This window comes from Nocardioides insulae DSM 17944 (assembly GCF_000422825.1).
Lineage (GTDB): Bacteria > Actinomycetota > Actinomycetes > Propionibacteriales > Nocardioidaceae > Nocardioides > Nocardioides insulae.
In genome coordinates, this window is the sequence record NZ_KE383929.1 from 400,688 (window position 1) to 457,400 (window position 56,713).

The window sequence follows — 56,713 nt, forward strand, 5'->3', positions numbered from 1 at the left end:
ACCCCGTCCGCAGCCGGCAGGTCACGGTGGGCCGCGATCACGCGGACCCCGGTGGCCGCCAGATCGGCGGCCAGCGCCGCGCGGCGGTCGTGGGAGAGGTCCAGCTCGCGCAGGACGACATGGGTCAGGCCGGCCTGCCTGCACTCGGCGATGGTCCGGACCAGGCCCCGACCGAGCCGGAGCTGGGAACGGTCGGTGAGCAACAGGACGCGGGGCAGTCTCATGCCGGGACCCCCGCGATCCGCCCCGCCATCGGCGAGGATGCCCGGGCGGCGGTACGCCGAGGGATCCGGCCGGCCGCGCGGGCGGCGGCACCGGCCAGGACGGCGTACCTCATGGCCGCGGCCATCCCTACCGGGTCCTCCGCCCGGGTGATCGCCGTCGCCGCCAGCACGGCAGCACAGCCCAACTCCATCGCCAGCGCGGCGTCCGAGGCCGTGCCGACCCCGGCGTCCAGCACCACCGGCACCGAGACGGCGGCGACCACCGCCTCGATCGCGTGCGGGTTGAGCACCCCCAGGCCCGAGCCGATCGGCGAGCCCAACGGCATCACCGCGGCGCACCCCGCGTCCTCCAGGCGGCGGGCCAGCACCGGGTCGTCGGTGGAGTAGGGCAGCACGGTGAAGCCGCGGCGGACCAGTTCCTCGGCGGCCTCCGCCAGCGCGATCGCGTCGGGCCGCAGGGAGGTCTCGTCGCCGATCACCTCCAGCTTCACCCAATCGGTCCCGAGCGCCTCCCGGGCGAGTTCGGCGGTCAGGATCGCCTCGCGGGCGGACAGGCAACCGGCGGTGTTCGGCAGCACCGGTACGCCGGCGGTGGCCAGCCGGCCGAGCAGGCCTCCCTCCCCCTGACCGGAGGTCCGCCGGATCGACACGGTGACCAGGCCGGGGCGGGCGGCATCGAGCACCGGCTCCAGCAGGGAGAGCCGCGGGAGTCCGCCGGTGCCCAGCCAGAGCGCGTCCAACTCTCGTCCGGCGATGGTGAGGGTGCTCATCCGCCCTGCACCGCCGTCACGATCTCGACCGCCTCGCCCGGGCGCAGGACCCTGCGTTCCCACTCCCCCCGAGGCACGACGCTGCTGGCCACCGCCACCGCGACCCCCGCAGGGTGGCGGGTGCCGCGTGCCCGGTCCACCAGGTCCGCCACGGTCGCACCGTCGGGCAACTCCAGGGGGTCGCCGTTCACGGTCACCCGGAGCGGGAGGGTTCTGCTGGTTCGGCTCATGGTGTGTCTCCTTCGCTGATGCGTACTGAGAAGCGGCGTGGATCCAAGGCCGCCTCCACGTGGTCGTGGTCGAGGTGGTCGGCGACGAGCACGGCGGTGAGCGGCGCCAGCAGCACGCCGTGCCGGAAGTGCCCGGCCGCGAGCACGACACCGGGGGTGCCGGCCGGGCCCACCAGCGGCAGGTTGTCCGGCGTACCCGGCCGGTCGCGGGCGGTCGCCTCGACGAACTCGGCCCGTTCCAGCGCCGGCCACAGTTCCCGAGCGGCCGCCAGGAGCCGGAGCACGCCACCGGCGGTGACCGCCGCCGGCGCCTCGTGCTCCTCGGTGGTGGCGCCGACGACCACCTCGCCGTCCGCGCGCGGCACCAGGTAGACCTGCTCGCCCCGCACCCAGCCCCGCACCGTGTGGAGCGGCGGGTCCGTGCTCCGCACCCGGAGGATCTCGCCACGCACCCCGCGCACGCTCTCGACCAGCCCACCGGCCTCGGCCGGGAGCCTGGCCCCGGTGGCCAGCACGGTGGTCGCGGCCGCTCGCCCGGACGGCCTCGCCCGCACCGTCGTCCGGGCGAGTAGGGCGCGGAGAAGCGCGCGGGGGTCCACCGACCAGTCCTCGGGGAGCAGGACTCCCCCGGCCAAGCGCTCGCCGAGGCCGGGTTCGAGGTCGCGAAGCTCCCTCCGGTCCAGCGGCCGGGCCCGCCCGCTCCCATCGGCGAGGGCGAACTGCCGCTCGATCTCCTGGAGGTCACCGGAGTCCAGCCCGGCGAGCACCGTCCCGGCGGTGTGCAGCGACACCCCCAGCCGTCCGGCGTACGCCGGCCACAGGGCGAGGCTGCGTCGCCCGAGTCCGAGGATCTCGGGCTCTCCGTGCCAGACCTCCGCGTGCGGGCTCAGCATCCCCGCGGCGGCGTACGACGCGCCCGACCCGGGCGCCGGGTCGACCACCTCGACGTCGTACCCGCGCCGGGAGAGTTCCTCCGCGCAGGAGAGCCCGATGATGCCGGCCCCGAGGATCCGCACCAGGGGCGTCGTGGTCCGCACGCTGCTCACGCGACCGCGGCGACCAGCTCCTTCGCGGCGGCGACCGGATCCGGCGCCCGCCACAACGCCCCGAGAACGGCGACGCCGTGCGCGCCGGCGGCTCGGGCCTGACGCGCTCGGGGAGCGTCGACGCCGCCGATGGCCAGGAGCGGCAGTGGCCCGGTGGCGCTGCCGACCGCCGCGGTGCCCAGCGGGTCGGGCAGCCCCTGCTTGGACGCGGTCGCCCAGACCGGCCCGAAGCCGGCGTAGTCGGCGCCGTCCCGAGCCGCCTGCTCGACCTGGCGGCGATCCCGGCAGGTCGCTCCGATCAGCAGGTCGGGGGCGATCTGCCGGGCGAGAGGCACGGGCAGGTCGTCGATCCCCAGGTGCACGCCGTCCGCGCCGGCGGCCAGGGCGAGGTCGACCCGGTCGTTGACCAGCACGAGGGTTCGTGTGCCGGCGAGCGCCCGCCGTACCCGGGCGACCAGTTCGAGCACCTCCCGGTCGGGCAGCGCCTTCGCCCGGACCTGGACCATCCCCACGCCCGCCCGGGCGAACGCCGGCAGCAGGGCGATCTCGTCGGCGGCGGAGACCAGGGCGCACACCCTGGGCAACGGCGGTGGGGGCGCAGCACTCTCAGGACGCATCTCTTCCTCGCTTCCTTCGCCGGAATGACCCGGTGCAGGTTCGACGGTCGGGACGGCGTCAGCCCCATCTCAGCCCGCTGCCGCGGACTCCCGTGCTGGATTGCGGTCGACCGTAGCGGGAGGGCGAGGCCCTCGCAAGGCCGGTGCGTTCCGGCAGCGAGGTCCCGCCGCGTACCGTGTCCCTGCCGATCCGCTCGGCCCCACCCGCCTCGCCGACAGCCAGGAGCCTCGCCGCATGACCTCCGTGAAGCCGCCCTCCGCCGAGACCGCCTCCGCAGCCGCCGAGCGACTCGCCGCCCTGGCGACGCCGCCGGGTGCGCTGGGCCGGCTGGGCGAGGCGGCGGTCTGGCTCGCCGCGGCGCAGGGGACCGTGCCGCCGGCACCGCCGTCCCGGGTGCGGCTGGTCATCTTCGCCGGCGACCACGGCGTCGCCCAGCACGGCGTCTCGGCCTTCCCGGCCAGCATCACCGGGGCGATGGTGCGCAGCTTCCTCGCCGGCGGGGCCGGCGTGTCGGCCCTGGCCCGCGCCCACGACGTCAGCGTCCGGGTGCTCGACCTCGGCGTCGACGACGACTTCGCCGACCTCCCGGACGACGTACGTCGTCCGCTCCAGGCGCACAAGGTCCGCCGCGGCAGCGGCGCGATCCACCTCGAGGACGCCCTCACCGACGCCGAGGTGCGCGCCGCCCTGGCCGCCGGCGAACAGGTCGCCGCCGAGGAGATCGCTGCCGGTGCCGATCTGCTGATCAGCGGCGACATGGGCATCGGCAACACCACTCCGGCCGCGGCCCTGGTGGCGGCCGGTCTCGGCCTGGACGCCGACGCGGTGACCGGGCGCGGTACCGGGCTCGACGATGCCGCGATGGAGCACAAACGGGCAGTGATCGAGGCCGCCTGCGACCGCACCCGGACCCGCCATGACGACCCCGTCGCCACCCTCACCGCGCTCGGCAGCGCCGACCTCGCGGCCACGACCGGCTACCTCGCCGCGGCCGCCCGGGCCGGCGTACCGGTGTTGCTGGACGGCCTGATGTCGGTCGCCTGCGCGCTCACCGCCGACCGGCTCGCGCCCGGTGCGGCCGCCTGGTTCCTGGCCGGCCACCGCTCCCCCGAGCCGGCGCAGAGCCTGGTCCTCGACAAGCTGGGGCTCACCCCGCTGCTCGACCTCGGGATGCGGCTCGGCGAAGGGTCCGGCGCCGTCGCAGCGGTGCCGGTGCTCCGCAGCGCCGCCGTCCTGCTCCGCGACGTCGGGCTGCTCAGCGACCTCGGCCCGGCGTGATGCGTGACGGGGTCCTGCTCGCCGCCGGCACCCTGACGGCGGTGCCCGTCCCCGCACCGCGCACCGTCGACCGTGCCGCCGCCCGGGTCGCCATGCTGATCGCGCCGCTCGCCGTGCTGCCGCTCGGTGTGGCGGTCGCCGCGGTGCTCGCTGCGGGCGGCCTGCTCGGCCTGCCCGCGCCGGTGATCGGACTGCTCGCCGTCGGCGCCCTCGCGCTGGGCAGTCGGGCCTTCCACCTCGACGGCCTCTCCGACACCGTGGACGGGCTCACCGCCTCCTACGACCGGGAACGCTCCCTCGCCGTGATGAAGACCGGCACCGCCGGCCCTGCCGGAGTGGTCGCACTCGTGGTGGTGCTCGGACTCCAGGCCGCCGCCCTCGGATCGCTCTCCACCGCAGGGAGTACGCCGCTCGCGGGGGCGCTCCTCGCCGGCGTGGCCGTGCTCGTCTCGCGGTGCTCCCTCGCGCTGTGCTGCGCCCGCGGGATCCCGTCGGCCCGTCCGGGCGGACTGGGCGACCTCTACTCCGGCTCGGTCCCGCGCACCGGGGTGCTGGTCAGTTGGGCGGTGGCCGCCGCCGTACTCGCCGCGCTGGCCCCGGTCGCCGGACTGCCCTGGTGGCGAGGACTCCTAGCGATGCTCCTCGCCGCGGCCGTGGTCGGCCTGCTGATCCGCCACACCACGCGTCGCCTGGGCGGGGTGACCGGCGACGTCTTCGGCGCCTCGGTCGAACTCTCCCTCGCCACCATCCTGCTCGCCCTCACCTGACCCCCACCGGTCGAGATGGGCCTCCCGGACCGTTGAGTCGGTCGTGGTGGGCGGTTGAGTCGCGCCTCCCGGACCGTCGAGTCGGTGCTCCCGGACCGTCGAGTCGGTGCTCCCGGACCGTCGAGTCGTGCCTCCCGGGGACATGCCGTACGGGACGACGGACTCAACCGTCCATCACGACCAACTCAACCGCCCACCACGACCAACTCAACGGTCCACCACGACCGACTCAACGGTCCACCACGACCGACTCAACGGTCCACCACGGCCAACTCGACCGCCCACCACGACCGACTCAACGGCAGCAACACGCCCGGGGGCGGGCGGTCGCACAGGTACGTCGCAGAGGTGGGTTCAGAGCCGGAGGACCCGGCCGGCGACGACCAGGTGGACCTCGTCGCACACCTCGGCGACCCGCTGGTTGACGGTGCCGAGCAGGTCGCGGAAGAGCATCCCCGAGCGATGCGCGGGTACGACGCCGAGGCCGACCTCGTTGGTCACCACCACCGCCACCGGCACGGTGGCCAGCACCCCGCAGAGCTCGTCGAGTTCGGCCGAGACCGCCTGGAAGGCCTCCGCCGAGGGACGTTCCCACAGCCAGCCGGCGTCGAGTCGGGCGGTCAGCCAAGTGCCCAGGCAGTCGATGAGGACCGGACCGGGCGATCCGGTCAGGGCTGTCGGGAGTTCGGCGGTCTCGACGGTCCGCCACCCCTCCGGGCGACGCTCGCGATGCGCGGCGACACGCGCGTCCCAGTCGGGATCGGTCCCGTCGGCCGGTCGCCCGGGTGCCACATAGGTGACCGCCGCGTCGGCCGGGAGCAACGCCTCGGCGTGCCGGGACTTGCCGGAGCGCACGCCGCCGGTCACCAGGATCCGCATGCCCGCACCCTAGACGGACGGGTGGTCCCGGCTGCGCCCGGTCAGGACCCAGCTGTGGAGCACGCGACAGGCATGGTTGGCCCACCACTGCAGGTCGACCCGGTCGACGGTGAGGGTGACGGGAAGCAGGTCGGCCAGGTCGGCACGCACCGAGGACAGGCTGACCGCTCCGCCGACCTGGTCGAGGGTCAGGTGCGGGACCGGATCCGGGAACCGCCCGGCGTACGGCGCGTAGCCGGGGAAGGCGGCCGCCAGCGCGCGAGTGAGCGCGGTGAACGGCTCGTCGGGCGAGGGACGGAGGTGGATCAGGCCGTCGGGGAACACGGAGACCTCGCCGAGCTTGACCTCGAACGGCGACACCCCGGACAGCACCTCACCGACCCGCGCCAGATCGGCTGGGGCCGGGTCGGGCAGCCAGGGACCGAGCAGGGTGATGTGGGCGTGCACCCAGGCGGGGTCGGCGGAGAGGCAGGAGTCGTCGTAGTGCGCGGTGCGCGCAGCGACGTACTCCTCCAGGGCGGGCACCGGGACGACCAGCACGCTGTGTCCCCCGGCGCCCGGCGCCCGACTCACCGCCCGACTCACCGCTCGGGTCACGCCACGACTCACCGCAGGACTCACCGCAGGGAGCCCAGGAACTCCAGGAGCAGGTCGTTGACCTCCTTGGCGCGCTCCTGCTGGACCCAGTGTCCGCAGCCCGGCAGGATGTGGCTGCCACGCAGGTGCGGCAGGGTCTTCTCGAAGCGGTCGATGTTGCGCTTACCCCACACGGTCGGCCCGTCGAACTGGCCGCCCACGAACAGCGCCGGCACCTCGATCGGCCGGTCGCCGAAGGCGGCGAGGTCCTCCCAGTCGCGGTCGACGTTGCGGTAGCGGTTGAGCGGGCCGGAGAAGCCGCCGCATTCGAACTCGGCGGCGTAGAAGTCCAGATCCTCCTCGTCCATCCACTCCGGCATCTGGTCGGGGTAGACGAACCGGTCGCTCATCAGTCCGCCCGGAGCGATGGCGGCGAGCCCGGTGAACCCCGCGTTCCGGGCGATCAGGCCGCCCTCGCCCGAACTGGTGAAGTACATCCCCAACAGCCACCGGCGTACGTCGGCCTCGATCTCGGCCTCGGCACGACCCGGTCGCTGGAAGTAGTTGATGTAGAACTCGTCCTCGCCGCCCATGGCCCGGAACCCGTCGGTCGGGCGGGTCGGCCCGGAGGGCGCGAACGGCACCGAGAGCCCCGCGACGGCGGTGAACACGTCCGGCCGGAGCTGGGCGGTGGTCCAGGCGATCGGTGCCCCCCAGTCGTGCCCGACGATCACGGCGGTCTCGGCGCCGAGCGCCCGCACCAGGGCGAGGTTGTCGGCGACGTGCCGCACCATCCGGTAGTCCTCGATCGCGGCGGGCTTGGAGCTGCGTCCGTAGCCGCGGACGTCGAGGGCCACCGCCCGGTAGCCGGCGTCGGCGAGGGCGGGGAGCTGGTGACGCCAGGAGTACCACGACTCCGGGAAGCCGTGCACGAACAGCACCATCGGCCCCTCCTCGGGGCCGAGTTCCACACTGTGGATCCGGATGCCGTTGACGTCGGAGAGCTGATGGCGGGCGGCTGAGATATCGGTCACGGCGCTCAGTGTGGCATCGCCGGCCCACCGTGTCGCCCGATCGACGCCGGCAACCGGCCATGACGCCCGGTCAGCGACCACCGAAGGGGCGCTGCCGGGCTCGGGAGGTATCGTGGCGCCGCCAGTCACGGGAACCCGGTGAGAATCCGGGGCTGACGCGCAGCGGTGTGGGTGACGGGCAGGACATGCCTCCGGGAGACCGGCGGCAGCCACTGGGCAGCTGCCCGGGAAGGCGTCCTGGCCGGATGAACCCGAGTCCGAAGACCTGCTGGCCCTTGCGGCGACCGCCGCGAGGTCGACCACGGACCCCGCGCACGGGTCCTGACCTCGAAGGGCTCCGATGGCTTCACCCCCCACGCCTGGTGACGCTCCGACCCCAACTGGGTCCGACATCGGGTCCGACATCGGGTCCGACATCGGGTCCGACATCGGGTCCACCGGCGGCCGCACCCGGCGGGATCTCTGCCCTGGTGTCCTGCGCCCCTGGCCGGCGCAGGATGGCCTGCTGGTGCGCCTGCGGGTACCGGGCGGGCGCATCACCGCAGCCCAGTTGGACAGGCTGCTCGCGCTCAGTGAGGAGTACGGCGACGGGGCGGTCCAGCTGACCAGCCGGGCCAATCTGCAGGTGCGGGGCCTGCCCGGCGTCCAGGGCAGGCTGCTTCCCGAGGTCGTGGCCGGGCTGCGGGCGACCGGGCTGGTCCCCTCGCTCCGGCATGACCTGGTGCGCAACATCGTGATGTCGCCCCAGAGCGGGCTGGTCGGCGGGCGCACCGACCTGCGCCCGGTCGTCGCCGCGCTCGACGCGCGGCTCCAGCAGGACCCTGCTCTGGCCGAGCTGCCCGGTCGTTTCCTGTTCGTGCTCGACGACGGCCGTGGCGACCTGCGGGACCTTCTCGAGCGGACCTGCGACCTCGGTCTGGCCGCCCTGGACCGCGACACCGCGCAGCTCCGGGTGGGCGGCGGGTGGACCGGGGCCATCCCTGTCTCCCGGGCCGCCGACACCCTGATCCAACTGGCCGGACGGTTCCTCCAGACCCGTGGTGGGGGCCCGGCCGCACCCTGGCACGTCCGGGAGTTGGCCGTCCCCCTGGTCATCCCCAGCGCCCCCGACCCGAGGTTGCCGGCCCCCTGCGAGGCACTGCCGGCGGGTCCGGTGCCGGGCGGCACCCACCTGACCTTCCCCGGCGGCATCCTGACCCGCGCCGACGCGGCCGCCCTGCTGGACGGGCACACCGATCTGGTGATCACCCCGTGGCGCGGCGTACTGATCCCCACCACCAACGAACCCCATACCCCGGAGGCCCGATGAAGCGCCCGCCCAGGATCTACGAGTACGTCGACGACGGGCCGGCGATCTACACCGACTCCTTCGCCACCATCCGGCGCGAGGCCGACCTGAGCCGGATCCCGGCGGAGGCCGAGCGGGTCGCCGTACGGATGATCCACGGCACCGGGCAGACCGACCTCGCCGCCGATCTGGTCCTGCACCCGAACGTCGTCGAGGCGGCCCGCACCGCGCTCGACGCCGGCGCGCCGATCCTCTGCGACGCCTGGATGGTCGCCACCGGGATCACCGCCTCGCGGCTGCCGGCCGAGAACCCGGTGCACTGCCTGCTCCGCGACGAGCGGGTCCCCGCTCTGGCGAAGGAGTTCGGCACCACCCGCACCGCGGCCGCCGTCTCCCTGTGGGAACCGCTGCTGGCCGGCAGCGTGGTCGCGATCGGCAACGCGCCGACGGCGCTGTTCCATCTGCTCGAGATGATCCTGGACGGCGCACCGCGGCCCGCGGCGATCGTCGGCTGCCCGGTCGGCTTCATCGGCGCCGCCGAGTCCAAGGAGGCACTCGCCGGGTTCGCGGCCGACCACGGCATCGACATCCCCTTCGTCACCGTCCGGGGTCGGCGCGGAGGGTCCGCGATGACGTCCTCGGCCATCAACGCGCTCGCCTCGGAGGCGGAATGACCACCCCTGACAACCCGGTCACCGGGCACTTCCACGGGGTCGGTCTGGGCCCCGGCGACCCCGAACTGATCACCCTCAAGGCCGCTCGCCTGATCAGCTCGGCCGACGTGATCGCCTACCACGCCGGGGTCGGCAAGAGCTCCAACGCGCGACGGATCGCGGCCGGGCTCTTCCCCGACGGAGTCATCGAGGAGCAGCTCACCTACCCGGTCACGACCGGGACGACCGACCATCCCGGCGGGTACGTCGGCGCGCTGGCCGACTTCTACGAGTCCTCCGCGGCTCGGCTCGCCGCCCATCTGGACGCCGGGCGCGACGTGGTGCTCCTGGCCGAGGGCGACCCGCTGTTCTACGGCTCCTACATGTACTTGCACGACCGGTTGGGTGAGCGGTATCCGACCGAGATCGTGCCCGGCGTCCCGGCCTTCGCCGCTGCGGCGGCCATCACCGCCTCGCCGCTGGTGCGGCAGACCGACGTCCTCACCGTCCTGCCCGGCACACTGCCCGAGGCCGAACTGGCCCGGCGCCTGGCCGACACCGACGGGGCCGTCATCATGAAGCTCGGCCGCACCTTCCCCGCCGTACGCCGGGCGCTCGCCGCCGCGGGCCGGCTTGAGCATGCCCTCTACGTGGAGCGGGCCTCGATGCCGGAGGAGCGTTGGCTCCCGGTGGCGGACGTCGACCCGGACTCGGTCCCCTACTTCTCCATCATCGTGGTCAACGGCGACTCCCTCCACGGCCCCCGCTCCCGCGACACCGCTGGTGCGGCCTCCCCCGCCCCTGCTCGTCGGACCTCGGCCGAGCCTGTCGGGCGCCCGGGCTCGGATCCTGCCACGCCGAGCGAGCCCGCCGAACTGCTCGTCGTGGGCCTCGGTCCCGGCCCGGCGCACTGGCTGACCCCGGAGGCCGAGGCCGTGCTGGGAGAGGTCGACCACCTGGTCGGCTACGCCCCCTATGTGGCCCGGGTGCCCCAACGCGAGGGGCTCACCAGGCACGCGTCGGGTAACACCGTGGAACTGGACCGGGCCCGGCTCGCCCTGGACCTCGCGCGGAGCGGCGAGCGGGTGGCCGTGGTCTCCGGCGGTGACGCGGGCGTGTTCGGGATGGCCACCGCCGTGCTCGAGGCGGCCGAGGATCCGGCGTACGCCGGTGTCCCCGTCCGTGTCGTGCCCGGGATCTCGGCCCTCCAGGCGGTCGCCGCCCGGGCGGGTGCGCCGGTGGGCGGCGACTTCGCGGTGATGAGTCTCTCCGACCGGCTCAAGCCGTGGGAGGTGATCGAACAACGGCTGCGCGCGGTCTCCGAGGCCGACCTGGCGCTGGCCGTCTACAACCCCGCCTCCCGGGCCAGGCCCGACCAGATCGGCCTGGCCCAGAAGGTCCTCCTGGAGCACCGGTCCGCCGAGACCGTGGTGGTGGTCGGCCGCGACGTCGGTCGGGCGGAGGAATCCCTGACGGTGACGACCCTCGGCGCCCTCGATCCCGCCTCGATCGACATGAAGTGCCTGCTCCTCGTGGGTGCCTCGGGCACCCGCGTCGACGCCCGGGGCCGCGTCTGGACCCCCAGGTGGGTGCGATGAGCCCGGTGACGTTCGTCGGAGCCGGTCCCGGAGCGGCCGATCTCCTCACCGTGCGGGCGACCCGCCTGCTCGCCGAGGCGGACCTGGTCCTCTACCCCGGCACCTACCTCGATCCCGACGTGCTCGGGCACTGCTCCCCTGCCGCGGACCTGGTCGACACCCAGGGACTGGACCTGGACCAGATCCTGGCTCACCTGGTCGACGGTCAGCGGGCGGGACGCCGGGTGCTGCGGCTGGTCTCCGGGGATCCCTCGCTCTACTCGGCACTCACCGAGCAGACCCGCCGGCTGGATGCGGCGTCGGTGCCGTGGACCGTCGTCCCCGGGGTCCCGGCGTACGCCGCCGCGGCGGCCCGGATCGGGCGCGAGCTCACCGTGCCGCTCATCGCCCAGTCGGTCGTGCTGACGCGGACCCAGGCGCGGTCGACGGCGATGCCGTCGGCTGAGTCGCTCACCGCCTTCGCCGCCACCGGCGCCACCCTGGTCCTGCACCTGGCGATCACGCGGGTCCGGGAACTCCTCGCCGAGGTGGAGCCGTCCTACGGCCCGGATTGCCCCGCCGCCGTGGTCCACCGTGCCAGCCAGCCCGAGGAACTCGTCCTGATCGGCACCGTCGCCGACCTGGCCGACAAGGTTGAGGAGGCGGGGCTGCGGCAGGCCGCGGTGATCCTGGTGGGACGCGCGCTCGCCCGCGAGGGTGGGGACTCCTTCCTCTACGATCCCGCCCGCGATCGGAGCCTCCGAGCGTGAACCTGTACGAGACCATCGGGGCACGCCGCGACACCCGCCGCGAGTTCACCGGCGAACCGCTGCCCGACGACGTCCTCACCCGGGTCCTCGAGGCCGCCCACGCCGCCCCCAGCGTCGGGCTGTCCCAGCCGTGGGACTTCGTGCTGGTCCGCTCCCCCGGCACCCTCGCCGCCTTCCGCGAGCACGTGGTCCTCGAGCGCGACACCTTCGCGGCCTCGCTGTCCGGTGAGCGGGCCCGGACGTTCGACCGGATCAAGGTCGAGGGGATCCGCGAGTCCGGGCTCGGAGTGGTGGTCGGGTACGACCCCAGCCGGGGCGGGCCGGCGGTGCTCGGCCGGCACGCCATCGCCGACGCCGGGCTCTACAGCGTCTGCCTGGCCATCCAGAACCTCTGGCTCGCCGCCACCGCCGAAGGTCTCGGGGTGGGCTGGGTGAGCTTCTACCGGGAGGAGTTCCTCCGCGACCTGGTCGGGTTCCCTGCGCACGTCCGCCCGGTCGCCTGGCTCTGCCTGGGCGCCATCGCCGAGCGCCCCGAGGTCCCCGACCTGGAACGGGCCGGCTGGCGCCGACGTACTCCCCTCTCGACGGCCCTCCACGCCGAGCGCTACTCGCCCCGCTGACCGGTACCTCCGGCTGCGCCGGTCCGGGTCAGCGGGTCAGCGGACGAGGGACCACTGCGTGACGGTGCGGGCCGGCGTCCAGCCGGTGAAGGTGCCGACCGGGGCGGTCTGCTCGACCGCCAGTCGGGTGAGCTCTCCACCGTGCGCGGCATGGGCCGCGGCCAGCATCGCCTCGGTCTCGAGGGTGACGCCGTGGACCACGAGCCGGCCTCCGGGGCGGAGGGCGTCCAGGCAGGCGTCCAGGACGCCGGTCCTGGTGGCACCGCCGCCGATGAAGACTGCATCCGGGGACGCGAGCCCGGTCAGGGCCTGGGGAGCGCGACCTTCGACGACCTCCAGGGCAGGTACGCCGAGGGCCCGCGCGTTACGGAGGACCCGAGCCGCCCGGTCGGGTCGGCTCTCCACGGCCACGGCGCGACAGGTGGGATGGGCACGCATCCACTCGATGCCGACCGAGCCGGCACCCGCCCCCACATCCCAGAGCCGCTCACCGGGCACCGGGGCGAGCCTGGCCAACGCGCTGGCGCGCACGTCGCGCTTGGTGAGCTGGCCGTCGTGCTCGAAGGCGTCGTCCGGCAGGCCGGCCACCCAGCCGCCGACCGGCGGTCCGGCCAGTTCCAGGGCCAGCACGTTGAGCCGTGGTGCCGGACCGGCGTACGCCGACGCGGTCGTCTCCATCACCGACTCGTCGGCAGCGCCGAGGTCACCGAGCACGACCAGCCGGCTGGCGGCGTACCCCCGGTCGACGAGCAGGGCGGCGACCTGCCCGGGGGTGTGCTCGTCGCTGGCGAGCACGATCACCCGCCGTCCCGGTGCCAACTCCCGCAGGACGCCATGGACGTCGCGGCCCACCAGCGTCACCACCGCACACGACTCGGCCGACCAGCCGAGCCTGGCTCGGGCCAGCGCGACAGAGGAGACGGCCGGGAGCACCCGCACCCGGTCCTCGCCGAGCAGCCCGACCAGGGTGGTCCCGATCCCCGACCTCATCGGGTCCCCCGAGGCCAGCGCGACGACCCGGCGGCCGGCGTGCTCCTCGAGCAGGGCGGGCAGGCCGGCGCGCAGCGGCGAGGGCCACGGCACCCGCACCTGGCCGGGCACGGCGGGCGTGAGGGCCAGGTGCCGCCGGCCGCCGAGCAGCACCTCCGCCGCTGCGACCTCGGCCTCCGCCTGCTCGCTGCCGCAGCGTCCGGCGGCGTCGAGGCCGATCACGGTGAGGAACGCGGCGGAGCTGGTCACGAGCCGCGATGCTAGCGTGACCGCGCACGTCACCGACCCTCCGGGCGGCGGCGCGCGGAGACAAGTCCATCCAGGCACGAGGTGCCTCGTGGGTCGGCACCGTCGGAAACGGCGAGGTCGGCGAGCGAGGAGAATCTGGGAAGCCGGTGAGATTCCGGCACAGGCCCGCTGCGGTGAACCGAGCCTGCTCGACGAGCAGGACCCGGTCAGTCCGAAGACCGGCCTCGCGCCCGCCCGACCACGGTCGGCGAACCCGAGCGGAGCCTCAGTCTTGGCACATCTGTATCCCTTCCCCGCCGTTCTCGGCGCGGACCCCGACGCCCCCCAGGGCCTCGACGACCTGGCGCTGGCCCTGGTGCTGACCACCGTCTCACCGGGGATCGGTGGGGTGCTCGCCCGCGGCGAGAAGGGCACCGCCAAGACGACCCTGGTGCGCGCGCTGGCCCGGGTCCTGCCGCCGATCGACGTGTACGCCGGCGACCGTTTCTCGGTCGACCCGGCGCTGCCGACCTCGCCGGAGGGCCACTCCCCCGACGGCCCCTTCGATGATTCCGCCGAAGTGATGACCCGCGCCGTTCGGCTCGTCGAACTCCCGGTGGGGGCCTCGGAGGACCGACTGCTCGGCTCCATCCACCTGGAGCGGGCACTGAGCCAGGGCGCGGTCGAGTTCGACCCCGGGCTGCTGGCCCGGGCACATCGCGGCGTGCTGTACGTCGACGAGGTCAACCTGTTGCACGACCACCTGGTCGACCAGCTCCTGGACGCGGCGGCCACCGGCCGGGTCACGGTCGAGCGCGACAACGTCTCGGTGAGCCACCCCGCCCGGTTCGTGCTGGTCGGGACGATGAACCCCGAGGAGGGCGAACTGCGTCCGCAGCTGCTGGACCGCTTCGGCCTCTCCGTCGAGGTGGCCGCGCCGCGCGACCCCGCCGAGCGGGCCGAGGTCGTCCGCCGGCGACTCGCCTTCGACCGCGATCCCGAAGGATTCGCCTCCTCCTACGCCGAGGCCGAGCACCGCCTGCGCGCGCGGATCTCCACCGCACGCGTCCTGGTGGACCGGGTGCGGCTCGAGGACGCCACCCTGCTCGCGATCGCCGAACTGTGTGCCGCCTTCGAGGTGGACGGGCTGCGTGCCGACATCGTCACCGCCCGCACCGCCGTCGCGCACGCCGCCTGGCAGGGCCGCGACCACGTCACCACCGCGGACCTTCGGGTCGCGGCCCGGCTGGCGCTGCCGCACCGCCGCCGGCGCAACCCGTTCGACGCCCCCGGCATGGATCAGGACCGTCTCGACGACCTGCTGCCCCCCGACGAGGATCCGGAGCCTGATCCCGATCACGATCCGGACCCCGACGGCGGGCCCGGGGCACGGTCCGACTCGACCGGTGCGGACCAGGCACCCGAGCCGACCGGCCCCACCGGACCCGCCGGCGAGAACGCTGCCGATAACGCTGCCGACCCTGAGCCGGCCGGGGTCCAGAACCAGCACCCCGAGTCCCAACAGCCGACGCCGGATCATGTCCCCGCTCCCGAACCCGGCAGGAGCGACCCGGCCCCCGTGCAGCTCTTCTCGGTCGCCGGGGTGGGGGAGGGCCAGGCCGGACGCCGCAGCCGGGCTCGGTCGACGTCCGGGCGTCGGGTCGGGTCCGCGTCCGCCTCCCACCCCTCCGCCGGACCGGCAGGCGGCATCCACCTGGTCGAGACCGTTCGGGCGGCGATCCCCCACCAACGCGCCCGCGGCCGTCTCTCCGGTGCGCTCCGCCTCCGGTCGGACGACCTGCGCCGACCGATCCGGGAGGGCCGCGAGGCCAACCTGGTGCTGTTCTGCGTGGACGCCTCCGGCTCGATGGCGGCCCGCGACCGGGTGGAGCAGGTACGACGTACCGTCCTGTCCCTGTTGATGGACGCCTACCGCCGCCGCGACCGGGTCGGTCTGGTCACCTTCCGCGGCCAACAGGGAGAGGTGGCCCTGGCCCCGACCGGATCCGTCGACGTGGCCGCCGCCTGCCTGGACGCACTGCCGCACGGCGGCCGCACCCCCCTCGCCGAGGGGCTGCTCACCAGCGCCGAGGTGATCCGCCGGGAGCGGCTGCGCGATCCCTCCCGACGTCCGTTGTTGATCGTGGTCACCGACGGCCGCGCCACCGCGGGGCGGGACGCGGTCACTCGGGCCGGACAGGTGGCGGCGCACCTTCGCGGTGATTCGCAGCTGACGGCGGTGGTCGTCGACTGCGAGTCCGGCCGGATGCGGCTGGGGCTCGCCCGCGAACTCGCCGTCCAGCTGGGGGCCGAGCACGTGCCTCTCGCCCGGGTGACCGCCGAGGCACTGACCGAGCTCGTGGCGGGAGCGGCCTGATGCCGCAGGGACAGCCGCTGACCGTGCCCGAGGACGGGCTCAGCACCCGGCAGCGACGCAACCGTCCGCTGGTGATGGTCCACACCGGCGATGGGAAGGGGAAGTCCACCGCGGCCTTCGGCGTGGCCCTGCGGGGTTGGAACCAGGGCTGGCGGATCGGGGTCTTCCAGTTCGTGAAGTCGGCCAAGTGGCGGATCGGGGAGCAGACCGTCCTCGAGCGGCTCGGCGAGCTGCACCGGGAGACCGGCGAGGGCGGCCCGGTGGAGTGGCACAAGATGGGGTCGGGCTGGTCGTGGCGCCGCAAACAGGGCGAGGAGTCCGACCACGCGGAGGCGGCCCGGGAAGGCTGGGAGGAGATCCGACGCCGCCTGGCCGCGGAGACCCACGACCTGTACGTGCTCGACGAGTTCACCTATCCGCTGGCGTGGGGCTGGGTGGACGTCGACGAGGTGGTCTCGACCCTGCGCGACCGCCCCGGACGCCAGCACGTCGTGATCACCGGACGCCGCGCCGACCCGCGCCTGCTCGAGGCCGCTGATCTGGTCACCGAGATGTCCAAGGTCAAGCACCCGATGGACGCCGGGCAGAAGGGACAGCGGGGCATCGAGTGGTGACCGTCCTCCCCAGACTGGTCGTGGCGGCCCCCGCCTCCGGCCACGGCAAGACCACCGTCGCCACCGGCCTGATGGCCGCGCTCGCCGCCCGGGGGCTCCGGGTGAGCCCACACAAGGTCGGCCCCGACTACATCGACCCGGGCTACCACGCGCTCGCGACCGGGCGGCCCGGGCGCAACCTGGACCCGTTCCTGGTCGGTGAGCACCGGGTGACCCCCCTGCTCCTCCACGGTGCGCGTACGGCGGACCTCGCCGTGATCGAGGGCGTGATGGGCCTCTACGACGGCCGCCTCGGCACCGGCGGAGAGGCCTCGACCGCCCACGTCGCGGCGCTCACGGACTCTCCGGTGATCCTGGTCGTCGACGTCTCCCACGCCGCACGCACCCACGCGGCCGCGGTGGCCGGGCTGGCCTCGTTCGACCGCCGCATCCGGATCGGCGGCGTCGTCCTGAACCGGGCCGGCTCCGCCCGGCACGCCGACGAGGTCGGCAGCGCCATCCGCGACCTCGGCATCCCGGTGCTGGGTTCGGTCCCCCGCGACGCGGACCTGCACACACCCTCCCGGCATCTCGGTCTGATCCCCGCCGCCGAACGCGCTTCCTCCACCGACCTGGTGACCCGCCTGGCCGAGGTGGTCACCCGGCACGTCGACCTGGACGCCGTCCTCGACCTGGGGCGTAGCGCCCCGCCACTGGACACCCCGCGTTGGGACCCCGTCGCCGAGATCGCCCTTCCGCCCACGTCGACGGCCGCCGTCGTCCCGCCGGCAGAATGCGTCGATGCCGGCCCCGCGGTCACGACCCCCACCGGGATCCTCCCGACGGCCGAAGCTCCCGGGGCACCACGCCCCGTCGTCGCGATCGCCTCGGGCCCCGCCTTCACCTTCGGCTACGCCGAGCACACCGAACTCCTGCGAGCCGCGGGGTGTGAACCGGTCCTCTTCGACCCGCTCACCGCCCGCTCCCTGCCGGAGGGAACCGTCGGCCTGATCCTGGGCGGCGGCTTCCCGGAGGAGTACGCCGCCCGACTCGCCGCCAACACGGGCCTGCTCGAAGCCCTCCGCGACGCGATCCTGGCCGGCCTCCCCACCACGGCGGAGTGTGCCGGGATGCTCGCGCTGTGCCGCTCCCTGGACGGGCACCCGATGGCCGGCGTCCTCGACGCGACCGCCGCGATGAGCCCCCGCCTCACCCTCGGCTACCGCGAGGCCACCGCTCTCACCGACAGCCCTCTCGCCCCGGGCGGGACGCGGGTCCACGGGCACGAGTTCCACCGCACCCGGGTGGTGCCCGGTGACCACTCCCGCCACGGCACCGCCTGGCGGCTCCCCGGCGGACCGGAGGGCTTCGCGGGGCCGACCCTGCATGCGTCGTACCTCCATCTGCACCCCGCCGGCCACCCCGACACCGTCGCGAGCTTCGCCCGCACCGTCCACCAGTGGGTCGCCCGCCCCGCTGGTGTGCACCTGCATCCCGTCGAGTCGGTCCTCCCGGACCGTCGAGTCGGTCCTCCCGGACCGTCGAGTCGGTCCTCCCGGACCGTCGAGTCGGTCCTCCCGGACCGTCGAGTCGGTCCTCCCAGACCGTCGAGTCGGTCCTCCCGGACCGTCGAGTCGGACCTCACTGACCGTCGAATCGGACCTCCCGGACCGTCCGAGAGCGTGCCGCCCGCTGCCCCCGCATCGCGGGGTCCGGCGGACCCCCTCCGCCACCACGGGGACCGGGAGACCGGCGCGGGTCTGCTCGACTTCGCGGTCAACGTGTACGCCGGACCGCGGCCGCGCTGGCTGGACCAGGCCCTGCTCGCTTCGCTCGACGAGGCCGCCCGCTACCCGGATCCGGGTCGGGCGCGGGACGCGATCGCGGCCCGGCACGGACGCCCACCTGCGGAGGTGCTGCCGACCGCCGGAGCGGCCGAGGCCTTCACCCTGGTCGCCCGCCTCAGGCGCTGGCAGCGTGCGGTCGTGGTCCACCCGCAGTTCACCGAGCCGCACGCGGCCCTCGAACAGGCCGGCACCGCGGTCACCCCGGTGCACTGCCGAGAAGAGGACGGCTTCGCGCTGGATCCTGGCCTGGTGCCCGACGACGCCGACCTGGTGGTCATCGGCAATCCGACCAACCCCACCGGCGTCCTGCATCCGGCCGAAACCATCCGCGGTCTGCTCCGGCCGGGACGGGTCGTACTCGTCGACGAGGCGTTCCTGGACGCCGTCCCCGGCGAGTCCGAGTCCCTCGCCGGGGAACGCGCCGACGGCCTGCTCGTGTCTCGCAGCCTCACCAAACACTGGTCGATCCCCGGCATCCGGGCCGGCTACCTACTCGGCGATCCCGACCTCCTCGCCGATGCGGAGCGTGGCCAGACCCCCTGGTCGGTGTCGTCCACCGCGCTGGCCGCGATGGTCGTCTGTTCCGGGGAGACTGCCGCGGCCGAAGGACGGCGTCGCGCCGAGACGCTCACTGGTTGGCGCGTCGACCTGGCCGCCGCCCTGACCGCACGAGGGATCCCCGTGGTGGCTGGGGTCGCCCCGTTCGTCCTGGCCCGGGTGGGCCCGCACGCCCATGCGCAGCTGCGCGGACTCGGTGTGGCGGTACGTCGCGCCGACACCTTCCCGGGCCTGGATGGCAACTGGGTTCGGATCGCGGCCCGTCCGCCCGAACAGGTCGCCGTCCTTCTCGCTGCTCTCGACCGGCTCCCCTCCTCCGCCTCGTCGTCTCGAACGGTCGGGGTGAGGGGTGCCTCGAGGCGCATTGGATCGACGGCCCCGGACGCCCACGTCGGCGCGACGGGAGAGCCGACTCAACCGTCCGCGAGGGCCGACTCAACGACCCGCGACGCGCGACTCGACGATCCACGAGGCCCGACTCAACCGTCCGGGAAGCCCGACTCAACCGTCCGGGAGGAACGAGTCGGTGGGTGAACGGGTGGAGGTCACGGGATCGTGAGCGCTGAGCGGGCGATCGGGATCATGGTGGGGGTGGCTGCGGACCGGATCCTGGGGGACCCTGCCCGGTGGCATCCGGTGGCCGGCTTCGGTCGACTCGCGACCGGTCTCGAGACAGCGATGTACGCCGACCGGCGGAGCCGAGGCGCGGCGTACGTGCTCGTGCTCGTCGGGGGCACCACCGCGGCTGCGGCCCTCGCCGAGCGTCGGGGCGGACACCGGTGCGCCAGGACCATGGTCACCGCGGCCGTCACCTGGGCGGTGCTCGGTGGTCGTTCGCTGGACCGGGAGGCCGCCCGGGTGACGGCCCATCTGGCCTCCGGCGACCTCGACGCGGCCCGGCGGCAGCTGACCCACCTGGTCGGACGCGATCCGAGCGCACTGGACGCCGACGGGGTGGCCCGCGCGGTCGTGGAGTCGGTCGCGGAGAACACCTCCGACGCCGTCGTGACGCCCCTCGTGTGGGGCGCCCTCCTCGGCGTACCCGGTCTGGTGCTCCACCGCACCGCCAACACGCTCGATGCGATGGTGGGCCACCACAGCACGCGCTACGAACGCTTCGGCTGGGCCGCTGCCCGCCTGGACGACCTCCTCGGCCTCCCCGGCTCCCGGCTCACCGCGATCCTGGCCACGGCGCTCGGTCCTGATCCACGGGGCGCGCTGAGAGCGTGGCGACGCGATGCGGCGGCCCACCCGAGCCCTAACGCCGGCGTGGTGGAGGCGGCCTTCGCCGGAGCACTCGGGCTCCGGCTCGGGGGGCGCACTGTCTACCCGCACCGGGTCGAGCACCGCCCCGTCCTCGGCGACGGCCGCCCGCCCCGACCGGCCGACATCCCCCGCGTACGACGACTCGCGACCCGGGTCGGGGTTGCCTCGGGAGTGGGCGCCGGGCTGGTCGCGGGCCTGGTCACCGGTGGGTTGGGCCGGACCGCCCGCCGACGTCTGCGCCCACTCGACGCCTGACCCGCATCCGAGACCCGGGTGAGAAGGGTCGAGCCGGCGCACATGTGCGCCGGCTCGACCGTTCGCTGGGTCGGTGCGGTTGAGCACCTACCCAGCGGGGCTCACTGCACCTGCCAGTACTCGGCTTCCTCGTCGTCGAAGGAGAACGACTCCTCCACGGCGATGGTGGCGCCGTCCAGCGCAGCCGGCGGCACGTCGAAGCAGACGTCACCGGTGGCGGTCCCGCCGGCTTGCAGATCGGGCTCAGCGGAGAGTTCGCTCTCCAGGGTCGCGCTGCAGGTACTGGTCGAGTACATCCGGTGGTCGGAGCCAGCCAGCTGCACGTCGAGGTCGAGCCACGGAGTGCCGGTCTCGTCGCCTTCGTAGGTCGCGGTGACGCTGACCAAGACGTACTGCCCCTCGGCCGGCTCGTTGAACTCGTTGGCCGCAGCGATCTGGTCGGTGGCGTCGAGCACCACCCGGTCGACCGAGACGGTGTAGTCGCCGACGTCGGCCTGGGTGCCCAGCGGCGCGGCCTCCGCTGCGGCCTCCTGCTGGTCGTCGCTCTGGGAGGTGTTGCCGTCCGCGGCATCCTCGATGGCGTCGCCCGCGCTGTCGAGGAGCGCGCCGAAGAGCACGTTCACCACGATCACGCCGACGAGCGCGATCACGCTGATGATCATCGCTCCGGCCGCCATCCCCTTGCCGCCCGCATTGCCCTTACGGGCCCGCACGAACCCGATGACGCCGAGCACCAGGGCCACCACGGCCAGGAGCGCCGCGAAGAGGTTGACGATGGGAATCCAGCACATCAGCAGGGCGAGAATCGCGAGCACCAGGGCGGTGATCGCCAGTCCGCTGCCCTTGGAGGCGTTCTGCTGCGGCTGCCACTGACCGTATGCCGGCGGCTGACCGTATCCCGGCTGACCGTACACCGGCTGCTGCCAATAGGCAGGAGGTTGAGGCTGACCCGACCACTCGGGCTGCCCAGGGGCTCCCGGCGGGGGCGGCGGCACGGCCCCCGGCGGCGGGGGCGGCGGCACCGCCCCGGACTGCTCGTCGGGGCCCTGGGGCGGCGGCGGCGGGGGCGTGGGCGAAGACATCGGAGGGACTCCTGGCTCAGAGTGAAGGTAACGGGTCGAATCTTGCCGCACGTCACCGACATTCTCGCCGCCGACGCAAGAAAGCTGGCTGTTCAGACGCCCCTCAGGCGTAGCCAGGCGAGCGCGTCCTCGACCGCGTGGACGGTCCGTACGCCGGCCGGACCGGGCGGCCGGCGTACGACGACGACCGGGACGCCGAGCTGCGAGGCGGCCTCCAGCTTGGGCCAGGTGTAGGTGCCGCCGGAGTCCTTGGTGACCAGGACGTCGGCCCGATGCTCCCGGAACAGGTCCACCTCGGAGTCGAGCCGGTAGGGTCCGCGGCTGGTGACCAGCCGCCACCCGAGCGGCAGTTCCAGGGTCGGCGGGTCCACCACCCGGGCCAGGACGGCGTGCTCCCCCAGCGCCGGCACGAACCGGCCGAGCTCCTGGCGGCCCACCGTCACGAACGGACGCCGCCCCAGCTCCGCGGCCAGGCTGGCGGCCGCGTCGTGGTCGTCGACCCAGTGCCACCGTCCCTCCGGGTCGGGCCACCCGGGCCGCTCCAGCCGCAGCAGCGGCAGGTCCTCGAGAGCGCAGGCGGCAGCCGCGTTCGCGCTCATGCCGAGCGCGAAGGGGTGGGTCGCGTCGACCACCGCGTCGAATTCGGCCAGCGCGTCCCGCAGCCCCGCCACGCCCCCGAAGCCACCGATCCGCACCGGGCCGACCGGCAGCCGGGGTCTGGCCACCCGTCCGGCCAGGGAGCTCGTCACGTCCACCCCGTCGGCGACCAACCGGGCGGCGAGCTCCCGCGCCTCGGAGGTGCCCCCGAGCAGGAGCACCCTCATCGCGCACCCCCGACCACGGGCAGGCCCGGGACGCCGTCACGGGCCAGCGCGAGCAGGGCGTCCAGGTCGAGGTGCTCCTCGACCAGGTCGCCGAGCAGGTCGAGCCGCCGCTCCCGCGCGGCCGGGAAGGAGGCCGTGGAGGCCACCCCCAGCGCCTCGGTGAGGTACGCCGACCGGGCAGCGTCGTCCTCGAGGCTGCCGTGCACCATCGTGCCGGTCACCGCACCCGAGCGGGTCTCTCCCGTGACCCGGCCATGATGGATCTCGTAGCCGGCCGGCTCGTGCAGCACCAGGTTCTTCTCCACCTCGAAGGTGGTGGTGAGTTCGAGCAGTCCGAGCCCCTCGACGCGGACCCCGGCGGTCCCCTCGACCCCGTCGGGGTCCGCGATCCAGGCGCCGAGCATCTGACATCCGCCGCAGACACCCAGCACCGGCCGACCGGCGCGGGCGTGCCGCACGATCGCCTCGTCCAGCCCACGCTTCCGCAGCCAGGCGAGGTCAGCGATGGTGGCCCGGGTGCCGGGCAGCACCACCAGATCCGCGTCGGCGAGCCGCCGAGGATCCGAGACGAAGACGACGTCCAGGCCGGGTTCCAGCCCGAGCGCGTCGAGGTCGGTGAAGTTGCTGATCCGCGGTAGCCGCACCACCGCCACCCGCTTCACGCCGATCGGATCCGGGGACCGGCGACCGTCCAGGTCGAGGGCGTCCTCGGAGTCCAGCCACAGGTCGGGGTGCCACGGCAGGACGCCGTACGTCGGCCGTCCGGTACGTCGTTCGAGGTCGTCGAGCCCGGGCCGCAGCAGTCCGACGTCGCCGCGGAACTTGTTCGCCACGAAGCCCGCCACCAACCGCTGGTCCTCAGGATCGAGCAGCGCCACCGTGCCGAAGCTCGATGCGAACCAGCCGCCCCGGTCGATGTCGCCGACGACCAGCGTGGGCACCTCGCCGTGCCGGGCAAGGCCCATGTTGACGTAGTCGCTGGCCCGCAGATTGATCTCGGCCGGGCTGCCGGCCCCCTCGGCCACGACCAGGTCGAACCGCGAGCGGAGGTCGTCGAAGGCCGCGAACGCGCTGCGGGCCAACCGCTCCCGCCCGCCGGTGAAGTCGCGGGCGCTCAGCTCCCCGTCGGGCCGTCCCCTTCGCACCACGTGACTGCGACGGTCGCTGCCCGGTTTGAGCAGGACGGGGTTCATCGCCACCTCGGGCGCCACCAGCGCCGCGCGCGCCTGCACCCACTGCGCCCGCCCGATCTCACCCGGCCCGTCGGGACCGGCGACCACCATCGAGTTGTTGGACATGTTCTGCGCCTTGTACGGCGTTACCGCGAGCCCCCGCCGTGCGAACGCGCGGCACAACCCCGTCGTGACCACGCTCTTGCCGGCGTCCGAGGTGGTGCCGGCGATCAGCAGCGCGGTCACGGTGCCTGCAGCAGGTAGATGTCCATCACCCAGCCGGTCGCCGCGCGCACCTGCTCACGGGCGGATTCGATCTCTTCCAGGACGTCGCGGACCCGCCCCGCCACCAGCGCCTCCTCGGGGCGTCCCAGGTTCGCGCCCCACCAGATCCGCCACTCCTCGAGGCCGTCGAGTCGCAGGGTGCGGTTCAGCATGACCGCGATGTTGGTCAGCCCGGCGTCGACCGCCTCGCCCAACCGCCGGCCGGTGGTGACGTGCAAGGGCTGTCCCACGTCGTGCAGCACGATCCGGTGACGCGCGGCGAGCAGTTGCAGCGCGCTGATCCCAGGCAGGACGTCGTAGTCGACCGACACCGTGCCGCGTGCCGCGATCGCCTCGATGATCCGGATGGTGGAGTCGTAGAACGCCGGGTCGCCCCAGACCAGGAAGGCCGCGCTGCCCTGCCGCTGGGCCAGCACGGATTCGTACGCCGCGACCCGCGCCGCGTGCCAGTCGGCGACCGCGCCGACGTAGCCACCGTCCCCGACCGGTTCGCGGTCCCGGGACGGGTCGGGGACCGCGACCACCGGTAGGTCGTAGTGGTCGGCGACCTCGCGTCGCAGGGCCAGGAGGGCGTCGTCGCCGGACTTCTCCGCTGCGACGACGTAGTCGCAGGCGCGCAGAGCGGCCGCGGCCTCGGGGGTGACGTGCTGCGGTCCCATTCCGATGCCGATGATGTGGACCTTCATCCTGCTCTCATCCAGCCTGACCTCGATCATCGCCCGCGTCGGCTGCGGAGGCCTCCAGGTCGCCCTCCACGGCCAGGTAGGCCTCGTGCAACGCAGCGATCGTGTCCGGGGACGGTTCGGCCCACAACCCCCGGTCGGCCGCCTCCTGCAGTCGCTCGACGATACCGTGCAGGGCCCACGGGTTGGATCGCTCGAGGAACTCCCGGGTCTCGGGGTCGAGGACGTACTCCTGGGCGAGTTGTTCATACATCCCGTCGTGCACCACGCCGGCGGTGGCGTCGAGACCGAAGAGATAGTCGACGGTCGCGGCCAGTTCGAAGGCACCCTTGTAACCGTGCCGGCGCATCGCTGCGATCCAGCGCGGGTTGACCACCCGTGCCCGGAACACCCGCGACGTCTCCTCCCCGAGCGTGCGCGTGCGGACGGCGTCCGGCGAGGTCGAGTCGCCGACGTAGGCCACCGGCTCCACACCGGTGAGCGCCCGCACCGTCGCGATCATGCCGCCGTGGTACTGGAAGTAGTCGTCACTGTCGGCGATGTCGTGCTCGCGGGTGTCGACGTTCTTGGCGGCCACCTTGATCCGGCGGTAGTTGGTCCGCATGTCATCGGCGGCGGGCCGCCCCTCGAGGTCCCGGCCGTAGGCGAACCCGCCCCAGGCCGTGTAGACCTCGGCGAGATCGGCGTCATCTCGCCAGTTCCCTGACTCGACCACCTGGAGGATGCCGGCGCCGTAGGAGCCCGGGGCCGAGCCGAAGATCCGGGTGGTCGCCCGGCGTTCGTCGCCGTGCTCGGCGAGGTCTGCCCGGGCGTGTGCGGCCACGAAGTTGTCCTCGTCGGGCTCCTCCAGAGCGGCGACCAGCCGGACGGCGTCGTCGAGCATCGAGACGACGTGCGGGAAGGCGTCCCGGAAGAAGCCCGAGATGCGCACCGTGACGTCGATCCGCGGCCGGCCCAGTTCCTCGAGCGGTACGACGTCGAGGCGGCTCACCCGTCGCGATGCCTCGTCCCATTCGGGCCGGACGCCGAGCAGGGCGAGCACCTCGGCGATGTCGTCACCCGAGGTACGCATCGCGCTGGTGCCCCAGACCGAGAGGCCGACCGATCCGGGGTACTCCCCCGTGTCGGCCAGGTGTCGCTCCAGCAGCGAGTCGGCCATCGCCTGCCCGGTCTGCCAGGCGAGCCGCGAGGGCACCGCGCGCGGGTCGACGGTGTAGAAGTTGCGTCCGGTAGGGAGCACGTTGACCAGGCCGCGCAGGGGCGAGCCGGACGGGCCCGGGCGGACGAAGCGGCCGGCCAGGGCTCGCAGGACGGCGTCCAGCTCATCGGTGGTACCGGCCAGGCGCGGCACCACCTCGGTCGCCGCGAACCCGAGCACCCGGCGGACCTCCTCGTCGGGGTGGAGCCGCTCGACCTCTAGCGGATCCCACCCGGCCTTCTCCATCTCCTCCACGAGTGCGCGCGCCTGAGCCTCGTAGGCGTCGGTCTCGGCCCGCTGCTCGGATCCCTCCGCGTGCCCGAGCGCGACCCGCAGGCCGGGCACGGCGTGCTCTTGACCGCCCCACACCTGGGCGGCCCGCAGGATCGAGAGCACCAGATTGACCCGGGCCTCCCCTGTCGGGGCCTCGCCGAGCACATGCAGGCCGTCGCGGATCTGCGCGTCCTTGATCTCGCACAGCCAGCCGTCGACGTGCAGCAGGAAGTCGTCGAACTCCTCATCCTCGGGCCGCTCCTCCAGGCCGAGGTCGCGATGCATCTCGGCGGCGTGCATGAGCTGCCAGATCTCGCCCCGGACGGCGGGCAGCTTGGCGGGATCCATCGCCGCGATGTTGGCGTACTCGTCGAGGAGCTGCTCGAGTCGGGCGATGTCACCGTAGGTCTCCGCCCGTGCCATCGGCGGCACCAGGTGGTCGACGACGACGGCGTGCGCCCGCCGCTTCGCCTGGGCACCTTCACCCGGATCGTTGACCAGGAACGGGTAGATCAGCGGCACGTCGCCCAGCGCCGCGTCGGTGCCGCAGGACGCCGAGAGGGCGGCGTTCTTGCCCGGCAGCCACTCCAGGTTGCCGTGCTTGCCCAGGTGCACGATGGCGTGCGCCCCGAAGCCGCCGGTTTCCGGAGCGCTCGCGATCCAGCGGTACGCCGCGAGGTAGTGATGACTCGGCGCGAGGTCGGGGTCGTGATAGATCGCCACGGGGTTCTCCCCGAAGCCGCGCGGCGGCTGGATCATCAGCACCACGTTGCCCGACCGCAATGCGGCGACCGCGACCTCGCCCTGCTCGTTGACGAACAGCGACCCGGGGGCCTCTCCCCACGCCTCGGCCATGGCCGAGCGCAGGTCGGCGGGCAGGTCGGCGGTCCAGGCGGCGTACTGCTGCGGTGTGATGCGCACCTGAGCCCCCTCGACCTGATCCTGGGTGAGCCAATCGGGGTCCTGCCCGCCGGCGGCGATCAGCGCATGGATGAGCGCGTCGCCGGCCTCGGTGTCGGAGGTCGCCGATTCCTCCGCGTCGAGAACGCCGAAGCCGTCGCCCACGTCGTACCCCTCCGCTCGCAGCCGGCGCAGCACGCGCACGGCCGAGACCGGCGTGTCGAGGCCGACCGCGTTGCCGATCCGCGCGTGCTTGGTGGGGTAGGCCGAGAGCATCAGCACGATCCGCTTCTCGGCGTTGGGCACGTGACGGAGCCGGGCGTGCTTGACCGCGATCCCGGCCACCCGGTCGCACCGCTCGGAGTCGGCGACGTAGCGCGGCAACTGGTCGGTGGGATCGATCTCCTTGAAGGAGAACGGCACGGTGACGATCCGGCCGTCGAACTCCGGGATCGCGATCTGGCTGGCCGAGTCGAGCGGGGTGACGCCGTCATCGGAGGCCTCCCACTCGGCCCGCGAGGAGGTCAGGCACAGACCCTGGAGCACCGGGATGTCCAGGGCGGCGATCCGCTCGACGTCCCAGGAGTCGTCGTCCTCCCCGGCGCTCGCCGCGGCGGGGGTGGCTCCGCCGGAAGCCAGCACGGTGACCACCAGCGCGTCCAGCCCGCCGAGCACCTCGAAGAGTTCGTCCGGGGCCGAACGCAGCGACCCCGCGAAGATCGGTACGCCGACCGCCTGCCCGGTCGCGTCGATCGCGGCGACCAGTCCGTGCGCGAAGCCTGCGTTGCCGCTCACCTCGTGCGCGCGGTAGTACAGCACGCCCACCCGGGGCAGCCCGTCCTCACCCGAACCGCCCGCCACCGGCTCGCCGGTTGAGCGCCCGGCAGGGCCGTTGGCGGCGCCGTACCCCCAGGACGGCACCGCCAACGGCGGCTCGAACCCCTCCCCGGTGAGCAGCACCGTGTCGGAGAGGAAGGCGTGCAGCGCGGCGAGGTTGCCGGGCCCGCCCTCGGCGAGGTAGCGGTGGGCCTCGGCGGCGACCCCGAGCGGAGTGGTGGAGAGCTCCATCAGCTCGGCGTTCGGGCTCTGCTCGCCGCCCAGCACCACCAGGGGTCGACCGTACGCACGCAGCACCTCGAGCTGGTGCTCGATCTCGGCCGGCGAACCGAGCATGCGCAGTACGACGAGGTCGGCACCCTCGAGCCGTGGCTCGAGGTCCTGCCGCGCCGGGTTGCCGAGTGCGTACGCCGCACCGCTGGCCCGAGCGGAGAGCAGGTCGGTGTCGGATGTGGACAGCAGCAGGATGCGTCGGGACATCGGGTCGTGCTCCTCCTCGGGGTTCTCGCCCCTCGTCGTCGGATGTCCCGTGTCCAGTGTCTGGCTTTGGGTCGCACGCGACCCTCACAGTGGCGGAACCGCCCCGGAGTCACACCGGGTTCCTGTTCCACGAGACGTGTGGGCTCACCCTAGCGGTGCCCGGTCCGGGGGCCTGCCCGGGGCAGCAGCCCGGACCCGAGGGCCCCGACACGACAGCACCGCCGGTCACCGAAGCACCCCACCGAAACCACCGCACCGAAGCCCCGCCTGTGCGCGGAGCGGCCACCGCACCACCGATGGACGACTTAGGACAGGCTAGGCTCACCTGCGACCGTCTCTCGTTCGGAGGTACTCACCGATGAAGCTCCACCGACTGCGCACGGCCGCCCCGGCCGTGACCATCGCAGCCGCGCTCACCCTGTCCGCGTGCGGCTCCTCCGGAGCCGACGAATCCGGCGATTCCGGCCAATCCGGCGGGGACTCCACCTCCACGCAGGACTTCAGCCCGGTCACCGTCGAGCACGCACTCGGAGAGGCCGTCATCGAGGAGAAGCCCGAACGAGTGGTCACCCTCGGGCAGGGGTCGGCCGAGACCGCCATCGCCCTCGGCACCACCCCCGTGGGCATGGAGGAGTACCCCTGGGGAGCCGACGAGACGGGCTATCTGCCCTGGATCCACGAGGCGGTGGACAAGCGGGGCGACGAGCTGCCCGAACTCTTCACCGGCAGCACCGAACTCGACGTGGAAGCCATCCTCGCCCTCGAGCCGGACGTGATCCTGGCGCCATGGTCCGGTATCACCCAGGAGCAGTACGACGTCCTCTCCGACATCGCTCCCACCGTGGCCTATGAGGAGGAGCCCTGGGTCACCACCTGGGATCAGCAGATCGAGACCGTGGCCACCGCCCTGGGCGAGGCCGACCGGGCCGACGACCTGATCTCCGAGATCGAGGACGAGTTCAGCGAGGCGCGCAGGCCGGAGTGGAAGGACCTCACCTTCTCCTACATCTACAACGACGGCCCCGGCACGCTCGGCGCCTTCTTCCCCGACGAGCAGCGGGTCGCGATGGTGCGTGAACTCGGGCTGACCGTCGACCCCGCCGTGGAGGACATGAAGGAGTACGAGGTCGAAGGCACCGATTCGGCGATGATCGGCCTGGAGAACGCCGACATGCTCACGGACTCGGATCTGGTCTTCACCTTCTACTCCGACGCGAAGAACCGGCAGGAGACCGAGTCGCAGCCGCTGTACGCCAGCATTCCGGCGATCGAGCGGGGCTCCGTCGTCGCACCCGAGGACCAGTCCTTCGTGACCGCCTCATCCATCATCACTCCGCTCACCGTCCCGTGGGTCATCGACCGCTACGAGCCGATGATCGATGAGGCCATTGGCCAGCTCGACGCGGAGTGAGGTCCCGCCCACCCGGGCGAACCGGTCCGGCCGGGTCACACCGGTCTCGGCCATCGTGCTGGCGACGGGCCTGCTGATCGTGGCCGGCGCGGTCAGCCTCGTCGTCGGCAACGGCCAGATCGGATTCGACCGGGTGGGCATGGTCCTGCTCGGCGGAGCCGACGAATACGCCGGCGACGTGGTCGCCGCCCGCATCTCCCGCACCGTGATGGGGGCCGTCGTCGGTGCTGCCCTGGCGGTGTCCGGCGTTCTCATCCAGGGGGTGACCCGGAACCCGCTCGGCGAGCCCGGGCTGCTCGGGGTCACGATGGGTGCCTCGGCGTCCGTGGTCACCGCGACCGCCTTGTTCGGGTTCACCGGCGGCTTCGCCTCCGTCTGGGTGGCCCTGCCGGGCGCCGTACTGGCGGTGGCCGTCACCTACCTGCTGGGCAGACAGTCGGGCAGCGAGAGCGTGATCCCGCTGGTGCTGGCCGGCGCGGTCGTCTCCGCGGTGCTGGGCGCCTACGTGCAAGCCATGATCCTCGTCGACCCGACGACCTTCGACTCCTACCGGCACTGGGTGGTGGGGTCGCTGGCGGGCGCGGACTTCGACACCCTGCGCGCGGTGCTACCGGCGCTGCTGCTGGGCGTCGTCCTGGCCTGGGTGTGCACCTCCGGTCTCAACTCCGTCGCGCTCGGCGAGGACGTCGCTGTCGCGCTCGGCGTACCGGTCGCCCGAGTGCGGCTGGGCTCGATCGCCGGGGCCACGCTGCTCGCCGCCGGCGCCACGGCCGCGGTGGGCCCGATCGCCTTCGTGGGCCTGGCCGTGCCGCACCTGGTGCGCGCCCTGGTCGGGGCCGATCACCGAGCGCAACTTCCGGTCGCGCTGGTGCTCGGGGCGGCGGTGCTGGTGGCCTCGGATGTCGCAGCGCGCCTGGTGGCCTGGCCCCAGGAACTCATGGTCGGTGTCGTCACCGCCTTCGTCGGCGCCCCCTTCCTGCTCGCGGCGGTACGACGGGGGAAGGTGACCACGTGAGCGCCCCGCAGACTCGCGCCCGGACCGCACGCGCGGTCCCCCGCCGGGCCGGTGACCAGCACCGACTGCTGCGGATCACGGACCGGATCGCGATTCCCGTCGGTGGGCGGTCGCTGGTGGTCGGCTCCGTCATCGCCCTGCTGAGCCTGTTCCTGTCCCTGGCGACCCTCGCCTGGGGTGATCTCGGGGTCGGTCCCGGTGACCTGCTCGACGCCGCTCGCGGGGCCGCGGACACGAAGGTCACCTTCGTCCTGGAACGGCTGCGCGGACCCCGGGTCCTGGTCGCGATCGGGGTGGGCCTGGCGCTCGGGCTCTCGGGGGCGCTCTTCCAGTCGGTGACGCGCAATCCGCTGGGCAGCCCGGACGTGATCGGGCTCGGCGCCGGGGCCGGTGCCGGTGCGACGATGACGACCCTGCTGTGGAACGGTGCGATACCCACTCCGCTGGGAGCGGTGGCCGGAGCAGGTGTGGCCATCGCAGTGGTCCACTGGTCCACCGGCCTCGGGTTCGCCTCTCCAGCTCGGGTGATCGTGACCGGCATCGGCGTGGCCGCGATGGCCACGGCCCTGACCCAATATGTCGTCGCGGTGGCCCTGCGCGACAGTGCCGAGGGCCTGGCGGCCTACCTGGTGGGCTCGTTGGGCACGCGCACCATGCAGCAGGCGGCGATCATCTGGATCTCCCTGTCGGTGCTGGTCCCCGCGGTCGGAGTGCTCACCCACCGGCTCAGGCTGATGGACCTGGGCGACGAACTGGCCGAGGCGTTGGGGGGTCGCGCCACTCACACCCGGACCTGGGCGATCGTCCTTGCCGTTCTGCTCTCCGCGGCCGCCGTCGCCGTCGCCGGGCCGATCGCCTTCGTGGCACTGACTGCGCCCCACATCGCCCGGCGGGTGACCCGAGCGCCGGGGCCCAACCTGGCCGTCGCTGCCCTCACCGGTGCCCTGATCATGGTCGCGGCCGATTTCCTCGCCCAGCATCTCCCGGTCCTCGAGGGCATGCCCGTCGGGATCATCACGGCCGGAGTGGGCGGCGTCTACCTCGGCTACCTACTCGTCCAGGAATGGAGGAAGGCCAGTGTCTGAGCCCGAATCTGAGCCCGTCACCGGGTCCGTGAACGGTTCCGTGTCGCAGCCGTCCCTGCGCGCAGAGAGGGTCACCGTCGGGTACGGCACGCACGTCGTGCTCTCCGATCTGAGCCTCACCCTGCCCCGCGGCCGGTTCACGGCCGTCATCGGCCCCAACGGGTGCGGCAAGTCCACCCTGGTGAGGACCTTCGCACGCACCCTGCTCCCCCGTTCCGGGGAGGTCTTGCTCGACGGGGTCCCCCTAGGACGGTGGAAGCCCAAGCGGATCGCCCAGCGCGTGGCGCTGCTGCCGCAGAGCCCGGTGGTCCCGGACGGCGTCACGGTGCGCAGCCTGGTGGCTCGGGGGCGTCATCCGTACCACTCCGCGCTACGGCAGTGGGTGCCCGGCGACCAGGAGGCGATCGACGTCTCGATGGCCGCCACCGGCGTGACCGACCTGGCGCACGAGTCGCTCACCGAACTGTCCGGGGGCCAGCGCCAGCGCGCCTGGATCGCGATGGTGCTGGCCCAGGACACCGACTACGTCCTGCTGGACGAGCCGACATCGTTCCTGGACCTGGCCCACCAGATAGACGTCCTCCACCTGTGTCAGGACATCCGGGACCGGGGCCGGACCGTGGTGGCCGTGCTGCACGACCTCAACCAGGCCGCGCGCTACGCCGACCACGTGGTCGTCATGCGCGAGGGGCAGGTGGCCGCCTCAGGGATGCCGTCCGACGTCATCACTGCGGACCTGGTGCGGGACGTCTTCTCGCTGGAGTGCGAGATCGGGCCCGACCCCCAGGCCGGTACGCCGATGGTGGTCCCGCTGGCGCGCAGCTGATCCCCGCACGCCCGCCGGTCATCAGCGCCGCTTGCGCCGACCCCAGGGGTAGAGCGACCCGGCCACCACGCCGACCGCCAGCACCACGATCACCCAGATCCACACCGGCATGGTGAAGTCCATGCCGAGGAAGCTCACGGTGCCTTCGTTCAGGTTGGACAGCGCGAAGATCACCCCGAGCACGACCAGCACGATCGCCGTGATGGCCTTGGCGCTGGGCATCTGTCGCGAGTTGGACGGGCTCTCGGGCATGTCGGCTCCTTGCTCGGACTCGGCCGGGACCACCACGACGGTCCCGCGGGACGCCTGCGCCAACACCGTAGTCCGGCCGGCCCCCCGGGTCCACGACCCACCCGAGCGTGCCGCGCCCCCGTGTCGGGGGCCGGCCGAAGGTGCCCTCGCCGACCCGGTGACGGGCAGCGCAGCGAGGACCGGGACAGTGTGGGCGCAAAGGGACTCGAACCCCTGACATCCTCCTTGTAAGGGAGGCGCTCTACCAGCTGAGCTATGCGCCCGGAGCGGGGCACACCCTACGCGAGCCGGGGCAGTGAGCGCGAAGCGACCCGACGCCCGGCCACGCAGAGGGCCACCCAGACAAGCAGCGAGCCGCTGGCGTCTCGGGTCACCAGCGGCTCGCTGGGAAGACAGTATCTGATGGGAGTCGGTCCGTACAGACCTTCGCGGCAAGAATTTTCACCGCGCCCGCCCGACCGAGGTGCCCACTCACTCCGCGGCCGAGCGGAGGTGACGAAGATGCTCGTCGAGGTCGCGCCCTTCGGGGAGCGCGTTGTGCACCGACCAGCTCAACCGTCCCTGCTTGTCGACGATGTACGACGAGCGCCGGGCCGCGCCGGAGGACTCGTCGAAGACGTCATAGGCCCGAGCCACCTCGCCGTGCGGCCAGAAGTCGGAGAGCAGGGAGAAGTTGAGGCCATCGGTGTCGGCGAAGGTGCGCAGCGAGTAGACCGGGTCGCAGGAGATCGCGAGGATCTCGGTGTCGAAGGTGAGGAAGTCGTCGAGCCGGTCGCGGATCTCGGCCATCTCCCCCGTGCACACCCCCGAGAAGGCGTAGGGGTAGAAGAACAACGCGACGGACTTGCGCCCCTGGTAGTCGGACAGGGTGTGGTCCTGACCGAACTGGTCGCGCAGGGTGAAGTCCGGGGCCGGTCCCCCGAGACGCAGACCCGCAGCAGGGGTCGCGTTGTCCTCGCTCACGCTGGTGGTTCTCCGTTCAGGTCGGTCCCAGCCTTCACCCCGGTCCGGGCCGTCCCGGGCGGGGTCGCTCCATGATGCCCGGCGAGGTGTCGATCGAGCACGTTGCCGTCACCGGCACGCACCCGGCGTCCGCCGTCAGCGGACCGCGCACGCGCGAGGAGGAGGCCGGGCCGCCCTTCTCCGGGCGACCCCGGCCCGCCTCGGCTCAGGGTTGCTTGGGGGTGACCAGACGTGTCGCTGCCCAGTCCTTGCTCACGGTGGCCGTCGTGGTCTGGGTGAGCCCGGCCAGTGGCGCCGCCTCGGCGACGTCGGCGGCGTCGACCTCACCGGGCCGCCCGACCTTGGGGGTCATCAGCCAGATCACGCCACCGCTGACCAGATCGGTCAGGGAGTCCATCAGCCCGTCGACCAGGTCGCCGTCGTCGCTGCGCCACCACAGCACGACGGCGTCCACGTCGTTGCCGTACTCGCCGTCGACCATGTCGGCGTCGATGGTGTCCTCGATGGCGATGCGCAGCTCATCATCGGTGTCGTCGTCCCAGCCCAGTTCTTGGATCACCATGCCGGGCTTGAAGCCGAGCCGTTGCCCGGCGCCTGCTGTGGTGCCTGTCTGGGTGGACCCGCCACCCGCGGTCGAGCTCACGTATTCCTCCATCTGATCGTCATTCCGCAACGGGTCGCCGCGGGGCCGGATGGCCGATAAGCACATCCGGTGGAGGTAGTCCATCGGAGTTCATCGAGGGACGCAAGCCTTGCCGCCCCCGCAGCGCGCGCGGAGGCAGGAAACCGACGAGTAGATTCCGTCGCTCGTCCGTGCGTGACACGATGCAACTCGTGACCCAATCCAATCCCAATCCCGACCCGACCCCGGGCACGCGGGCGGTCATCCACGAGGGACTCCCCACTCAGCTTCCGGACATCGACCCGGAAGAGACGCGGGACTGGCTGGACTCCTTCGACGCCATGCTCGACCAGCGCGGCCGTCAGCGAGCCCGGTACGTCATGCTGCGCCTCCTCGAGCGCGCCCGCGAGGCCCAGGTCGGCGTGCCCGCCCTGCGGAGCACCGACTACATCAACACCATCCCCACCGAGCGCGAACCCTGGTTCCCCGGCGATGAGGACATCGAACGGCGCATCCGCGCGTTCATCCGCTGGAACGCCGCCGTGATGGTCTCCAGCGCCAACCGCAAGGGGCTCGAGGTCGGCGGCCACATCGCGACCTACCAGTCCAGCGCGAGCCTCTACGAGGTCGGCTTCAACCACTTCTTCCGCGGCAAGGATCACCCCGGCGGCGGCGACCAGATCTACATCCAGGGGCACGCCTCACCCGGCATCTACGCCCGCGCCTTCCTCGAGGGCCGGCTCAGCGAAGAGCAGATGTACCGGTTCCGGCAGGAGGTCCAGCACGGTCCGCACGCCGGGTTGTCGTCCTACCCCCACCCCCGGCTGATGCCGGACTTCTGGGAGTTCCCGACGGTCTCGATGGGCCTCACCGGGATCAACTCGATCTACCAGGCCCGGTTCAACCGCTACCTGCACAACCGCGGCCTGAAGGACACCAACCAGCAGAGTGTGTGGGCCTTCCTCGGCGACGGCGAGATGGCCGAGCCCGAGTCGCTCGGCGCCATCCGCATCGCCGCGCGCGAGGAGCTCGACAACCTGGTCTGGGTGGTCAACTGCAACCTGCAGCAGCTCGACGGTCCCGTCACCGGCAACGGCAAGATCATCCAGGAGCTGGAGTCCAACTTCCGCGGAGCCGGCTGGAACGTCATCAAGGTCATCTGGGGCCGTGAGTGGGACGACCTGCTCGCCCGCGACGTCGACGGCGTCCTGGTCAACCAGATGAACGCCACCCCCGACGGCGCGTTCCAGACCTTCTCGGTCGAGGACGGCGCCTACACGCGGGAGAAGTTCTTCGGCACCGACCCGCGGCTGCGCAAGATGGTCGAGCACATGTCCGACGAGCAGATCCGCAAGCTGCCGCGCGGCGGTCACGACTACCGCAAGGTGTACGCCGCCTTCGACGCGGCCACCAAGCACGTCGGCCAGCCGACGGTCATCCTCGCCCAGACCATCAAGGGCTGGACCATCGAGGCACTGGAGGGTCGTAACGCCACCCACCAGATGAAGAAGCTGACCATGGCGGACCTGAAGAAGTTCCGTGACCGGTTGTACCTGCCGATCTCCGACAAGGAGCTCGAGGAGACCTACGAGCGCACCGGCGTACCGCCGCTGTTCACCCCCGGCGCCAACGCCCCCGAGACGGAGTACATGCTCGAGCGGCGTCGCCAGCTCGGTGGTTCGATCCCGCGCCGGATCAACCGGGCCAAGCCGCTGACCCTGCCGGCCCCCGAGACCTACGCCGACCTCAAGCAGGGGTCGGGCAAGAACAAGATCGCCACCACGATGGCGCTGGTCCGCCAGCTCAAGGAGTGGATGCGCGACCCGAACATCGGCCCCCGCATCGTCCCGATCGCCCCGGACGAGTACCGCACCTTCGGGATGGACGCGATGTTCCCCTCGGCCAAGGTCTACAACCCGCACGGGCAGACCTACGAGCCGGTCGACCGCAAACTGCTGCTGTCCTACCGGGAGTCGGAGAAGGGCCAGATGCTGCACGAAGGCATCTCGGAGGCGGGCGCGCTGGCCTCGGCCACGGCCGCGGGCTCGGCGTACACGACGCACGGCGAGCACATGATCCCGTTCTACATCTTCTACTCGATGTTCGGATTCCAGCGGACCGGCGACTCGATCTGGGCGATGGCCGACCAGATGGCGCGCGGCTTCCTGATCGGCGCCACCGCCGGCCGCACCACGCTGACCGGCGAAGGCCTGCAGCACGCCGACGGTCACTCGCCGCTGCTCGCCGCCAGCAACCCCGCGGTCGTGCACTACGACCCCGGGTACGCCTACGAGATCGCGCACATCGTCGAGGATGGTCTCCGCCGGATGTACGGCGAGGGCGGCCCCGACGGCCACGGTGAGGACCTCATCTACTACCTGACCGTCTACAACGAGCCGGTCGCTCAGCCAGCCGAGCCGGAGGACGTCGACGTCGAGGGCATCCTCAAGGGGATCCACCAGGTCGCCCGAGCCGGTGGAGAGGGCCCGCGGGTCCGGCTGCTCGCCTCCGGTGTCGCCCTCCCCTGGATCGAGGACGCCGCCCGGATGCTCCGCGAGGAGTGGGGGGTCCAGGCCGACCTGTGGTCGGTCACCTCGTGGAACGAGCTGGCCCGCGACGGCTACGCCAGCGAGGAGTGGAGCCTGCTCCACCCGGGCGAGAGCGCCCGCACGCCGTACGTCACCACCAAGCTGGGCGATTCCCACGGCCCGGTGGTGGCGGTGTCGGACTACATGCGAGCCGTCCCGCTCCAGATCGCCAAGTGGGTGCCCGGCGACTACCGCGTCCTGGGCGCCGAAGGTTTCGGTTTCGCCGACACCCGCCCGGCCGCGCGGCGCTTCTTCCACATCGACGCGGAGTCGGTCGTCGTGCAGGCCCTGCAGGCTCTGGCCGACGCCGGCGAGATCGACCGGTCGCAGGTGGAGAAGGCGTTCGCGCAGTACCGCATCGACGACCCCACGGCCACCGCCGGCGTGGCTCAGGAGGGCGGCGACGCCTGAGCCTCGCCGAGCCTGTCGAGGTCGCCGCCTCGACGGGCTCGGCGGCCTGGCCCGTCAGGCGGTCGAGGCTCTGGGCACGGCGGTGATCGGGGGCACGTGTCCGCCCGAGCGCAGCAGTCGCCGCCATCGAGCGCGGGAGTACGACGCCGGCTCGGTGGCCGCCATCCACTCCTGCATCAGCTGGACGAACGCCGCGGGGTGGTCCTTGTGCGGGAAGTGGCCGGCGTCGTCCATCACGGTCACCCGGGCGTGCGGGGCCAGTCGGGCCGCCACCCCGGCATGACTCGCAGGAACCACGTGGTCCTGGGCTCCCCACACGACGTAGACAGGCATCTCCTCGGTGAGGTAGGCCCGGTCGCGCATCGAGATGATCTGGCCGCGCCAGTCGATCACGGCCCGCACCAGGTGAACGATCGCGCGGCGCGCCCGTGGGTCCCGCCACGACTCCACGATGGCTGCGATCTCGGCGATGTCGCGGGTCTGGGCGCCGGGCAGATGCGCCAGCGCCCGCAGGGCAGCGACGTTGACCTGCCGGACCCCGGGCAGGGTGAGACCTGCGAGCACGTGCTGCCAGCCGGGCAACGAGATCGCCCGGATGAACGCCGTCACCTCCCGCCCGAGACCGCCGGGGTCGACCAGCATCAGCCGCTCGGTGCGCTCGGGGAACTGGTAGGCGAACTGCATCGCCACCCCGCCGCCGAAGCTGTGGCCCACCACGGTGACCTTGGAGACTCCGAGCAGGGTGATCAGGTCGCGCATCCCGTTGGCATACCCGGCCACGGTGTAGTCGGCTCGCGGCTTGTCGGAGAGGCCGTGCCCGAGCAGGTCGGGTGCGATCACCGTGTAGGTCTCGGCGAGCTGTCCGATGACCGGATCCCAGGTGGTGTGGTCGCAGGCGAGCCCGTGCAGCAACAGCAGGACCGGCGCAGTGCCGAGCCGTGGCCCGGCGAGCACGTAGGCGCGACGATGACCGTGGATGGTGACGAACTCGAGATCCGACATGTCGCCTCCTGGCACGGGGAGTCACTCATTCAACCATCCTCACGCCCATCGTCGGCAGCACTGGCAGGATGGACAAGTGCCCGATCTCCCGTCCACCGCCTCCCGGACCGGCCCGTCGGCGACCCGGGATGCGACCGCTCGCACCCTGACTCGGGCGAGCGGACAGCTCTCGACCTCGGCGATGGCCCGGATGGAGACCGATTTCCGCTGGTTCCGGGACCTGTCCGCCGACGACCGGTCCTGGGTCGGCCTGATCGTGCAGGCCGGCGTGCGCGGCTTCGTGGAGTGGTACGCCGCCGGTCCGGACGCACGGGTGGGCACCGAGGTGGCCGGCGCGGTCTACGGCACCGCACCCCGAGCGCTAGCCCGGGTGATCACGCTGCGCAAGACCGTCGACCTGATCCGCCTCTCCATCGACGTGGTGGAGGCCAACATCGATGCCCTGCTCGCTCCCGAGGCCGCCGCGGAGGTCCACGAGTCGATCTCCCGCTACGCCCGTGAGGTCGCCTTCGCGACCGCGGAGGTCTACGCCCGGGCCGCGGAGGAGCGTGGTGCCTGGGACGCCCGGCTGGAGGCGCTGGTGGTCGACGCCGTGCTACGCGGGGAGACCGACGACGCGCTCCTGTCCCGAGCCAGCGCGCTCGGCTGGTCCTCGCGCGAGCTAGCGGTCGTGCTCGGTCACCTCCCCGAGCACGCCAACGAGACGCATCTGTTCGACGAGGTACGACGCACCATCCGCGGCCACAGCCGCGCACACGAGGCGTTGTGCGCCGTCCAGGGCGAGCAACTGGTCGTCCTGCTCGGTGGTGTCTCCGACCCGCGGGTGGACGTCGAGCCGCTGGTCCCCCTCTTCGGACCCGGACCGGTGGTGGTCGGTCCGGTGGTCCCCGACCTCACCGGGGCGCACGCCTCGGCGAGGGCGGCGCTGGCCGCCCACCGGGCCGCCAGCGGCTGGCCGGAGGCCCCGCGACCTGTACTGAGCCTGGACCTGCTGCCCGAGCGGGCCCTGGCCGGCGATGCGGTCGCGCGGGCGCACCTGGTGGAGGACCTGTACCGACCGCTGGCGGGAGGGCGCAGGCCGCTGGTGGAGACGCTGGCGACGTACTTCGAGTGCGGTGGTTCGCTGGAGGCCACCGCGCGTCGCCTCTTCGTCCACCCCAACACGGTGCGCTACCGCCTGCGACAGATCACCGAGACGACGGGGCTGGCGCCCACCGATCCGAGGGAGGCCTTCACCCTCCGTATCGCTTTGGTGCTCGGCAGACAACATGAGGTGACGACCGACACGTGGGAGCCCACGACATTGTAGGTCTCCTACAAACTTCGTCGGCCCAGTTCGTGCTGGACGACCACCCTCACCGACCCCTCGATCCGGCACGCTGTCAGCGTGCTCGCCATCGTCGCTCCCGGGCAGGGAGCCCAGACCCCCGGATTCCTGACCCCCTGGCTCGAGGACCCCGACTTCGAGGCCCGCTTCAGCTGGCTCTCCGCCGTCGCCGGTCTCGATCTGGTCCACTACGGCACCGAAGCGGACGCCGACACCATCCGTGACACCCAGATCGCGCAGCCGCTGCTGGTCGCGACCGGACTGGTGGCCGCACTGCAGCTGTTCCCGCGCCCCGCGGAGGCCTTCGACCAGGTCGGGGTGGTCGCCGGTCACAGCGTCGGCGAACTCACCGCCGCCGCCGGCGCCCGGGCGATCACCGCCGAGCAGGCGATGGTCCTCGTACGCGAGCGGGGCAAGGCGATGGCCGAGGCCGCAGCCGTCCAGCCCACCGGGATGAGCGCCGTCCTCGGTGGCGACCGCGAGCAGGTGCTCGCCGCGATCCAGCGGCACGGACTCACCCCTGCCAACGACAACGGCCCCGGCCAGATCGTGGCCGCCGGCACCATCGCCCAGCTCGAGGCGCTGGCCGCGGACGCGCCGGAGAAGGCCCGGGTGCGTCCGTTGAGCGTCGCCGGCGCCTTCCACACCGAGCACATGGCTCCGGCGGTGGGACACCTCACGTCGCTGGCCCGCAGCGTGACGGTGAAGGCTCCTCGTACCCGCGTGCTCTCCAACGCGGACGGCGACGTGGTCGCCTCCGGCGCCGACGTACTCACCCGGATCGTGAGCCAGATCGCCAACCCCGTGCGGTGGGACCTGTGCATGGACACCATGCGCGAACTCGGCGTGACTGGCATGCTGGAACTGCCGCCGGCCGGCACCCTCACCGGCATCGCCAAGCGGGCGCTCAAGGGGGTCGAGACCTTCGCCCTCAAGGGCCCCGAGGACATCGCGGCCGCGCAGGAGTTCTGTGCGAAGCACGCCGACCCCGAAGGAGCCCGCTGATGGCCGTTCTCAACACCCCGGCCGGGTCCGCCCACGCTCGCATCCTGGGGGTCGGCTCCTACCGTCCCTCCCGGGTCATCCCGAACAGTGACCTGGTCGAGGCCATCGAGTCCTCCGACGAGTGGATCCGCACCCGCTCCGGCATCACCGAGCGACGTTGGGCCAACGACGAGGAGACCGTCGCGATGATGTCGGTCGCCGCGGCCCGTACGGCGATCGAGCGCGCCGGTCTCGTGCCGAGCGACATCGACGGCGTCCTGGTGGCCACCGTGAGCCACATGAAGCAGACTCCCGCGATCGCCACCCAGATCGCCGATGAGCTGGGCACGGACAAGCCCGCCGCCTTCGACATCTCCGCCGCCTGCGCCGGATTCTGCTACGGGATCGGCCTGGCCTCCGACATGGTGCGCGGCGGCAGCGCGCGGCACGTGCTCGTGATCGGCGTCGAGCGACTCTCCGACATCACCGACATCAACGACCGCGGCTCGGCGTTCATCTTCGCCGACGGCGCCGGCGCCGTGGTCGTGGGCCCGAGCGAGACCCCCGGCATCGGCCCGGTGGCCTGGGGGTCCTCGGGCGACCAGGCCGACCTGATCACCATGACCGACGACTGGCTCTCCTGGGCCGACTCGGACATCGAGCTCACCCCGCGCCTGACCATGCAGGGCAACAAGGTGTTCCGCTGGGCCGGATTCGCGATGGCCGAGGTCGCCCACGAGGCGCTCGAGCTCGCCGGCATCAAGCCGGAGGATCTCGACATCTTCGTGCCGCACCAGGCCAACATGCGCATCACCGACGCGCTCGCCAAGTCGATGAAGCTCCCCGAGCACGTGAAGATCGCCCGCGACATCGCCACCATGGGCAACACCTCGGCAGCCTCCGTACCGTTGGCCCTGGACCGGATGCTCGACGAGGGGCAGGCGAAGTCGGGAGACCTCGCCCTGTTCATCGCCTTCGGGGCGGGCCTGGTGTACGCCGCCCAGGTGGTCGTCGTACCCTGATCGGCCGCGAGGCCAACGAGGCAGCCGCCTCATCCCCGCAGCACCCACCCCGCATCACCACATCGAGAGGAACACCATGCCCAGCACCGAAGAGATCCGCTCCGACCTCGCCGAGATCGTCAACGAGGTGGCCGGCGTCGAGGTCGACGACGTCCAGCTGGACAAGTCCTTCGTCGACGACCTGGACGTCGACTCGCTCTCCATGGTCGAGGTCGTCGTCGCCGCGGAGGAGAAGTTCGGCGTGACCATCCCCGACGACGAGGTCAAGAACCTCAAGACCGTCGGCGACGCCGTCAGCTTCATCGAGAAGGCCCAGGGCTGATCCAGCCCGGCGCCAGCCACTGAGTCCGTCCGGGACCGCCGTCCCACACCATCCTCAAGGGAGCACCATGAGCCGCACACGAGTCGTCATCACCGGGCTGGGGACCACCAACCCGGTCGGCGGGGACGTCGCGTCCACCTGGGAAGCGCTGGTCTCCGGACGCTCCGGCGTCCGGGCCCTCACCGACGAGTGGGCTGCCGATCTGCCGGTGCAGATCGGCGGCCGGATCGCCGTCGAGCCCACCGAGGTGCTGGAGCGTGTCAAGGCCCGCCGGCTCGACCGGTCGGCGCAGTTCGCGCTGGTCGCGGCCATGGAGGCCTGGCGCCAGGCCGGGCTCGAGGGTGCGGTGCAGGACGGCGGTCTCGACGGCGACCGCGTGGGTGTCGCGGTCGCCTCCGGCATCGGCGGCGTGACCACCCTGCTGGACAACTACGACGTGCTCAAGGCCAAGGGTCCGCGCCGGGTCTCGCCGCTCGCCGTACCGATGCTGATGCCGAACGCCCCGGCGGCCAACATCAGCCTGTACGTCGGCGCCCGCGCCGCCGCGCAGACGCCTGTGTCGGCCTGCGCGTCCGGCAACGAGGGCATCGCCCTGGCCGTCGACCAGATCCGGCTCGGCCGGGCCGACGTCGTCCTGGCCGGCGGCACCGAGGCCGCGATCCACCCGCTGCCGATGGCGGCCTTCGCGAACATGATGGCGCTGTCGAAGAAGCAGGGCGACCCGACCGCGGTCTCCCGTCCCTGGGACACCGGTCGCGACGGCTTCGTGCTCGGCGAGGGCGCCGGCATCCTGGTGCTCGAGCGCCTCGAGCACGCCCAGGCCCGCGGCGCCACCATCTACGGTGAGGTGCTCGGCGCAGGCGTCACCGCCGACTCCCACGACATCGCCCAGCCCGACCCCGAGGGCCGCGGCGGCACTCGCGCGATCAGGGCAGCGCTCCGCGAGGCCGAGATCGACCCCTCCGCGATCGTGCACGTCAACGCGCACGCCACCTCCACCCCGCAGGGCGACATCGCCGAGGGCCTGATGCTGCACGCCACGCTGGGGGCCCACGTCTCCGACGTCGTCGTCACCAGCACCAAGTCGATGACCGGGCACCTGCTCGGCGGCGCCGGCGCCCTGGAGTCGGTGGCCACCGTGATGGCCCTGCGCGACCGGGTCTCTCCGCCGACCATCAACCTGGACGACAAGGACCCCGCTGTCGACCTCGACATCGCCACCGAGGCCCGCAAGCTGCCCGACGGCCAGGTCGCCGCGCTCAACAACTCCTTCGGTTTCGGCGGCGCCAACGTCGCGGTCGCCTTCGGCAGCTTCTGATCCCTACCCGGATCGGTAGCGCTGCATCGCCCTGTCGGACCCGTGCGTCGTGCACGGGTCCGACAGTGGCGTATCCAGGCAGCCACGACTCGGGCTGCCGGACGCTGGGTCGGCGCGGGGTCGGCGCAGTGGCAGGTCTCGTCGGTGATCCACGGGGATGTCCCGCGCCCACAACTGGGACGACCATCACCCAGTCACGCTCCGAGCCGCCCGCGACCCGCATGGCCCGGGCTCTGCGATTCCAGGCACTCACCGGCTCTCACCTAGGGTCAGTGCGAGGAGGAACCGAGTGATCGCAGGTAGATACCGGCTGATCCGAGAGATCGGCCGCGGCGGGATGGGTGCCGTCTGGCTGGGCACCGACGAGGTGCTGGGCCGCAGCGTCGCGCTCAAGCAGTTGACCCCCGTCGAGGCCGGCGGCGCCACCGCGTCGCGGGCTCAGCGCGAGGCGAAGCTCGCCGCCCGGCTCAACCACCGCAACATCGTCGCCGTCTTCGACCTCGCGGAGGACGACGGGCTCCCCTGGCTCGTCATGGAGTACATCGAGGGACCCACCCTCAGTGGTCTGGTGGCCGAGCGTGGTCCGCTGTCCCCCGACGAGACGGCCAGGATCCTGGCAGGTGTCACCGACGGTCTCCGCGCCGCCCACGAGGCGGGTGTCATCCATCGCGACGTCAAGCCCTCCAACATCCTGGTCGCGCCGGACGGGCGGGTGAAGCTCACCGACTTCGGTATCGCGCGCGGGGTCGGCAACGACATGACGCTGACCCAGACCGGTCTGGTCACCGGGTCGCCGGCGTACCTCTCCCCCGAGGTGGCCGCTGGCGGATCCGCCACCCCCGCCAGCGACGTCTGGTCCCTCGGGGCCACCCTCTACTTCGCAGTCACCGGGCGGGCGCCGTACGACGCCTCCGACAACGTCCTCGGCGCGCTCTACAAGATCGTTCACGAGGAGCCGCCGCGCACCCCGCTGGCCGGCTGGCTGGCTCCGGTGCTCGACGGGACGCTGGTCCGCGAGCCCCAGCAGCGTTGGGAGCTCCCCCGCATCCACGACGCCCTGACGCTGCGCCGAATGCCGTCCGGGCCCGAGGCCACCCAGGTCATGACCGCCCCGGCCAGGCCGGTCCCAGCCGCCGTACCCCCGCCTGCTCCGGCCCCTGTACCGACGCCGACGCCGACGCCGACGACCGCGGTGAAGCCCGCCCCGGTTGCCTCGCCGGCACCCGCCCGACGCAGCGGACGCTGGTTGTTCCCCGTCCTCCTCCTGGCTTTGGTCGTGGTCGCCTCGGCCGGTGCGCTGCTCCTCGGTCTGGACAACGACGACCGGTCGGCGAACCCGACGACGGCCGCCTCATCCGCCCCTGCTTCGCCCTCGCCCAGTGGATCCAGTCAATCGCCCACTGAATCACCCAGTGAGTCGGCCACGGACGGACCCACCGCCGAGGGCGTCACCAGCTTCGTGGACACCTATCTCCGCACGGCCGCGAGTGAACCGCCGGCCGGCTTCGCCATGCTCACGCCGGAGTACCAGGACGCCAGCGGCGGCCTGTCGGGGTACGAGAGCTTCTGGGGCGGCGTCGCGGAGATCGAGGACATCGCCTGGATCGAGCCGCAGCTCGGCGACGGATCCGGCAACGGCCTCGGCGTCGACTACAAGTACACGTATCGCATGGACAGCGGCGAGCGCCACACCGAGCAGGTACACCTCGACCTCACCTACTCCGACGGCACCTACCTGATCGCCGGAGCCGGCTGATCGACCCCGGCCCGCCGCCCGGTTGCCGGTAGCCGCGCGCTCGAACCATGACCCATCCCCCGACGTCCGCGCCCGACCGCGGGCGGATACCCTGACCCGGCCAGGGGCGGTAGCTCAGTCGGTCAGAGCAGAGGACTCATAATCCTTGGGTCGTGGGTTCAAGCCCCACCCGCCCTACCGAGAGTTCGTGCAGGTCAGACGGCATCGGCGCCTCCCAGATCGAGTGGGAGGACGTCGCCGTCCCCTGCCTCAGTCCGCAAATGGTCCGCACGGGCCCTCGAAGCGGCCCTGTCCAAGCGGTCCGCCACCGAGTCGGGGTCATCCCCGAAGAGGCCGGCGTAGACGTCGAGCGTCATCGCTGCCGAGGCGTGCCCGAGCATCCGCGCGTCTGGCAGCGTCTTCACGTCCTATGCTCACCGCGTGGCTCTCTGACTGATGTGGCGTTCATGATGGCTTTGCCGTTGGCCCCGGTTGTCTACGGTCTGGCGCTCTGGTCGGTTCTGGCTGCCCCGTCTGGAACCGTGAAGTCGGTATCCGTGTGGCTGGCGGGAGGCTTTTCGGTCATCCTCGCGATCGCGGTCGGCTCGACTTGGTGGTGGTGGGGAGTCGGATTCGATGAGGCCGAACTGCTCGGGATGGCCACAGCCAAGACCGACCGCGCGATGATGCTGAGCTTCTACGTCGCCACCACCGCCTATGTCGCGGTTGTCGTCGTCGGCACGGCGGCCTGCATGGGTCGGGTTCGTTCGCTCCTGCGCACGTGATGAATTGAGGATCGGGCGGACGCTGATCCTGATCCCGGCGCACGCATCTGCCGCGGTGGGCGGGGAGAGCCACTCACGGATGGTGGAGTCGTGGGCCCGTCCGCTTCTCGGCCGGGGTCGTGAGTCCGTCCTGGCCGGCGTCATCCTCCCAGACCGCCTCGGCATGACGAGCGGGAGAACTGGCCTCGTATGTCATGCTCGCTGCAGTCACCGTGGTCTGGATCCAGGCGGGGTCGCCCAAGCAGCCTCGCGGAACGCTCATCCTCACGGTGTTCGCGGGGTAGTCGTACTCGGTGCTAGCGGCGGGGCACTTCGACCCGTGCGGACCATAGAGGTCGACCTGGACTTCTCCGTTGTAAGTGAGAGCGCTGAACTGCCATGCACGCGAGCCGGTCTTGTCCGTTCGGATGTCGGCGGTCAGATCCAAGTATCGGTTGGGTCGCAGGCCCCTGAATCGCACCTCGAAGGCGACGGTGTCGGCTCGGTGTTCGACGATCGTGTGGACGATGTCGGTATGGGTGTCTTGAGGCGCAGCGACCGGTTGCCCGTCGCCGAGGTGAGGCCCTGCCACGATCACGTCGCCCGAAGGGTCGGACGCCGAGGTCCGGCTCACCGTCTCCGAATCCGCGCGGGCGGTGCAGCCACCGGTGGCCACGGCCAAGGTAAGCAGCAGCGCGCTCACTCGCCGACGGGTCACTCGGCCACCTCACTCCCGGGCGTGCACGATTCCGAGTCACCGATCGGTCGGAGCGGGCCTGACGTGCTGGCGCCATCCTAGGACGCCGCCGGGTCACCCCGAGACGGTTTTCGGCATCTCGATGAGGACACACTCATCTGCCGCTGGGCGGGCGTTCACGCCTTCCGGTAGACCGTGCCCCGGTGCTCGATCCGAAGCACGACGACCTCACGCTGCTCCTCATCGATTCGGTACAGGACCCGGTAGGTGCCACGTCGCGCGGAGTGGATCCCCGAGAGGTCTCCTCTTAGCGGCTTGCCCACACGACGAGGGTCCTCCACAAGCGCCCCCGTGAGGAACTCGATGACCGCGGTCGCAACGCTCTCAGGCAACGCCGTCTGGATCGCCCGCACCGCCGGTGGAGTGACGACGAGCTCGTAAGGCTCGGCAGCGGTCACGACCCCGGACGAAGGGCGCGGATGGCGTCGATGCTCCGGACCACATCGCCACGGCGATACGCGGCGTCGGCCTCGCGAATGTCCGCCAGCGCCTCGGGATCGCCGAGGACCGCCAATGTCTCCTCGAGCTCGGCCAGGTCTTCGGTACTCAGGAGCACCGCGGCGGGCCGGCCGTTGCGAGTGATCGTCACACGCTCGTGCTCGTGCTCGACCCGGTCGACGACCTCACTGAAGTGGTTTCGCACCTCGCGCAGCGACTCGACACTCATGACCACAATTGTGGCGCGCATGCTGCGCCGGGACAAGCCGTCAGTCCACCGGTCGGCTCAGGCGGACGGTGCGGAGCGGGTGTAGAGCGCGACGGAGACATGGAGGAGCCAGAGCCCACCGGCCTCGAGGGCGGAGCGCAGCTGCGGGCCGAGGTCGGCACGGCTCCGCACCCGTACGCCGGTGCCGCCGAACGCCTCGACCAGGGCGGCCCAGTCGGGCTGGACCAGCTCGACCCCGACCGGGGGGATGCCGCGGTCGAGTTCGTTCTGCCTGATCTCGCCGTACCCGCCGTTCTCGACGCAGACGACCACCAGATCCAGGCCCTGCTCGACGGCGGTGATCAGCTCCTGGACGGAGAACATCAAGGCACCGTCACCGAGCAGGCAGACCACCGGTCTCTCGGGTGAGGCCAGCTTCGCCCCGATCGCCGCGGGCAGTCCGTAGCCCAGGGTGGCGTAGGTGGGCATGTAGAGGAACGACCCCGGGCGCTCGACCCGGATGCTGCTGGAGGCGGCGAGGTAGGTCACCTGGGAGGAATCGCCCGCGACCACGGCGTCGGCGGGCAGCGCCGCTGCCACGTCCTCGCTCAGCGCCACCAGGACCGGGGCAAGTTCCGCGGATTCGGTCTCCAGCACCGTGCGGAGCCGGCTCACCCTGGCCGCGCCGTCGCGAGCAGCACGTACGCCGGCGAGCGAGCTGATCAGCTGCGGCACCGCCGTACGAGCGTCGGCGTGCACCCGCAGGTCGGCGGCCAGATTGAGGTCGAGCTGGCTCTCGCTGAGGTCGATGCGCACCACCGTCCCGCGTGTCCGGAGGGGTTCGAACCAGGTCTCGGCCTCGCCCATCTTCGACCCGATCACCAGCACCGCGTCGGCGTCCTCGACGAACCTCCGAGCGGACACGAGGCGCAGCTCCGCCCCCACCGCCAGCGGGTGGGACTCGGGTAGCACCCCCTTGCCGTTGATGCTGGTGAGGACCGGTGCATCCAGCAGTTCGGCCAGGGCACGCACCTGCCCGGCCGCGCGGACGGCGCCACCACCGGCCACGATCACCGGGGTCCGAGCGTCCCGCAGGGCCTCGGCGGCACCGGCGATGACATCGGCGGCAGCCGTCCGCAGGGGCGGTGCGGCCCGTGGTGTGCGCAGCTCGTCCTCAGCCTTCGAATCCGACTCCAACACGTCCAGCGGGATCTCGATGTGCACAGGCCGCGGCCTCGCCGCGGCGAAGAGAGCGACGGCGTCGTGTACGGCCTCCAGTGCCTCGGCACCCGAGGTCACCCGGCGCGACCACTCGACGACGGCGCCCGCGGCCCCCACCGGATCCTTGGTCTCGTGCAGCGCACCGCTCCCGAACACGCTCCCCCGCGGGGCACCCGGGGAGAGGATCAGCAGCGGACGCGACTCGGCGTAGGCCGTGCCGGCGGCGGAGAGCACGTTGAGCAGTCCCGGTCCGGAGGTGGTGATGACCACCCCGGGCAGACCGGTCTGCTGGGCCCACCCGTCGGCGGCGTACCCCGCCCCCTGCTCGTGCCGCGTCGTGACCGTCTTCAGGCCCAAGGGGGCCAGGTGGCGGTAGAACTCCAGGTTGTGCGTGCCCGGGATCCCGAACACGGTGTCGACACCGTAGGCCTGAACCAGGGCGAGGACGTCGCCTCCGACGTTGTTCACGCGCTCTCCTCGGCACTCGTTCGTGGGTCCGGCGGTGACCGGCGCGGAGCGGCCGGGTGGTCGAGGCACGCTCCGACGTGGTCTCCGACATGCTCGCACGCACCGCCGTCCGCGACTGCGGCCCCTCTTCGGCCCGGCCCTCGGTGGCCCACTTCCGCGTCGATCCCCGTCGGGCCTGTTCCCGAGGCGTCCACGCTGCCATGCTCGAGGAATGGCAGAACTGGAGCCGCTGCGCGAGGACTGGGAGCGGGCGCTGTGCATCGTCGCCCATCCCGACGACATGGAGTTCGGGGCCGCCGCCGCGGTGGCCAGGTGGACCGGGCAGGGCAAGCAGATCGGCTACTGCATGGTGACCAGCGGCGAGGCCGGGATCGACGGGATGCACCCCGAGCAGTGCCGGGCGGTGCGTGAGCAGGAGCAGATCGACTCGGCTCGTCTGGTCGGGGTGCACCAGGTCGAGTTCCTCAGGCAGCCCGACGGCATCCTCGAGTACGGCGTACCGATGCGCCGTTTGCTGGCCGAGGTGGTGCGCAGGCACCGGCCCGAGATCGTGATCACCGGCAATTTCCGGGACACCTTCGGCGGCACGGCACTCAATCAGGCCGACCACATCGCCGTGGGGCGGGCGGTGCTGGATGCCGTCCGCGACGCCGGCAACCGCTGGATCTTCCCCGAGCAACTCCAGGGACTGCTCGAGCCGTGGGGCGGCGTACGGCAGGTCTGGGCCGCCGGCTCACCCGAGTCGCGCCATGCGGTCGACATCGGCGACACCTTCGACGACGGGGTCGCCTCCCTGGAGGCCCACCGCGCCTACATCGAGGGGCTGGGCTGGGAGCACTTCGACGCCGGGGAGTTCCTCGAGGGTTTCGCCCGACAGACGGGTCAGCGCTTCGGCAGCGCCCTGGCGGCGCCCTTCGAGGTCTTCCCGCTCGGCTGGGGCTCGGAGGACTGAGCGACCGCGCTCGGGCGATTCGTCCTGCGCCGGCGTCCCGTCCGTTCGTCGCACGCCGGCGTTCCTTTCGGCGCTCTGAATGCGCCACTCGTCGCACGACAGTGATGTGGCATTGCTCACATCCCGCGATCACAGTTGAGTTCTTCCGAGTCAGGAGACGGTCACCCACGCGCATGCGCGAACCGGCCGCCAACCGCATCACCGAATCTCGGGAGAGAAGCATGAGTAGATCGCGCACCGTCCTCGTCGCCGCCTCCGCAGCACTGATCCTCGGGATACCGACCTCAGCGGCCGTATCGAGCACGGACCAGGCATCGCCCACGTGGCCCGGGCACACCTCCACGGTGACCACCTGGGCAGCAAGCGCGGACATGGCTGGCGGCACCCTGAGCAACGTCACGGTCCGCAACGTGGTGCACACCTCGATCGGCGGCGAGGGCCTCCGCCTGCGGTTGTCCAACGCGAAGGGCAACCAGCCGTTGACCCTGGACAGTGTCTACGTCGGCTCCAGTGCCGGAGGCGCCGCCGTACGCGCAGGGACGAACCGCCGCGTGACCTTCCAAGGTGCCAGCTCGGTCACCATCCCACCGGGTGCGATCGCGCTCAGCGACCCGCTCCGTGGTCGCATCACGGCGCAGCAGGATCTTGCCGTCAGCATCCACGTCGCTGGAGACAGCGGTGCACTGACCGCCCACAACCGGTCCATGCAGCACAGTTGGAAGTCCACCACTGGTGACTTCGCGGCCGACGAGAGTGCCACCCCCTTCGGGACCGAGAGTTCGGCGTGGTTCTGGCTCGACGCCATCCTGGTCGAGGCTCACCACAGCTCCGGGACGGTCGCCACCCTGGGTGACTCCATCACCGCTGGTGTCGGCACCACGATCAATGCCAACCGTCGCTGGCCCGACCGCCTCGCCGACAGGTTCGCCAAGCTTCCCGCACCCTTCCAGATGGGTGTCGCCAACGAAGGCATCTCCGGCAACCGCGTGCTCAGCGGAGTGTCCCGTCCCGGCGGCGCGGGCGACGCCGCCCTGACCAGACTGACCCGCGACATTCTCACCAAGCCCGGTGTCGAGACCGTCCTTCTCGCAGAGGGCGTCAACGACATCGGTGCAGGATCCTCGGCTGCCGACATCATCGCGGGGTACCGCCAACTCATCGCCCAGGCACATGCCCAGGACGTGTGCATCGTTGCCGCGACGATCATGCCCTTCGGGGGATCGGTGTTCATCGACCCGGAGGGTGAGACCGTCCGCACGGAGGTCAACGACTTCATCCGGCACGGCCGAGAGTTCGACGACGTGGTCGACTTCGACGTCGCCACCCGGGACCCCGACGACCCGACCCAGCTACGACCGGCATTCCACAACGGCGACGGCCTCCACCCCAACGATGCCGGCAACGCTGCGATGGCAGGGGCCATCGATCTCCGCGATCTGCGCTGTCGCTAGCTACGCCTTGGTCGTGGACCGCATCATGGGTAGCACGCCTCCCGGTGACCCGCATCAGATGTCGTCGTTGACACCGGTCGGCGAAGGGCGCCCTCCGCGCGGAGGCGGGCCGGTCAGCCGGCCAGCTTCACCGCGGAGGCACGCTCCTCCCAGAAGGTCGCCCCCTTGACGCCGATCGCGGCCGGGTCGAACTGGGGGTCGAGGCCGGAGCGCCGCTGGGACTCGTAGTCGGTCAGCGCCCGGAGCGCCGGGCCGGAGATGATCAGGATGGCGATGATGTTGAGCCAGGCCATCAGGCCGACACCCATGTCGCCCAGCGTCCAGGCGGTCTCGGCGGTGGTGACCGCGCCGTAGGCGGTGGCGGCCAGGAAGACGGCCTGGAGGACTCGGATCGAGCCGCGCACGACACCCTGGTTGCGCACCGAACGCAGCAGGTAGGTGATGTTGGTCTCCGCCATGTAGTAATACGCCACGATCGTGGTGAAGGCGAAGAAGGCCAGGGACACGGCGATGAACGACGCCCCCGCGCCGGACCAGACGGTGTCGAAGGCGGTCTGGGCGAAGGCCGGTCCGGCCTCCACGGCGGCCCCGCCCTGGTCCAGTCCGTCGTAGAGGATCTCGCCGTCGGTCGACTCGCCGCTCCAGACGGTGTACATCCCGGTGGAGAGGATGAGGAACGCGGTGGCGGTGCACACGAAGAGCGTGTCGATGTAGACCGCGAAGGCCTGCACCAGGCCCTGCTTGGCAGGGTGCGAGACCTCCGCCGCCGCAGCGGCGTGCGGTCCGGTGCCCTGGCCCGCCTCGTTGGAGTAGATGCCGCGCTTGACGCCCCACATGATCGCGCTGCCGATGGCCGCGCCCACGCCGGCCTCGAGACCGAACGCGCTGGAGACGATCAGCGAGATGACGTCGGGCACCTCGCCGATGTTGGCGACCACCACGACCAGCGCGACCAGGATGTAGGCCGCCGCCATGAACGGCACCACGATCCCCGCGAAGGTGCCGATCCGCTTCACGCCGCCGACCACGATGAACGCCAGCGCGATCACGACACCGATCGCCACCGCCCAGGGGGTGAAGCCCCATGCGCTCTCCATCGAGGCGGAGATGCTGTTGGACTGGATGCCCGGCATCAGCAGGCCCGTGGCCAGCACGGTCACGGCGGCGAAGGCGACGGCGTACCACTTCTGCCGCATGCACTTCTCGATGTAGTAGGCGGGACCGCCCCGGTACTCCCCGTTCCCGTCCTTCTCCTTGAAGATCTGGCCGAGCGTGCACTCGACGTACGACGTGGAGGCGCCCAGGAAGGCCACCACCCACATCCAGAAGACGGCCCCGGGTCCGCCGAAGGCGATCGCGGTCGCGACGCCGGCGATGTTGCCGGTGCCGACCCGGCCGGCCAGGGACATCGCCAGGGCCTGGAAGGAGGAGACCCCGGAGTCGGACCCGTGGCCGCTGAACATGAGTCGGACCATGTGCGGGACCGCCCGGATCTGGACCAGGCGGGTGCGGACGGTGAAATACAGGCCGGCGGCCAGACACAGGAAGACGAGCGCGGGACTCCAGACCCAGCCGCTGACGGTCGTGATCGCATCGTTCATGAGGTGTTGGCTCTCCGAGATCGGGGACGACGGAACGCCGATACGCTAGACCGCCTGCTGTCTCCGACGTGTTTCGGCATGACCCAGATCACGGAGCCCGCCCTGAAATCTCACTCTGCGGACGAGTTGTCCAGCGAGCGGACGGATGCACGACCATCGACGCTCGTGACTGCTGCTTCTTCCCACCCGACGAGCGCCGAGGACCGCAGCGCCCGGATCGCGGTGACCCTCTTCCCGATCCTGATCCTGGCCGGCGCCGGGATCGCGTTCCTCGCCCCGGACACGTTCAGTCCGCTCGGCGAGGTGATCAACCCACTGCTCGGGATCATCATGTTCGGGATGGGGCTGACCCTGACCCTGCCGGACTTCAAGGTGGTCCTCACCCGGCCGCTGCCGGTCCTGCTGGGCGTCATCGCCCAGTTCACGATCATGCCGCTGGTCGGCTTCGCCGTGGCCTGGGCCCTGCAACTCCCGAACGATCTCGCCGCTGGGGTGATCCTGGTCGGGTGCGCACCGGGCGGCACCTCCTCCAACGTGGTCACCTACCTGGCCAAGGGCGACACCGCGCTCTCGGTCACGATGACCTCGGTGTCCACCCTGCTGGCCCCCGTCCTGACCCCGCTGCTGACCCTGTGGCTGGCCGGGGAGTACATGCCCGTCGACGGCTGGGGCATGGCCAAGTCCATCCTCCAGATCGTGCTGATCCCGGTCGCACTCGGTCTCGTCGTCCGCCTGCTGCTGCCGCGCGTGGTGACCCGCGCACTGCCCGCACTCCCCTGGGTCTCGGTCATCGCGATCACCCTGGTCGTCGTGGCGGTCGTCTCCGGCAGTGCCGACACCATCGCGGACGCCGGTCTCCTCGTCCTCGCCGCGGTCGTGCTACACAACGTGATCGGCTACCTGCTCGGCTACGCGTTCGGGGCGGCGGCCAAGCAGCCGGAGCGGGTACGCCGCACCATGTCGGTCGAGGTCGGGATGCAGAACTCGGGCCTTGCCGCCGGTCTGGCCGCGCAGTACTTCAGCCCGCTCGCCGCGCTGCCGGGCGCGGTGTTCTCGGTCTGGCACAACATCTCCGGGGCCATCCTGGCCGCGTACCTGCGCCGCCGTCCGGTGGAGGACGAGCAGCCCCGCGAGAAGGTCACCACCGGCTGAGTCGAGGGTCGGCGGTGCCCTCTCGGCGCCGCCCCCTGCCCGCCAGGCGAGGTCTCAGCGGGGCGCGGGACGGTAGTCGTCGATCGCCCGCAGCGTGGCGGGATGCTCGAAGAGCTCGGCGAACACGTCGACGCTGGTGTCGATGCCGTGCTGGAGGCCGTGGTTGAGCCAGGTCTCGAAGAGTCCCTTCTGAGCGGCCGTCACCTCCGCGGTGTGCGCACCCAGCCGGGTGGCCAGGTCGACCGCGGTCTCGCGGAGTTCGGCGGGAGCCACGACCCGGTTGGCGAGCCCGGTGTGGGAGAAGTCGGCCAGCGGGTAGAGGTCGCCGGTCAGGATGATCTCCTTCGCCTTGGACAGGCCGACGTAGTGGTGCAGCAGGGCGGCGTCCACCACGGACGGGATGCCGAGGCGGATCTCCGGGAGGCCGAAGCGCACCTCGGGATGGGCGACCCGGAGGTCGCAGGCGAGGGCCAGTTCGAATCCCGCCCCGATGCAGAAGCCGTTGAGCAGGGCGATCGTCGGCAGCGGCGAGAGGCGAACCGCGCCGACGCACTCACGCACCCGCGTGATGCTCTCGCGGGCGGCGGCCGGGGTGGCCCCGGCGAAGGTGTCGGTGTGCATCCCTGCCGAGAACGCCCGATCCCCGGAGCCGGTGAGCACGATCGCCCGGACCTCCGGCCCGGCCGACCGCACCGCCGAGGTGATGTGGTCGAGATCCTCGACCCGCAGGGCGTTGCGGATCTCGGGCCGGTCGAGGGTGATCCAGCGGATGTCGGCCTCGTCCTCGATCAATGGCAGACCCATGCGGGCGCTCCTTCCCTCGCCGGCCGCTGAGCCGGACTCAGCCGATCCTACGAAGGTCGGGCAGGTCCTCGGCGATCCGGTCGAGCAGGCGGACATCACCGCGGTAGGGGTCGCTCGACCTCGGCCAGGCCAGGGTGACGTCGCTGAAACCGAGCGCCGCGGCCCGGCCCAGGTGATCGCGCAGGTGCTCGATCGACGTGGTGGTCTCGATGCGGGACTCCATGTTGAGCAGGCGCACGAACCCCGCGCCCGGCCCGGGGCCGGCGGCCAGGACGTCGTCCATCCGGCCCGCCAGCCGGCCGGTCTCGGCCCACCACTCGTCGTCCCCGACTCCCGAGGCACCGGGCATGCCCACCGTGACCCACCCGTCGCCGGCGCGACGGAACGACTCCGCCGCGAACCGCATGCCGCGTGGGCCGTTCGCGGCGATCAGGATCGGGGGTCGCGGGGACTGCGCCGGGCCGGGGATCATCCGGGCCCGAGTGACCTGGTACCACCGCCCGGACCAGTCGGTCACCCGCTGGGAGAACAGCCGGTCCAGCACTGCGGTGAACTCCTCGAAGCGATCGTGCCGGTCCCGGGGCCCCAGGTCGGGTTGACCCAGGACGGACGCGTCGTACCCGGGTGCGCCGGCGCCGACGGCCAGGTCGAGCCGGCCGCCGGAGATCACATCGAGGGTCATCAGGTCCTTGGCCAGCGGGACCGGGTGCCGGTAGTTGGGTGTGGTCACCAGGGTGCCGAGGCGGATCCGCTCTGTGGACAGCGCCGCCGCCACCAGCGTCGGGATGGTGGCATGCCACGGACCATCGGCCAGGGTGCGCCAGGCCAAGTGGTCGTAGGTCCAGGCGTGATCGAAGCCGTACTCCTCCGCCCGCGTCCAGCGCTCCCGGTCGACCACCCAGTCGAACTCCGGCAGCAGCACGATCCCGATCCTCATCCGTCACCTCCACGCAGGCCCCCGGCCGCACCGACCGCCCGTCCAGGCTAGGGCGTGCCTCCCCTTCCGGCAGCCGCCGACCGCTCATCCGTCGGCGGCGTACCTCGGGAGGGGTCCGTTCGTCCTGTCTAGACTGAGCGGAGTGAGCGCCCCCTCGAACCTCGGCCCCGAGCCCCGCTCGCGGGGAGGCCGTCCGAAGCAGGGGGACCCGGTGATCGACCGGGCGCTGCGACTGCTGGAGTGCTTCGACACCGACCGCCCCCGACTCACCCTGGGTGAGCTCAGCAAGCGGAGCGGCATCCCGCTCAGTTCCACCCATCGGCTCGCGGACCGGTTGGCCGCGTGGGGCGCCCTCGAGCGGGACGACGAAGGGCGCTTCACGGTCGGCCTCCGGCTCTACGAGGTCGCCTCGCTGGCACCCCGGGCGCACGGGCTCCGCGAACGGGCCCTCCCCTACATGGGCGACCTGGCCGAGGTGACCCGGCAGCACGTCCTGCTCGGTGTCCTGGACGGCGAGGAGGCGCTGCTCGTCGAGCGGCTCTCCGGGCACCGGGCGATCCCGGTGCTCTACCGGGTGGGTGGCCGGCTGCCGCTGCACTCGACCGGTGCCGGGCTGGTGCTGTTGGCCTTCGCCGACCGCGACTTCCGCGAGGCCTACCTCGCCCGACCGCACACCCACGAGCCCGAGCACACCCCGGTGTCAGCGCAGGACCTGCGCCGCCGGGTCGCCGACATCCGGCGCGAGCGCGTCGCCGTCCTCCACCGCCGGGTGCCCGAACCCCTGGTCACCATCGCGGCCCCCGTCTTCGGCGCGGACGAGGAGGTGGTGGCCGCGCTGTCGGTCATCGTGCCCGAGGAGTACGCCGAGGCGCACCGTCTGGTCGCCCCGGTGCACATGG

General features: G+C 72.1%; 53 protein-coding genes, 2 tRNA genes and 3 riboswitches (2 of these 58 cut by a window edge). Of the genes, 28 read left to right on the forward strand and 27 right to left on the reverse strand.

The genetic code is table 11. The features are described 5' to 3' along the window. The 5 genes in view from G515_RS21960 to thiE are tightly spaced (at most 5 nt apart) and all read right to left on the reverse strand, a layout consistent with a single transcriptional unit that may run on beyond the window. Positions 1-224, reverse strand: partial view of a thiamine phosphate synthase gene (locus G515_RS21960; protein ID WP_036555900.1) — the 5' portion only. It extends 355 nt beyond the left edge of the window; only the first 224 of its 579 coding nucleotides appear in the window; its start codon is at positions 222-224; the stop codon falls past the left edge of the window. Further along, positions 221-994 carry a beta/alpha barrel domain-containing protein gene (locus tag G515_RS0116420; RefSeq protein ID WP_028661025.1) on the reverse strand — a complete coding sequence of 258 codons (774 nt, stop codon included), beginning with the start codon at positions 992-994 and terminating at the stop codon, positions 221-223. Before G515_RS0116420 ends, G515_RS21960 begins: the two co-directional genes overlap by 4 nt. Further along, entirely contained in the window at positions 991-1,224 is a 234-nt protein-coding gene (gene thiS / locus G515_RS0116425; RefSeq protein WP_028661026.1) for a sulfur carrier protein ThiS, read from the reverse strand. Before thiS ends, G515_RS0116420 begins: the two co-directional genes overlap by 4 nt. After that, the gene (locus G515_RS21965) at positions 1,221-2,261 is read right to left on the reverse strand and encodes an FAD-dependent oxidoreductase (protein ID WP_211221064.1); all 1,041 of its coding nucleotides are present in this window, start codon (positions 2,259-2,261) and stop codon (positions 1,221-1,223) included. Before G515_RS21965 ends, thiS begins: the two co-directional genes overlap by 4 nt. A 5-nt stretch (positions 2,262-2,266) precedes the next feature. Further along, on the reverse strand, positions 2,267-2,887 hold the full coding sequence (gene thiE / locus G515_RS0116435; RefSeq protein ID WP_084653725.1) for a thiamine phosphate synthase: 621 nt from the start codon (positions 2,885-2,887) through the stop codon (positions 2,267-2,269). A gap of 235 nt (positions 2,888-3,122) precedes the next feature. On the opposite strand from thiE, the gene cobT reads away from it, so the two are divergent. Then, positions 3,123-4,166 (forward strand): nicotinate-nucleotide--dimethylbenzimidazole phosphoribosyltransferase, encoded by a 1,044-nt coding sequence (gene cobT / locus G515_RS0116440; protein ID WP_028661028.1) that lies wholly within the window; start codon positions 3,123-3,125, stop codon positions 4,164-4,166. Beyond that, a complete protein-coding gene (locus G515_RS0116445) occupies positions 4,166-4,933 on the forward strand; it encodes an adenosylcobinamide-GDP ribazoletransferase (protein ID WP_036555901.1) in 768 nt (255 codons plus the stop codon). The genes cobT and G515_RS0116445 overlap by 1 nt, the downstream gene beginning before the upstream one ends. A 354-nt stretch (positions 4,934-5,287) precedes the next feature. Here G515_RS0116445 and G515_RS0116450 read toward each other — a convergent pair whose 3' ends face one another. From G515_RS0116450 to G515_RS0116460, 3 genes are all read right to left on the reverse strand, one after another. Continuing rightward, positions 5,288-5,812: a bifunctional adenosylcobinamide kinase/adenosylcobinamide-phosphate guanylyltransferase gene (locus G515_RS0116450; protein ID WP_028661030.1), complete on the reverse strand. Its 525-nt coding sequence runs from the start codon at positions 5,810-5,812 to the stop codon at positions 5,288-5,290. 9 nt (positions 5,813-5,821) lie between these two features. Then, entirely contained in the window at positions 5,822-6,352 is a 531-nt protein-coding gene (locus G515_RS0116455; RefSeq protein ID WP_245565445.1) for a 2'-5' RNA ligase family protein, read from the reverse strand. A gap of 77 nt (positions 6,353-6,429) precedes the next feature. Next, entirely contained in the window at positions 6,430-7,422 is a 993-nt protein-coding gene (locus G515_RS0116460) for an alpha/beta fold hydrolase (protein ID WP_245565446.1), read from the reverse strand. Between the two features lie 105 nt (positions 7,423-7,527). Continuing rightward, positions 7,528-7,709: riboswitch (cobalamin riboswitch) on the forward strand. A gap of 221 nt (positions 7,710-7,930) precedes the next feature. Here G515_RS0116460 and G515_RS21970 point away from each other — a divergent pair. From G515_RS21970 to bluB, 5 genes are read left to right on the forward strand one after another with little or no spacing between them, the layout of a single operon-like run. After that, complete coding sequence (locus G515_RS21970; RefSeq protein ID WP_245565447.1) at positions 7,931-8,731, forward strand: nitrite reductase; 801 nt, start codon at positions 7,931-7,933, stop codon at positions 8,729-8,731. Beyond that, positions 8,728-9,384 (forward strand): precorrin-8X methylmutase, encoded by a 657-nt coding sequence (locus G515_RS0116470; RefSeq protein WP_028661033.1) that lies wholly within the window; start codon positions 8,728-8,730, stop codon positions 9,382-9,384. The genes G515_RS21970 and G515_RS0116470 overlap by 4 nt, the downstream gene beginning before the upstream one ends. Then, positions 9,381-10,961, forward strand: coding sequence for a precorrin-2 C(20)-methyltransferase (locus G515_RS0116475; protein WP_028661034.1), 1,581 nt, complete (start codon positions 9,381-9,383; stop codon positions 10,959-10,961). The genes G515_RS0116470 and G515_RS0116475 overlap by 4 nt, the downstream gene beginning before the upstream one ends. Then, positions 10,958-11,710, forward strand: coding sequence for a cobalt-precorrin-4/precorrin-4 C(11)-methyltransferase (locus G515_RS0116480; RefSeq protein WP_036556129.1), 753 nt, complete (start codon positions 10,958-10,960; stop codon positions 11,708-11,710). The genes G515_RS0116475 and G515_RS0116480 overlap by 4 nt, the downstream gene beginning before the upstream one ends. Then, positions 11,707-12,330 (forward strand): 5,6-dimethylbenzimidazole synthase, encoded by a 624-nt coding sequence (bluB, locus tag G515_RS0116485; protein WP_028661036.1) that lies wholly within the window; start codon positions 11,707-11,709, stop codon positions 12,328-12,330. The genes G515_RS0116480 and bluB overlap by 4 nt, the downstream gene beginning before the upstream one ends. Before the next feature lie 36 nt (positions 12,331-12,366). On the opposite strand, the gene cbiE is transcribed toward bluB, so the two are convergent. Next, positions 12,367-13,569, reverse strand: a complete 1,203-nt coding sequence (gene cbiE / locus G515_RS0116490; RefSeq protein ID WP_028661037.1) for a precorrin-6y C5,15-methyltransferase (decarboxylating) subunit CbiE — start codon at positions 13,567-13,569, stop codon at positions 12,367-12,369. A 77-nt stretch (positions 13,570-13,646) separates the two neighbouring features. After that, a riboswitch (cobalamin riboswitch) is annotated at positions 13,647-13,796 on the forward strand. A gap of 44 nt (positions 13,797-13,840) precedes the next feature. On the opposite strand from cbiE, the gene G515_RS0116495 reads away from it, so the two are divergent. Genes G515_RS0116495 through G515_RS21980 form a run of 4 tightly spaced genes read left to right on the forward strand, consistent with a single transcriptional unit; the run spans position 13,841 to position 20,444 of the window. Continuing rightward, entirely contained in the window at positions 13,841-15,925 is a 2,085-nt protein-coding gene (locus tag G515_RS0116495; protein WP_028661038.1) for an ATP-binding protein, read from the forward strand. Continuing rightward, entirely contained in the window at positions 15,925-16,539 is a 615-nt protein-coding gene (cobO, locus tag G515_RS0116500) for a cob(I)yrinic acid a,c-diamide adenosyltransferase (RefSeq protein ID WP_028661039.1), read from the forward strand. The genes G515_RS0116495 and cobO overlap by 1 nt, the downstream gene beginning before the upstream one ends. Beyond that, a complete protein-coding gene (locus G515_RS23850; RefSeq protein WP_157571155.1) occupies positions 16,536-19,457 on the forward strand; it encodes a cobyrinic acid a,c-diamide synthase CobB in 2,922 nt (973 codons plus the stop codon). The genes cobO and G515_RS23850 overlap by 4 nt, the downstream gene beginning before the upstream one ends. Before the next feature lie 21 nt (positions 19,458-19,478). After that, complete coding sequence (locus G515_RS21980) at positions 19,479-20,444, forward strand: cobalamin biosynthesis protein (RefSeq protein ID WP_245565448.1); 966 nt, start codon at positions 19,479-19,481, stop codon at positions 20,442-20,444. 101 nt (positions 20,445-20,545) lie between these two features. On the opposite strand, the gene G515_RS0116515 is transcribed toward G515_RS21980, so the two are convergent. The 5 genes from G515_RS0116515 to cobN all read right to left on the reverse strand — a co-directional run bounded on the left by G515_RS0116515 (position 20,546) and on the right by cobN (position 28,178). Next, entirely contained in the window at positions 20,546-21,358 is an 813-nt protein-coding gene (locus tag G515_RS0116515; RefSeq protein ID WP_028661040.1) for a DUF4352 domain-containing protein, read from the reverse strand. Positions 21,359-21,618: 260 nt separating this feature from the next. Continuing rightward, positions 21,619-22,350, reverse strand: a complete 732-nt coding sequence (locus tag G515_RS0116520) for a cobalt-precorrin-6A reductase (protein WP_028661041.1) — start codon at positions 22,348-22,350, stop codon at positions 21,619-21,621. Continuing rightward, positions 22,347-23,768 carry a cobyric acid synthase gene (locus G515_RS0116525; protein WP_028661042.1) on the reverse strand — a complete coding sequence of 474 codons (1,422 nt, stop codon included), beginning with the start codon at positions 23,766-23,768 and terminating at the stop codon, positions 22,347-22,349. Before G515_RS0116525 ends, G515_RS0116520 begins: the two co-directional genes overlap by 4 nt. Further along, on the reverse strand, positions 23,765-24,493 hold the full coding sequence (cobF, locus tag G515_RS0116530) for a precorrin-6A synthase (deacetylating) (RefSeq protein WP_028661043.1): 729 nt from the start codon (positions 24,491-24,493) through the stop codon (positions 23,765-23,767). Before cobF ends, G515_RS0116525 begins: the two co-directional genes overlap by 4 nt. Positions 24,494-24,500: 7 nt before the next feature. Further along, entirely contained in the window at positions 24,501-28,178 is a 3,678-nt protein-coding gene (cobN, locus tag G515_RS21985; protein WP_051218495.1) for a cobaltochelatase subunit CobN, read from the reverse strand. Between the two features lie 34 nt (positions 28,179-28,212). After that, a riboswitch (cobalamin riboswitch) is annotated at positions 28,213-28,332 on the reverse strand. 204 nt (positions 28,333-28,536) lie between these two features. Here cobN and G515_RS0116540 point away from each other — a divergent pair. The 4 genes from G515_RS0116540 to G515_RS0116555 are packed head-to-tail and all read left to right on the forward strand — an operon-like array spanning position 28,537 to position 32,515. Continuing rightward, the gene (locus tag G515_RS0116540; protein WP_051218496.1) at positions 28,537-29,589 is read left to right on the forward strand and encodes an iron-siderophore ABC transporter substrate-binding protein; all 1,053 of its coding nucleotides are present in this window, start codon (positions 28,537-28,539) and stop codon (positions 29,587-29,589) included. 55 nt (positions 29,590-29,644) lie between these two features. Further along, positions 29,645-30,604, forward strand: coding sequence for a FecCD family ABC transporter permease (locus G515_RS21990; protein WP_211221065.1), 960 nt, complete (start codon positions 29,645-29,647; stop codon positions 30,602-30,604). After that, positions 30,601-31,689 (forward strand): FecCD family ABC transporter permease, encoded by a 1,089-nt coding sequence (locus G515_RS0116550; protein ID WP_211221066.1) that lies wholly within the window; start codon positions 30,601-30,603, stop codon positions 31,687-31,689. Before G515_RS21990 ends, G515_RS0116550 begins: the two co-directional genes overlap by 4 nt. Positions 31,690-31,729: 40 nt before the next feature. Continuing rightward, positions 31,730-32,515: an ABC transporter ATP-binding protein gene (locus G515_RS0116555; protein ID WP_036556142.1), complete on the forward strand. Its 786-nt coding sequence runs from the start codon at positions 31,730-31,732 to the stop codon at positions 32,513-32,515. 21 nt (positions 32,516-32,536) lie between these two features. Here G515_RS0116555 and G515_RS0116560 read toward each other — a convergent pair whose 3' ends face one another. From G515_RS0116560 to G515_RS0116575, 4 genes are all read right to left on the reverse strand, one after another. Next, positions 32,537-32,767 (reverse strand): LapA family protein, encoded by a 231-nt coding sequence (locus G515_RS0116560; RefSeq protein ID WP_157571156.1) that lies wholly within the window; start codon positions 32,765-32,767, stop codon positions 32,537-32,539. 190 nt (positions 32,768-32,957) lie between these two features. Continuing rightward, positions 32,958-33,030: transfer RNA gene (locus G515_RS0116565), tRNA-Val, on the reverse strand. Between the two features lie 208 nt (positions 33,031-33,238). Then, positions 33,239-33,730: a peroxiredoxin gene (locus G515_RS0116570; RefSeq protein ID WP_084653663.1), complete on the reverse strand. Its 492-nt coding sequence runs from the start codon at positions 33,728-33,730 to the stop codon at positions 33,239-33,241. Positions 33,731-33,935: 205 nt separating this feature from the next. Continuing rightward, on the reverse strand, positions 33,936-34,373 hold the full coding sequence (locus G515_RS0116575) for a DUF3052 domain-containing protein (protein ID WP_028661049.1): 438 nt from the start codon (positions 34,371-34,373) through the stop codon (positions 33,936-33,938). A 191-nt stretch (positions 34,374-34,564) separates the two neighbouring features. On the opposite strand from G515_RS0116575, the gene aceE reads away from it, so the two are divergent. Continuing rightward, positions 34,565-37,351 (forward strand): pyruvate dehydrogenase (acetyl-transferring), homodimeric type, encoded by a 2,787-nt coding sequence (gene aceE / locus G515_RS0116580; RefSeq protein WP_028661050.1) that lies wholly within the window; start codon positions 34,565-34,567, stop codon positions 37,349-37,351. Between the two features lie 54 nt (positions 37,352-37,405). Here aceE and G515_RS0116585 read toward each other — a convergent pair whose 3' ends face one another. Next, entirely contained in the window at positions 37,406-38,353 is a 948-nt protein-coding gene (locus G515_RS0116585) for an alpha/beta fold hydrolase (RefSeq protein WP_028661051.1), read from the reverse strand. Positions 38,354-38,429: 76 nt separating this feature from the next. On the opposite strand from G515_RS0116585, the gene G515_RS21995 reads away from it, so the two are divergent. The 7 genes from G515_RS21995 to G515_RS0116620 all read left to right on the forward strand — a co-directional run bounded on the left by G515_RS21995 (position 38,430) and on the right by G515_RS0116620 (position 45,259). After that, entirely contained in the window at positions 38,430-39,662 is a 1,233-nt protein-coding gene (locus G515_RS21995; RefSeq protein WP_245565449.1) for a PucR family transcriptional regulator, read from the forward strand. 78 nt (positions 39,663-39,740) lie between these two features. Then, positions 39,741-40,685, forward strand: coding sequence for an ACP S-malonyltransferase (locus G515_RS0116595; protein ID WP_028661052.1), 945 nt, complete (start codon positions 39,741-39,743; stop codon positions 40,683-40,685). Next, positions 40,685-41,686, forward strand: a complete 1,002-nt coding sequence (locus G515_RS0116600) for a beta-ketoacyl-ACP synthase III (RefSeq protein ID WP_028661053.1) — start codon at positions 40,685-40,687, stop codon at positions 41,684-41,686. The genes G515_RS0116595 and G515_RS0116600 overlap by 1 nt, the downstream gene beginning before the upstream one ends. Before the next feature lie 76 nt (positions 41,687-41,762). Further along, complete coding sequence (locus G515_RS0116605; protein ID WP_028661054.1) at positions 41,763-42,008, forward strand: acyl carrier protein; 246 nt, start codon at positions 41,763-41,765, stop codon at positions 42,006-42,008. Positions 42,009-42,075: 67 nt separating this feature from the next. Next, the gene (locus G515_RS0116610) at positions 42,076-43,326 is read left to right on the forward strand and encodes a beta-ketoacyl-[acyl-carrier-protein] synthase family protein (RefSeq protein WP_028661055.1); all 1,251 of its coding nucleotides are present in this window, start codon (positions 42,076-42,078) and stop codon (positions 43,324-43,326) included. 289 nt (positions 43,327-43,615) lie between these two features. Continuing rightward, on the forward strand, positions 43,616-45,082 hold the full coding sequence (locus G515_RS22000; RefSeq protein WP_051218498.1) for a serine/threonine-protein kinase: 1,467 nt from the start codon (positions 43,616-43,618) through the stop codon (positions 45,080-45,082). Between the two features lie 103 nt (positions 45,083-45,185). Next, positions 45,186-45,259, forward strand: a tRNA-Ile gene (locus G515_RS0116620). Between the two features lie 17 nt (positions 45,260-45,276). Here the strand turns inward: G515_RS0116620 and G515_RS22005 are convergent. Next, entirely contained in the window at positions 45,277-45,486 is a 210-nt protein-coding gene (locus G515_RS22005) for a hypothetical protein (protein WP_157571157.1), read from the reverse strand. 33 nt (positions 45,487-45,519) lie between these two features. Between G515_RS22005 and G515_RS0116630 the strand changes: the two genes are divergently transcribed. Then, positions 45,520-45,846, forward strand: coding sequence for a hypothetical protein (locus G515_RS0116630; protein ID WP_028661056.1), 327 nt, complete (start codon positions 45,520-45,522; stop codon positions 45,844-45,846). A gap of 73 nt (positions 45,847-45,919) precedes the next feature. Here the strand turns inward: G515_RS0116630 and G515_RS0116635 are convergent, their stop codons facing one another. The 4 genes from G515_RS0116635 to G515_RS0116650 all read right to left on the reverse strand — a co-directional run bounded on the left by G515_RS0116635 (position 45,920) and on the right by G515_RS0116650 (position 48,917). Further along, the gene (locus G515_RS0116635) at positions 45,920-46,528 is read right to left on the reverse strand and encodes a hypothetical protein (RefSeq protein ID WP_028661057.1); all 609 of its coding nucleotides are present in this window, start codon (positions 46,526-46,528) and stop codon (positions 45,920-45,922) included. Positions 46,529-46,698: 170 nt separating this feature from the next. Next, entirely contained in the window at positions 46,699-46,980 is a 282-nt protein-coding gene (locus G515_RS0116640; RefSeq protein ID WP_028661058.1) for a type II toxin-antitoxin system RelE family toxin, read from the reverse strand. Beyond that, complete coding sequence (locus G515_RS0116645; RefSeq protein WP_036556153.1) at positions 46,977-47,249, reverse strand: type II toxin-antitoxin system Phd/YefM family antitoxin; 273 nt, start codon at positions 47,247-47,249, stop codon at positions 46,977-46,979. Before G515_RS0116645 ends, G515_RS0116640 begins: the two co-directional genes overlap by 4 nt. Before the next feature lie 57 nt (positions 47,250-47,306). After that, positions 47,307-48,917, reverse strand: coding sequence for a thiamine pyrophosphate-binding protein (locus G515_RS0116650; protein WP_028661060.1), 1,611 nt, complete (start codon positions 48,915-48,917; stop codon positions 47,307-47,309). A gap of 211 nt (positions 48,918-49,128) precedes the next feature. Here G515_RS0116650 and G515_RS0116655 point away from each other — a divergent pair, with 211 nt between their 5' ends. Both G515_RS0116655 and G515_RS0116660 read left to right on the forward strand, forming a co-directional pair. Beyond that, positions 49,129-49,869 carry a PIG-L deacetylase family protein gene (locus G515_RS0116655; protein ID WP_028661061.1) on the forward strand — a complete coding sequence of 247 codons (741 nt, stop codon included), beginning with the start codon at positions 49,129-49,131 and terminating at the stop codon, positions 49,867-49,869. A 221-nt stretch (positions 49,870-50,090) separates the two neighbouring features. Then, complete coding sequence (locus G515_RS0116660; protein ID WP_028661062.1) at positions 50,091-51,320, forward strand: SGNH/GDSL hydrolase family protein; 1,230 nt, start codon at positions 50,091-50,093, stop codon at positions 51,318-51,320. A gap of 113 nt (positions 51,321-51,433) precedes the next feature. Here the strand turns inward: G515_RS0116660 and G515_RS0116665 are convergent, their stop codons facing one another. Next, complete coding sequence (locus G515_RS0116665) at positions 51,434-52,921, reverse strand: alanine/glycine:cation symporter family protein (protein WP_028661063.1); 1,488 nt, start codon at positions 52,919-52,921, stop codon at positions 51,434-51,436. 165 nt (positions 52,922-53,086) lie between these two features. Between G515_RS0116665 and G515_RS0116670 the strand changes: the two genes are divergently transcribed. Further along, complete coding sequence (locus tag G515_RS0116670) at positions 53,087-54,073, forward strand: bile acid:sodium symporter family protein (RefSeq protein WP_028661064.1); 987 nt, start codon at positions 53,087-53,089, stop codon at positions 54,071-54,073. A 54-nt stretch (positions 54,074-54,127) separates the two neighbouring features. Here G515_RS0116670 and G515_RS22010 read toward each other — a convergent pair whose 3' ends face one another. Continuing rightward, positions 54,128-54,877 (reverse strand): enoyl-CoA hydratase/isomerase family protein, encoded by a 750-nt coding sequence (locus G515_RS22010; protein WP_051218499.1) that lies wholly within the window; start codon positions 54,875-54,877, stop codon positions 54,128-54,130. A 37-nt stretch (positions 54,878-54,914) separates the two neighbouring features. Beyond that, positions 54,915-55,814, reverse strand: coding sequence for an LLM class flavin-dependent oxidoreductase (locus tag G515_RS0116680; protein ID WP_028661065.1), 900 nt, complete (start codon positions 55,812-55,814; stop codon positions 54,915-54,917). A gap of 142 nt (positions 55,815-55,956) precedes the next feature. On the opposite strand from G515_RS0116680, the gene G515_RS0116685 reads away from it, so the two are divergent. Then, positions 55,957-56,713 carry the 5' portion of an IclR family transcriptional regulator gene (locus G515_RS0116685; protein ID WP_028661066.1) on the forward strand. The gene runs 56 nt beyond the window's last position, so only the first 757 of its 813 coding nucleotides appear in the window; it begins with the start codon at positions 55,957-55,959; its stop codon lies off the right edge, out of view.

Bases quoted from the DNA above. Each gene is read 5' to 3' on its own strand.
- G515_RS0116605 (WP_028661054.1), top strand. From the start codon at position 41,763: ATGCCCAGCACCGAAGAGATCCGCTCCGACCTCGCCGAGATCGTCAAC.
- G515_RS0116475 (WP_028661034.1), top strand. From the start codon at position 9,381: ATGACCACCCCTGACAACCCGGTCACCGGGCACTTCCACGGGGTCGGT.
- G515_RS0116520 (WP_028661041.1), bottom strand. From the start codon at position 22,350: ATGAGGGTGCTCCTGCTCGGGGGCACCTCCGAGGCGCGGGAGCTCGCC.
- cobF (WP_028661043.1), bottom strand. From the start codon at position 24,493: ATGAAGGTCCACATCATCGGCATCGGAATGGGACCGCAGCACGTCACC.
- G515_RS0116480 (WP_036556129.1), top strand. From the start codon at position 10,958: ATGAGCCCGGTGACGTTCGTCGGAGCCGGTCCCGGAGCGGCCGATCTC.
- G515_RS0116655 (WP_028661061.1), top strand. From the start codon at position 49,129: ATGGCAGAACTGGAGCCGCTGCGCGAGGACTGGGAGCGGGCGCTGTGC.
- G515_RS0116665 (WP_028661063.1), bottom strand. From the start codon at position 52,921: ATGAACGATGCGATCACGACCGTCAGCGGCTGGGTCTGGAGTCCCGCG.
- G515_RS0116610 (WP_028661055.1), top strand. From the start codon at position 42,076: ATGAGCCGCACACGAGTCGTCATCACCGGGCTGGGGACCACCAACCCG.
- G515_RS0116645 (WP_036556153.1), bottom strand. From the start codon at position 47,249: ATGAGTGTCGAGTCGCTGCGCGAGGTGCGAAACCACTTCAGTGAGGTC.
- G515_RS0116450 (WP_028661030.1), bottom strand. From the start codon at position 5,812: ATGCGGATCCTGGTGACCGGCGGCGTGCGCTCCGGCAAGTCCCGGCAC.
- G515_RS0116680 (WP_028661065.1), bottom strand. From the start codon at position 55,814: ATGAGGATCGGGATCGTGCTGCTGCCGGAGTTCGACTGGGTGGTCGAC.
- G515_RS22010 (WP_051218499.1), bottom strand. From the start codon at position 54,877: ATGGGTCTGCCATTGATCGAGGACGAGGCCGACATCCGCTGGATCACC.
- cobO (WP_028661039.1), top strand. From the start codon at position 15,925: ATGCCGCAGGGACAGCCGCTGACCGTGCCCGAGGACGGGCTCAGCACC.
- thiS (WP_028661026.1), bottom strand. From the start codon at position 1,224: ATGAGCCGAACCAGCAGAACCCTCCCGCTCCGGGTGACCGTGAACGGC.
- G515_RS0116585 (WP_028661051.1), bottom strand. From the start codon at position 38,353: ATGTCGGATCTCGAGTTCGTCACCATCCACGGTCATCGTCGCGCCTAC.
- cobN (WP_051218495.1), bottom strand. From the start codon at position 28,178: ATGTCCCGACGCATCCTGCTGCTGTCCACATCCGACACCGACCTGCTC.
- G515_RS0116445 (WP_036555901.1), top strand. From the start codon at position 4,166: ATGCGTGACGGGGTCCTGCTCGCCGCCGGCACCCTGACGGCGGTGCCC.
- G515_RS0116660 (WP_028661062.1), top strand. From the start codon at position 50,091: ATGAGTAGATCGCGCACCGTCCTCGTCGCCGCCTCCGCAGCACTGATC.
- cobT (WP_028661028.1), top strand. From the start codon at position 3,123: ATGACCTCCGTGAAGCCGCCCTCCGCCGAGACCGCCTCCGCAGCCGCC.
- G515_RS0116600 (WP_028661053.1), top strand. From the start codon at position 40,685: ATGGCCGTTCTCAACACCCCGGCCGGGTCCGCCCACGCTCGCATCCTG.
- G515_RS0116420 (WP_028661025.1), bottom strand. From the start codon at position 994: ATGAGCACCCTCACCATCGCCGGACGAGAGTTGGACGCGCTCTGGCTG.
- G515_RS0116540 (WP_051218496.1), top strand. From the start codon at position 28,537: ATGAAGCTCCACCGACTGCGCACGGCCGCCCCGGCCGTGACCATCGCA.
- G515_RS0116470 (WP_028661033.1), top strand. From the start codon at position 8,728: ATGAAGCGCCCGCCCAGGATCTACGAGTACGTCGACGACGGGCCGGCG.
- G515_RS0116560 (WP_157571156.1), bottom strand. From the start codon at position 32,767: ATGCCCGAGAGCCCGTCCAACTCGCGACAGATGCCCAGCGCCAAGGCC.
- thiE (WP_084653725.1), bottom strand. From the start codon at position 2,887: ATGCGTCCTGAGAGTGCTGCGCCCCCACCGCCGTTGCCCAGGGTGTGC.